At 63.9% G+C, this 56,201-nt stretch carries 55 protein-coding genes and 1 riboswitch (2 of these 56 cut by a window edge); of the genes, 17 read left to right on the top strand and 38 right to left on the bottom strand.

Annotated features, from left to right (window positions below; all coding sequences use genetic code 11):
- On the bottom strand, positions 1-930 hold the 5' portion of the coding sequence (locus U0L91_RS06260) for a PspC-like choline-binding domain-containing protein (RefSeq protein WP_330045339.1). 33 nt of this gene lie to the left of the window's left edge; the window shows 930 of its 963 coding nt (coding positions 1-930); the start codon lies at positions 928-930; its stop codon lies off the left edge, out of view.
- Positions 931-1,065: 135 nt separating this feature from the next.
- Between U0L91_RS06260 and U0L91_RS06255 the strand changes: the two genes are divergently transcribed.
- From U0L91_RS06255 to U0L91_RS06215, 9 genes are all read left to right on the top strand, one after another.
- A complete protein-coding gene (locus tag U0L91_RS06255; RefSeq protein ID WP_330045338.1) occupies positions 1,066-2,805 on the top strand; it encodes a hypothetical protein in 1,740 nt (579 codons plus the stop codon).
- Positions 2,806-2,837: 32 nt separating this feature from the next.
- A riboswitch (TPP riboswitch) is annotated at positions 2,838-2,956 on the top strand.
- Positions 2,957-3,023: 67 nt separating this feature from the next.
- Entirely contained in the window at positions 3,024-3,659 is a 636-nt protein-coding gene (locus tag U0L91_RS06250) for an energy-coupled thiamine transporter ThiT (protein WP_330045337.1), read from the top strand.
- Positions 3,660-3,782: 123 nt separating this feature from the next.
- Complete coding sequence (locus U0L91_RS06245; RefSeq protein WP_330045336.1) at positions 3,783-4,478, top strand: DNA alkylation repair protein; 696 nt, start codon at positions 3,783-3,785, stop codon at positions 4,476-4,478.
- Positions 4,479-4,743: 265 nt separating this feature from the next.
- Positions 4,744-6,228 (top strand): PTS transporter subunit EIIC, encoded by a 1,485-nt coding sequence (locus U0L91_RS06240; protein WP_330045335.1) that lies wholly within the window; start codon positions 4,744-4,746, stop codon positions 6,226-6,228.
- A 228-nt stretch (positions 6,229-6,456) separates the two neighbouring features.
- On the top strand, positions 6,457-7,188 hold the full coding sequence (gene nagB, locus U0L91_RS06235; protein WP_330045334.1) for a glucosamine-6-phosphate deaminase: 732 nt from the start codon (positions 6,457-6,459) through the stop codon (positions 7,186-7,188).
- Positions 7,189-7,219: 31 nt separating this feature from the next.
- Positions 7,220-8,356: an N-acetylglucosamine-6-phosphate deacetylase gene (gene nagA / locus U0L91_RS06230; RefSeq protein ID WP_330045333.1), complete on the top strand. Its 1,137-nt coding sequence runs from the start codon at positions 7,220-7,222 to the stop codon at positions 8,354-8,356.
- A gap of 137 nt (positions 8,357-8,493) precedes the next feature.
- Positions 8,494-9,573, top strand: coding sequence for a threonine aldolase family protein (locus U0L91_RS06225; protein ID WP_330045332.1), 1,080 nt, complete (start codon positions 8,494-8,496; stop codon positions 9,571-9,573).
- 136 nt (positions 9,574-9,709) lie between these two features.
- A complete protein-coding gene (locus tag U0L91_RS06220) occupies positions 9,710-10,120 on the top strand; it encodes a DUF4430 domain-containing protein (RefSeq protein ID WP_330045331.1) in 411 nt (136 codons plus the stop codon).
- Entirely contained in the window at positions 10,120-10,620 is a 501-nt protein-coding gene (locus U0L91_RS06215; protein WP_330045330.1) for a hypothetical protein, read from the top strand. The genes U0L91_RS06220 and U0L91_RS06215 overlap by 1 nt, the downstream gene beginning before the upstream one ends.
- A gap of 292 nt (positions 10,621-10,912) precedes the next feature.
- Here the strand turns inward: U0L91_RS06215 and U0L91_RS06210 are convergent, their stop codons facing one another.
- The 3 genes from U0L91_RS06210 to U0L91_RS06200 form a co-directional block, all read right to left on the bottom strand.
- Positions 10,913-11,620, bottom strand: a complete 708-nt coding sequence (locus U0L91_RS06210; RefSeq protein WP_330045329.1) for a methionine ABC transporter permease — start codon at positions 11,618-11,620, stop codon at positions 10,913-10,915.
- Positions 11,620-12,621, bottom strand: a complete 1,002-nt coding sequence (locus tag U0L91_RS06205) for a methionine ABC transporter ATP-binding protein (RefSeq protein WP_330045328.1) — start codon at positions 12,619-12,621, stop codon at positions 11,620-11,622. The genes U0L91_RS06210 and U0L91_RS06205 overlap by 1 nt, the downstream gene beginning before the upstream one ends.
- 63 nt (positions 12,622-12,684) lie before the next feature.
- Positions 12,685-13,605, bottom strand: a complete 921-nt coding sequence (locus U0L91_RS06200; protein ID WP_330045327.1) for a MetQ/NlpA family ABC transporter substrate-binding protein — start codon at positions 13,603-13,605, stop codon at positions 12,685-12,687.
- A gap of 459 nt (positions 13,606-14,064) precedes the next feature.
- Here U0L91_RS06200 and U0L91_RS06195 point away from each other — a divergent pair, with 459 nt between their 5' ends.
- Entirely contained in the window at positions 14,065-14,511 is a 447-nt protein-coding gene (locus U0L91_RS06195; protein ID WP_330045326.1) for an RrF2 family transcriptional regulator, read from the top strand.
- A 91-nt stretch (positions 14,512-14,602) separates the two neighbouring features.
- Here the strand turns inward: U0L91_RS06195 and U0L91_RS06190 are convergent, their stop codons facing one another.
- Both U0L91_RS06190 and U0L91_RS06185 read right to left on the bottom strand, forming a co-directional pair.
- Positions 14,603-15,970: an SGNH/GDSL hydrolase family protein gene (locus tag U0L91_RS06190; protein ID WP_330045325.1), complete on the bottom strand. Its 1,368-nt coding sequence runs from the start codon at positions 15,968-15,970 to the stop codon at positions 14,603-14,605.
- Positions 15,971-16,149: 179 nt separating this feature from the next.
- Positions 16,150-16,827 (bottom strand): ECF transporter S component, encoded by a 678-nt coding sequence (locus U0L91_RS06185; protein ID WP_330045324.1) that lies wholly within the window; start codon positions 16,825-16,827, stop codon positions 16,150-16,152.
- Between the two features lie 160 nt (positions 16,828-16,987).
- On the opposite strand from U0L91_RS06185, the gene pdxR reads away from it, so the two are divergent.
- Positions 16,988-18,388, top strand: a complete 1,401-nt coding sequence (gene pdxR, locus U0L91_RS06180) for a MocR-like pyridoxine biosynthesis transcription factor PdxR (protein ID WP_330045323.1) — start codon at positions 16,988-16,990, stop codon at positions 18,386-18,388.
- On the opposite strand, the gene U0L91_RS06175 is transcribed toward pdxR, so the two are convergent.
- Positions 18,358-19,257, bottom strand: a complete 900-nt coding sequence (locus tag U0L91_RS06175) for a hypothetical protein (protein WP_330045322.1) — start codon at positions 19,255-19,257, stop codon at positions 18,358-18,360. The genes pdxR and U0L91_RS06175 overlap by 31 nt on opposite strands.
- A gap of 87 nt (positions 19,258-19,344) precedes the next feature.
- Here U0L91_RS06175 and U0L91_RS06170 point away from each other — a divergent pair, with 87 nt between their 5' ends.
- Positions 19,345-19,542 (top strand): hypothetical protein, encoded by a 198-nt coding sequence (locus U0L91_RS06170; protein WP_330045321.1) that lies wholly within the window; start codon positions 19,345-19,347, stop codon positions 19,540-19,542.
- Positions 19,543-19,598: 56 nt separating this feature from the next.
- On the opposite strand, the gene U0L91_RS06165 is transcribed toward U0L91_RS06170, so the two are convergent.
- The 23 genes from U0L91_RS06165 to U0L91_RS06055 all read right to left on the bottom strand — a co-directional run bounded on the left by U0L91_RS06165 (position 19,599) and on the right by U0L91_RS06055 (position 43,503).
- The gene (locus U0L91_RS06165) at positions 19,599-20,438 is read right to left on the bottom strand and encodes a putative RNA methyltransferase (protein ID WP_330045320.1); all 840 of its coding nucleotides are present in this window, start codon (positions 20,436-20,438) and stop codon (positions 19,599-19,601) included.
- Positions 20,435-21,019, bottom strand: a complete 585-nt coding sequence (locus U0L91_RS06160) for a hypothetical protein (RefSeq protein WP_330045319.1) — start codon at positions 21,017-21,019, stop codon at positions 20,435-20,437. Before U0L91_RS06160 ends, U0L91_RS06165 begins: the two co-directional genes overlap by 4 nt.
- Positions 21,020-21,052: 33 nt before the next feature.
- Complete coding sequence (locus U0L91_RS06155) at positions 21,053-22,345, bottom strand: DUF1015 domain-containing protein (protein WP_330045318.1); 1,293 nt, start codon at positions 22,343-22,345, stop codon at positions 21,053-21,055.
- Positions 22,346-22,376: 31 nt separating this feature from the next.
- The gene (locus U0L91_RS06150) at positions 22,377-23,021 is read right to left on the bottom strand and encodes an Rnf-Nqr domain containing protein (protein ID WP_330045317.1); all 645 of its coding nucleotides are present in this window, start codon (positions 23,019-23,021) and stop codon (positions 22,377-22,379) included.
- Positions 23,002-23,937 carry an Rnf-Nqr domain containing protein gene (locus tag U0L91_RS06145; RefSeq protein ID WP_330045316.1) on the bottom strand — a complete coding sequence of 312 codons (936 nt, stop codon included), beginning with the start codon at positions 23,935-23,937 and terminating at the stop codon, positions 23,002-23,004. Before U0L91_RS06145 ends, U0L91_RS06150 begins: the two co-directional genes overlap by 20 nt.
- Positions 23,915-24,934 (bottom strand): RnfABCDGE type electron transport complex subunit D, encoded by a 1,020-nt coding sequence (locus U0L91_RS06140; RefSeq protein WP_330045315.1) that lies wholly within the window; start codon positions 24,932-24,934, stop codon positions 23,915-23,917. The genes U0L91_RS06145 and U0L91_RS06140 overlap by 23 nt, the downstream gene beginning before the upstream one ends.
- 19 nt (positions 24,935-24,953) lie before the next feature.
- Positions 24,954-25,607: a ribulose-phosphate 3-epimerase gene (gene rpe / locus U0L91_RS06135; RefSeq protein ID WP_330045314.1), complete on the bottom strand. Its 654-nt coding sequence runs from the start codon at positions 25,605-25,607 to the stop codon at positions 24,954-24,956.
- A gap of 50 nt (positions 25,608-25,657) precedes the next feature.
- Positions 25,658-26,791, bottom strand: coding sequence for a UDP-galactopyranose mutase (glf, locus tag U0L91_RS06130; protein ID WP_330045313.1), 1,134 nt, complete (start codon positions 26,789-26,791; stop codon positions 25,658-25,660).
- 19 nt (positions 26,792-26,810) lie between these two features.
- Positions 26,811-27,758 carry a glycosyltransferase family 2 protein gene (locus U0L91_RS06125; RefSeq protein ID WP_330045370.1) on the bottom strand — a complete coding sequence of 316 codons (948 nt, stop codon included), beginning with the start codon at positions 27,756-27,758 and terminating at the stop codon, positions 26,811-26,813.
- Positions 27,759-27,797: 39 nt separating this feature from the next.
- Positions 27,798-28,856: a glycosyltransferase family 4 protein gene (locus tag U0L91_RS06120; RefSeq protein WP_330045312.1), complete on the bottom strand. Its 1,059-nt coding sequence runs from the start codon at positions 28,854-28,856 to the stop codon at positions 27,798-27,800.
- A complete protein-coding gene (locus U0L91_RS06115; protein WP_330045311.1) occupies positions 28,853-30,007 on the bottom strand; it encodes a glycosyltransferase in 1,155 nt (384 codons plus the stop codon). Before U0L91_RS06115 ends, U0L91_RS06120 begins: the two co-directional genes overlap by 4 nt.
- A 20-nt stretch (positions 30,008-30,027) precedes the next feature.
- A complete protein-coding gene (locus U0L91_RS06110) occupies positions 30,028-31,440 on the bottom strand; it encodes an undecaprenyl-phosphate glucose phosphotransferase (RefSeq protein WP_330045310.1) in 1,413 nt (470 codons plus the stop codon).
- 103 nt (positions 31,441-31,543) lie between these two features.
- The gene (locus U0L91_RS06105; protein WP_330045309.1) at positions 31,544-33,607 is read right to left on the bottom strand and encodes a hypothetical protein; all 2,064 of its coding nucleotides are present in this window, start codon (positions 33,605-33,607) and stop codon (positions 31,544-31,546) included.
- Between the two features lie 15 nt (positions 33,608-33,622).
- The gene (locus tag U0L91_RS06100) at positions 33,623-34,618 is read right to left on the bottom strand and encodes a helix-turn-helix transcriptional regulator (protein WP_330045308.1); all 996 of its coding nucleotides are present in this window, start codon (positions 34,616-34,618) and stop codon (positions 33,623-33,625) included.
- Between the two features lie 21 nt (positions 34,619-34,639).
- Positions 34,640-35,491: a prephenate dehydrogenase gene (locus U0L91_RS06095; RefSeq protein ID WP_330045307.1), complete on the bottom strand. Its 852-nt coding sequence runs from the start codon at positions 35,489-35,491 to the stop codon at positions 34,640-34,642.
- A 3-nt stretch (positions 35,492-35,494) separates the two neighbouring features.
- Positions 35,495-36,793, bottom strand: coding sequence for a 3-phosphoshikimate 1-carboxyvinyltransferase (aroA, locus tag U0L91_RS06090; protein WP_330045306.1), 1,299 nt, complete (start codon positions 36,791-36,793; stop codon positions 35,495-35,497).
- Positions 36,794-36,796: 3 nt separating this feature from the next.
- Positions 36,797-37,813 (bottom strand): 3-deoxy-7-phosphoheptulonate synthase, encoded by a 1,017-nt coding sequence (aroF, locus tag U0L91_RS06085; RefSeq protein ID WP_330045305.1) that lies wholly within the window; start codon positions 37,811-37,813, stop codon positions 36,797-36,799.
- A gap of 38 nt (positions 37,814-37,851) precedes the next feature.
- Positions 37,852-39,102: a shikimate kinase gene (locus U0L91_RS06080; protein ID WP_330045304.1), complete on the bottom strand. Its 1,251-nt coding sequence runs from the start codon at positions 39,100-39,102 to the stop codon at positions 37,852-37,854.
- Between the two features lie 5 nt (positions 39,103-39,107).
- Positions 39,108-40,238: a chorismate synthase gene (gene aroC, locus U0L91_RS06075; RefSeq protein WP_330045303.1), complete on the bottom strand. Its 1,131-nt coding sequence runs from the start codon at positions 40,236-40,238 to the stop codon at positions 39,108-39,110.
- 4 nt (positions 40,239-40,242) lie between these two features.
- Positions 40,243-41,277 carry a 3-dehydroquinate synthase gene (gene aroB, locus U0L91_RS06070; protein WP_330045302.1) on the bottom strand — a complete coding sequence of 345 codons (1,035 nt, stop codon included), beginning with the start codon at positions 41,275-41,277 and terminating at the stop codon, positions 40,243-40,245.
- A 33-nt stretch (positions 41,278-41,310) separates the two neighbouring features.
- Positions 41,311-42,405, bottom strand: coding sequence for a bifunctional chorismate mutase/prephenate dehydratase (locus U0L91_RS06065; RefSeq protein WP_330045301.1), 1,095 nt, complete (start codon positions 42,403-42,405; stop codon positions 41,311-41,313).
- A 172-nt stretch (positions 42,406-42,577) separates the two neighbouring features.
- Entirely contained in the window at positions 42,578-42,745 is a 168-nt protein-coding gene (locus tag U0L91_RS06060; RefSeq protein ID WP_330045300.1) for a hypothetical protein, read from the bottom strand.
- Entirely contained in the window at positions 42,742-43,503 is a 762-nt protein-coding gene (locus U0L91_RS06055) for a hypothetical protein (protein WP_330045299.1), read from the bottom strand. The genes U0L91_RS06060 and U0L91_RS06055 overlap by 4 nt, the downstream gene beginning before the upstream one ends.
- A gap of 161 nt (positions 43,504-43,664) precedes the next feature.
- Between U0L91_RS06055 and U0L91_RS06050 the strand changes: the two genes are divergently transcribed.
- Positions 43,665-44,474, top strand: a complete 810-nt coding sequence (locus U0L91_RS06050; RefSeq protein ID WP_330045298.1) for a DUF624 domain-containing protein — start codon at positions 43,665-43,667, stop codon at positions 44,472-44,474.
- A 12-nt stretch (positions 44,475-44,486) separates the two neighbouring features.
- On the top strand, positions 44,487-45,869 hold the full coding sequence (locus U0L91_RS06045; RefSeq protein WP_330045297.1) for a hypothetical protein: 1,383 nt from the start codon (positions 44,487-44,489) through the stop codon (positions 45,867-45,869).
- Positions 45,870-46,185: 316 nt separating this feature from the next.
- On the opposite strand, the gene U0L91_RS06040 is transcribed toward U0L91_RS06045, so the two are convergent.
- The 5 genes from U0L91_RS06040 to U0L91_RS06020 all read right to left on the bottom strand — a co-directional run bounded on the left by U0L91_RS06040 (position 46,186) and on the right by U0L91_RS06020 (position 51,844).
- The gene (locus U0L91_RS06040; RefSeq protein ID WP_330045296.1) at positions 46,186-47,205 is read right to left on the bottom strand and encodes an SGNH/GDSL hydrolase family protein; all 1,020 of its coding nucleotides are present in this window, start codon (positions 47,203-47,205) and stop codon (positions 46,186-46,188) included.
- A gap of 15 nt (positions 47,206-47,220) precedes the next feature.
- Positions 47,221-48,789: an MBOAT family O-acyltransferase gene (locus U0L91_RS06035; RefSeq protein WP_330045295.1), complete on the bottom strand. Its 1,569-nt coding sequence runs from the start codon at positions 48,787-48,789 to the stop codon at positions 47,221-47,223.
- 41 nt (positions 48,790-48,830) lie between these two features.
- Positions 48,831-49,067, bottom strand: a complete 237-nt coding sequence (locus U0L91_RS06030) for an acyl carrier protein (RefSeq protein ID WP_330045294.1) — start codon at positions 49,065-49,067, stop codon at positions 48,831-48,833.
- Positions 49,054-50,577, bottom strand: a complete 1,524-nt coding sequence (locus tag U0L91_RS06025; RefSeq protein ID WP_330045293.1) for an amino acid adenylation domain-containing protein — start codon at positions 50,575-50,577, stop codon at positions 49,054-49,056. The genes U0L91_RS06030 and U0L91_RS06025 overlap by 14 nt, the downstream gene beginning before the upstream one ends.
- Before the next feature lie 187 nt (positions 50,578-50,764).
- A complete protein-coding gene (locus tag U0L91_RS06020) occupies positions 50,765-51,844 on the bottom strand; it encodes a branched-chain amino acid aminotransferase (RefSeq protein WP_330045292.1) in 1,080 nt (359 codons plus the stop codon).
- Positions 51,845-52,063: 219 nt separating this feature from the next.
- Here U0L91_RS06020 and U0L91_RS06015 point away from each other — a divergent pair, with 219 nt between their 5' ends.
- Positions 52,064-52,723: an HAD family hydrolase gene (locus U0L91_RS06015; protein WP_330045291.1), complete on the top strand. Its 660-nt coding sequence runs from the start codon at positions 52,064-52,066 to the stop codon at positions 52,721-52,723.
- A 45-nt stretch (positions 52,724-52,768) separates the two neighbouring features.
- Here U0L91_RS06015 and U0L91_RS06010 read toward each other — a convergent pair whose 3' ends face one another.
- Positions 52,769-54,166, bottom strand: a complete 1,398-nt coding sequence (locus U0L91_RS06010; protein WP_330045290.1) for a Sapep family Mn(2+)-dependent dipeptidase — start codon at positions 54,164-54,166, stop codon at positions 52,769-52,771.
- A 165-nt stretch (positions 54,167-54,331) separates the two neighbouring features.
- Between U0L91_RS06010 and epsC the strand changes: the two genes are divergently transcribed.
- Complete coding sequence (epsC, locus tag U0L91_RS06005; protein WP_330045289.1) at positions 54,332-55,027, top strand: serine O-acetyltransferase EpsC; 696 nt, start codon at positions 54,332-54,334, stop codon at positions 55,025-55,027.
- 84 nt (positions 55,028-55,111) lie between these two features.
- A complete protein-coding gene (locus U0L91_RS06000) occupies positions 55,112-55,435 on the top strand; it encodes a hypothetical protein (protein ID WP_330045288.1) in 324 nt (107 codons plus the stop codon).
- A gap of 81 nt (positions 55,436-55,516) precedes the next feature.
- On the opposite strand, the gene atpC is transcribed toward U0L91_RS06000, so the two are convergent.
- Together atpC and atpD are read right to left on the bottom strand one after the other, a co-directional pair.
- Entirely contained in the window at positions 55,517-55,918 is a 402-nt protein-coding gene (gene atpC, locus U0L91_RS05995) for an ATP synthase F1 subunit epsilon (protein ID WP_330045287.1), read from the bottom strand.
- A gap of 15 nt (positions 55,919-55,933) precedes the next feature.
- A protein-coding gene (atpD, locus tag U0L91_RS05990; protein ID WP_330045286.1) for a F0F1 ATP synthase subunit beta crosses the window boundary here: on the bottom strand, positions 55,934-56,201 show its 3' portion. It continues 1,130 nt past the right edge of the window; 268 of the gene's 1,398 nt are visible here — the last part of the coding sequence; the start codon falls outside the window, past its right edge; it ends in the stop codon at positions 55,934-55,936.

Here is a 56,201-nt window from a genome sequence, read left to right as displayed (position 1 = left end):
GGGATCAAAGTAGAAATTGCGGAAGCCGATCTTCTGCCAGCCCTTGGCCATGGCCCCGGTGATGGGGTCATAGTAATAGAGCCGCAGGCCCGACAGATACCAGCCCTTGATCATCTTGCCCTGGGCGTCATAGCGCACCCATTTGCCGGTTCCGTCGGCAGATTCGATGTACACTTCCTTGCCTGCCGCCCGTGCGCCGCCGCGGTTGTTGTCCAGCCAGTACCAGGCGTCGGAGGCCGGGTCATAGATTTCCTTGCCGCGGTAGGCGGGGTTGTACAGATCGCAGCCCTGCCGCACACCCTTCTCGTACCAGAACACGCCGTAGCTGCCCTCGTACTCGCCGGCGCGCCAGATCATGTCAAAGGCCGTGCCGTCGGTGTGGAAGCCGCAGACCTGCCCGTCCACCAGCACGATGCCGCGGTCCATCAGGCCGTTCTCGCTGCCGAAATGGTACAGCTCACCGTCCACGGTCTGCCAGCCCTTGATCATGGCGCCGTAGACCTCGTCAAAATAGCTCGTGCCGTTCGGATTGGTGGACCAGCCCTTGACCATCTTGCCGTCCAGCCCGTAGCGGCACCACTTGCCGGTGCCGTCCTCCCGGTCGGCGTAGGGGCCGGCGTCGGATTCCTGATAGACATCCTGATCGACGGCCATCGCCCCGCCCTGCGCGGCGTCCAGCCAGTACCAGCCGTCCGTCTCGGGGTCATAGATCTCCTTGCCCCGGCCCTCGGTTCCCTGTCGCACACCGTTCTCGTACCAGTACCGGTGCAGGCCCTCGGTGACCCAGCCGGTGTAGTCCTCCGCGACGGCGGCGGTTTCGGGGGTGGCGGCGGTCTCGGGCGTGGCCTCCTCGGCCCGGGCGGGCAGCAGCGTCATGCCGACGGCCAGCAGCAGCGCCGCGGCGCCGCACAACCCTTTGAACTGCTTCAATCTGAACACTTCCTTTGCGATTTGCCTTCTATTATACCGCGGGCACAACACGGTGCGCAACCTTTTTTCGCCCTTGCGTTGGCCGCCGTGCATGGTATAATGGTTCGTACCATTCCAGAAAGGAGGGATCCTGCCATGCGTCCCGATGTGGCGGACTTTTACGACGGCCTTCTCTTTGACGCCTACCGGCTGCTGGGTGCGCATCCGGCAGGACCGGGGCGCGGCTGGCTGTTCACGGTCTGGGCGCCCCACGCCCGGCGCGTCCAGGTCCTGGGGGACTGGAACGGCTGGGACCTGTACCATGCCGCCGAGCTGGCTTTCTGCGAGGACGGTCTGTGGCGGGGCCGGGTTCCCGAAGCCCGCAGCGGGCAGCTCTACAAATACAATCTGCAGGGCCCGGACGGCCGCTGGCATCTGCGTCCCGACCCCTACGCCTTTGACGCCGAGCCGCTGCCCGGCACGGCCAGCCGGCTGTTCCGGCCGCAGGCCGACTTCACGGCTCCCGCCAGGCGGGGCGTGGGGCCGGATGACCCCATCCGGATCTATGAGATGCACGCGACAAGCTGGCGGCGTCACTGGGACGGCCGGTACTACACGGGCTCCGAGCTGGCCCGGGACCTGGTCCCCTATCTGCAGGCCCACGCCTTCACCCATGTGGAGCTGATGCCGCTGGCCGAATATCCCTTTGACGGCAGCTGGGGGTACCAGGGCTGCGGATACTTCTGCCCCACCCGACGGCTGGGCGGCTTTGCGGGGCTGACGGCCCTGGTCGAGGCGCTGCACCGCGCGGGCATCGGGGTGCTGATGGACTTTGTGCCCGTCCATTTTGCCGCCGACGAGGGACGGCTGGCCCGGTTTGACGGTGCGCCGCTCTATGAGTCCGGGCCCAGCGACTGGGGCAGCCTGAATTTTGATCTCTCCTGCGGGCCGGTGCGGAGTTTTCTGCTGAGTTCCGCGGCCTTCTGGCTGCAGGTCTGCGGCTGCGACGGGCTGCGGGTGGATGCAATCGGCAATGCGCTGTACCACTGCGGCAACGGATGGCAGGCGGCGGAGTTTTTCAAGACTCTCACGGCGGGGCTGCATGCGCGGTTCCCCGGCGTGATGCTGGTCGCCGAGGACACCGCCGGCGCCATGAACGCCACGGCCACGACGCGGGACGGCGGGCTGGGCTTTGACTATGTCTGGGACATCGGCTGGACACGGGGGACGCTGGCGTATCTGGCTGCCCCCTTTGACCGGCGTCCGCAGATGTTTGACCGCTGGCTGTCCGTTCTGGAAATGCCCCCGCACACCCGCGGGATGAACGCGCTGAGCCACGACGACAACGCCCCCGGCACCGGGGCGATCTACGAGCAGCTGTTCGGCAGCGAGGAGCAGAAGCTGGCCCAGCTGCGGCTGCTGTTGCTGCTGCAGGCCGCACGGCCCGGCAAGACACTGCTGTTCAGCGGCACCGAGTTTGCCCAGCCCCATGCCTTTCATCCGGGGCGGGAACCGGACTGGGCGGCGGCCGCCGCGGCGCCGCGGCGGGACCTGGACGCCTTCTGTGCGGCGCTGAACCGGTTTGCGGGGGATCACCCGGCGCTGTTCTGCGGGGAGTACCGCCCCGGGGCGCTCTGCCGGGCCGGGCAGGATGCCGGGTGCGGGGTATTCGGCTTTGTGCGCCGGGGCGAGGGGGAGACGCTGCTCTGCGCCTTCAACACCGGCGCGGGGACGGTGTCGGGCTTTTCGTTTGTGGTCGGCGGCAGCGGTCAGGCCCTGCCCCGGTTTGCGGCGGGGCCGCTCGGCGATGCACCGGTCCCGGTGCGGGAAGGTCGGGTCCGGCTGGACCTGCCCGGGCTGAGCGGCGGCATCTGGGAAATCCGCGGAACCCCTTGACAAATTCCGGTTCGGCGCTATACTGAGAGCGGACATAAGAACAGGGGCGCTGGGGGGCATCCCCGGCTGAGACCGAAGTAACTGCTGCTTTGGGTACCCTTTAACCTGATCCGGGTAATGCCGGCGTAGGAAGCGGACTGTCAGAAGTATTGGGTGTGCCTGCTTGCCTGCGGGTGCACCTGTTTTTGTGTATCTACATTGTACAAGGAGTCTTCTGTATGTCCGAACCGAATTCTCGTTCCAAAGCGTCCTCGCGGACCCTCGTCATGGTGGAGTGCGCGCTGCTGATTGCGCTTTCCACCGTACTGAGCCTGCTGCAGATTCCCCTGATGCCTCACGGCGGCTCGGTGACCCTCTTCAGCATGCTGCCCATTCTGCTGGCCAGTTACCGCAACGGTCCCGCCTGGGGCATGTTCACGGCGTTCATCAACAGCCTGATCCAGTTTGCGCTGGGCATTGACAACCTGGCCTACTGCCAGACGCTGCGCGCCCAGATCGGCTGCGTGCTGCTGGACTATCTGCTTGCCTTCTCGGTGCTGGGGCTCGCCTGCCTCATCGCACGGCCTTTCCGCAACCGGACCGCCGGCATTGCGGTCAGCTCGGTGGCGGTCTGCGCGCTGCGGTATCTGTGCAGTGTGCTGTCCGGCTACCTGGTCTGGAAGGATTATGACTACGCCTTTGAATGGATGACCCAGATCGGCTTCCCCGGCATCTCGGCGATGAGCGAGGACCCCCTGTGCTGGCTGTACAGCATCGTCTACAACATCACCTACATGCTGCCCGAAACCATCCTGACCACCGTCGCCGCCGTCCTGATCTTCCGCAAGGCGCCGCGGCTCTTCTCCCGTTCCTGAACCTTTTTCTCCGGCCGGTCCCTGCGGGGGCCGGCTTTTCTTGTTTCCTTATAAAGAAGGGTTGCGCGCCGGGCCGCACAGAGGGTATGATGGAAGAAACCCCGTCCGGGAAGGAGGAACCCCATGACACGCGAAGAAATTCTGGCCCGCCTCGAACAGGAGGCCGACCCCGCCTATGCCCGGTTTTCCGCCGGGCTGATTCCCGACTGTCCGCCCATGCTGGGGGTGCGTCTGCCCATCCTGCGCCGGATAGCAGCCGGACTGGCCCGGGACCCCTCCGGGCCTCTGGCCGTGGTGGCGCTTCTGGAGGGGGAGACCTTTGAACTGGCCATGCTGCACGGCATGGTGCTGGGATATGCAGCGCTGCCCGACGAAGAGCGGCGGGATGCGCTGGAACGGTGGCTGCCCCGCGCAGACAACTGGAGCCTGTGCGATTCGCCCGCCGCCGGGTTCCGGTTTGTGCGGCGCAGCCCGGCATTCTGGCAGCCCTGGCTGCGCAACCTGGCCGGCTGCGACCGGGAATTTGCGGCGCGGTTCGGGCTGGTGTGCCTGATGGATCATTGTGCCGACACGCCCGAGGGCCGGCGGCTGGTGCTGGATGTCTGCCGCGAGGTCCGCTGCCCGGCGCTGTACACCCGCCTGGGCGTGGCCTGGGCCGTGAGCACCGTGGCGGTCAGAGAACCCGCGCTGGGACTGGACTTCCTGGCCCGGGACACCCTTGACGCCTTTACCCACAACAAGGCGATCCAGAAAATCCGGGAGAGCCGCCGCGCCTCCCCGGCCCTGCGCGAGGCCGCCGCCGCATTAAAACGAGGCTAAGAATCGAAATTTCGTCCTACGTTACAATCATTCTGCAAAAATATTTCTTTAACAAACCGCAACTTCCCTAATGTTTTGGAAAATAGTCGCCAGTTTTTTTGACAATATTTCGTCAATGTGCCGATTCAGCGAAAAAGCCTTTCTTTTTTGTGGCGAATATGTTACAATACTTTTAACAGATTGTAAGGCTGCGCGAACCAGAGCGGCCTGCAATCCCGGAATCGTACCCTGCGGTTCCGGATCTGTAACTTAGGAGGAATTCATTATGATGAAATGGCTGCAAAAGCTCGGCAAAGCATTGATGCTTCCTGTTGCCGCGCTTCCCGTCTGCGGTATTCTCATGGGTCTGGGCTACGCACTGGCTCCGGCTGCCATGGGTGCCGATGGCGCCTCGACCGGCCTGGCTTACACGGTCGGTTTTATCCTGATCAAGGCCGGTGGCGCCCTGATCGACAATATGGCCTGGCTGTTTGCTGTCGGCGCGGCTGTCGGTATGGCCGACGACCATGACGGCACCGCCGGTCTGGCAGGTCTGGTCAGCTACCTGATGATGACCACCCTGCTCTCCCCCGCCGTTGTCGGTGCCGTCCGCGCCGGCTTCGGTTCCGAGCTGGTCGAGAACAGCGTCGATTACGTCGCGTTCTCCAAGATCGCCGGCAACGCCTTCATCGGCATCCTGGCTGCGATCGTCGGCTCTGCCTGCTACAACAAGTTCAAGGGCACCAAGCTGCCTGACTTCCTGGCGTTCTTCAGCGGCAAGCGCTGCGTCGCCATCGTCACCGGTCTGGTCTCCATCCTGGTCTCCGTCATCCTGCTGTTCCTGTGGCCCATCATCTTCAACGCCCTGTTCCTGCTGGGCGAGGGCATCGTCAGCCTGGGCGGCTTCGGCGCTGGTCTGTACGCCTTCTTCAACCGCCTGCTGATCCCCACCGGTCTGCATCACGCCCTGAACAACGTGTTCTGGTTTGACACCATCGGCATCGGCGACCTGACCCACTACTGGGCCGGCGACACCTCCGCCGATGTGGGCTGGAGCCTCGGTATGTACATGTCCGGCTTCTTCCCCTGCATGATGGGTGGTATCCCCGGCGCTGCGCTGGCCATGGTCCACACCGCCAAGAACAAGAAGGCCGCCATCGGTCTGGTTCTCTCCGCCGCCATCTGCGCTTTCATCTGCGGCGTTACCGAGCCGTTTGAGTTCGGCTTCATGTTCCTGTGCTTCCCGCTGTACGTTGTCTACGCCCTGCTGTACGGCATCTTCACCGTCATCACCTACTACGTTGGTTTCCGTGCCGGCTTCCTGTTCTCTGCCGGTGCCACCGACCTGTTCTTCTCCTACACCCTGCCGGCTCATGCCAAGACCATCATGATCATTCCTCTGGCTATCGCCGCGTTCGTCGTGTTCTACGTTGTCTTCCGCTTTGCCATCACCAAGTTCAACCTGGTCACCCCGGGCCGTGAGCCGGAAGATACCGAAGCTGCCGAGTCCAAGATCAAGCTGGCCAACAACAACTTCACCGAAGTTGCTTCCGGCGTTCTGGCTGCTGTGGGCGGCAAGGAAAACGTCACCAATGTCGATTACTGCGCGACCCGTCTTCGCTTTGAAGTGAAGGACAGCAGCGTTGTCAACGAGAAGGCCGTCAAGGCAGCCGGTGCCGCCGGTGTCATCCGTCCTTCCAAGAACGCCTGCCAGGTCGTCATCGGCACCCAGGTCCAGTTCGTCTACGATGAGCTGAAGAAGATGCTGTAAGACAGCTTCTCATCCGCACTGTGGGTCTGGTTCTCCCTGTGCATCCGCCGCAGGCGGGCCGCTGGCCCGCCTACGGCTTTTTCTTTGCCGCGCGCACGGAGCAAAGGAAGTATTTTTGACTGATTCATGTGTTTTTTTGCTGTTTCTTAACAATTCCGGTATAGTATCGCCCCGCCGGATATGCTATACTGAAGTTGGTCCAACCAATATAAAAAGGAGTGCGTATTTATGAAGATCATCCGCGCAAAAGACTATTACGATATGTCGCGCAAGGCGGCAAACATCATCTCGGCGCAGGTCATCATGAAACCCAACTGCGTGCTGGGCCTGGCCACGGGCGGCACCCCCGTGGGCACCTACAAACAGCTGGTGGAATGGTACAACAAAGGGGACCTGGACTTCAGCGAAGTCACGACGGTCAACCTCGACGAGTACCGCGGCCTGCCCCGTGAGCATCCCGAAAGCTACTGGTCCTTTATGCACAAGAACCTGTTCGATCTGGTGAACATCCGCCCCGAGGCCATCCATCTGCCGGACGGCACCAACATGGATGCCGCGGCCGAGTGCGCCCACTATGACGAGGTCATCCGCAGCCTGGGCGGCGTTGATCTGCAGCTGCTGGGCATCGGCCACGACGGCCACATCGGCTTCAACGAGCCGGGCGCCGCCTTTGAGCTGGGCACCCACTGCGTCAGCCTGACCCAGGAGACCATCGAAGCCAACAAGCGGTTCTTTGACAACGATGTGAACCAGGTTCCCAAGCAGGCCTACACCATGGGCATCAAGACGATCATGCAGGCCCGCAAGGTCCTGATGGTCGCCAACGGTGCCGGCAAGGCCGCCATCATCAAGAAGGCGTTCTTCGGCCCCGTAACGCCGGCCGTGCCCGCCTCCATCCTGCAGATGCACCCGGACTTCACGCTGGTCCTGGATGCCGAAGCCGCTGCCGAGCTGGACTGAACAGCCCCGCCCGAGGTTTGAGGGAATAGCCATGATTATCAAAAATGCCAAAATCTATACGCCGGACCACACCTTCCGCACCGGGGACCTCGTGATCCGGGACGGCCGCATTGTGCCGGCTGCCGCGGCGCTGCCCGATGAGGAAGTGCTGGACGCCAACGGCGCCTACGCGCTGCCGGGCCTGGTGGATATTCATTTCCACGGCGCTGTCGGCCACGATTTCTGCGATGCCGACGAGGCCGGTCTGCAGGCAATCGCCGACTTTGAGGCCAGCAAGGGTGTTCTGGCCATCTGCCCCGCCACGATGACCTTCAGCGAGGAGATCCTCAACGGCATCATGGACACGGCCGCCGCCCACCGCAACGGGCGCGGTGCCGATCTGGTGGGCATCAATATGGAAGGCCCCTACATCAGTCCCCGCAAGATCGGGGCGCAGAATCCCAAGTACGTCCAGGGCGCCGACGCCGCGATGTTCCGCCGTCTGCAGGCACGCAGCGGCGGGCTGATCAAGCTGGTGGATGTGGCGCCCGAGGAGCCGGGCAATCTGGACTTCATCCGCGACTGCGCCGGCGAGGTCCGCATCTCCATCGCCCACACCTGCACCGACTACGACACCGCCAAGGCCGCCTTTGCGGCCGGTGCCAGCCACATGACCCACCTGTACAACGCCATGCCGGGCATCACGCACCGCGCCCCCGGGCCCATCATCGCGGCGCTTGAGGATCACGCGGAGGTCGAGCTGATCACCGACGGCGTGCACATTCATCCCGCCATGGTGCGGTTCACCTTCAACACCTTCGGCGATGACCGGGTCATCCTGATTGCCGACAGCATGATGGCCTGCGGTCTGCCCGACGGTGCATACAGTCTGGGCGGCCAGGCCGTGACGGTGCGCGGACCGCGTGCCACGCTGACCGAGCACCCCGACACCATCGCCGGCAGCGCCACCTGCCTGTATGACTGCATGCGCCGCGCCGTCCGGGAGATGGGGGTGCCGCTGGAGAGCGCCGTCCGCGCCGCCAGCGAGAACCCTGCCCGGAGCATCGGCATCGACGCCGATTACGGTTCTCTGGCCGAGGGCCGCTACGGCAATGTCATTCTGGCCGACGAGGATCTGAACATTCTGACCGTTGTGCAGAAGGGCCGGATTCTCAGCGACAACCGCTGATCGGGTTTTTCTTCCCCGGGCCGTTCCCGGCCCGGGGATTTTTCTGTCTGCGGCAGGGTGCGGGGCATTCTTTACAACTGTCCGGATTCGTCGTATAATAAGGAGCACCCAAAAAAATCCGGAAGAGGTTAAAGAAAATGATTCGTTTTGAATGTGATTATGGGGAGGGCGCTGCGGAGCCCGTCCTGGAACTTCTGCAAAAAACCAACCGGGAACAGACCCTCGGCTACGGCACCGATGACTACTGTGCCCAGGCCGCCGCGCTGATCCGGACCCTGTGCGGCGTCCCCGAAGCGGGCGTTCATTTCTTTGTCGGCGCCACGCAGGCCAACTTCACGGTCATCGACGCCGCGCTCAAACCCTGGCAGGGCGTCCTGTGTGCCGACAGCGGCCACATCCATGTCCATGAGACGGGCGCCGTCGAGGCCACCGGCCACAAATGCCTGGCGCTGCCCGGCGTTCAGGGCAAAATCACGGCCGACCAGGTACGTCAGGCCTGCCGCGACCACTGGGCCAGCGATTCCCACGAACATACCGTCCAGCCGGCCATGGTCTACATCTCCAACCCCACCGAGGACGGCACGCTGTACAGCCTTGCCGAGCTGGAAGCCATGTCCGCCGCCTGCCGGGAATGCGGGCTGCTGCTCTTCGTGGACGGCGCCCGGATGGCCTACGGCCTGACCAGCCCCGCCAACGACCTGACGCTGAAGGACTACGGCCGTCTGTGCGATGTCTTTTATCTGGGCGGTACCAAGTGCGGCGCTCTGTTCGGCGAGGCCGTGGTCATCCCCAATGCGGCGCTGAACCGCGATTTCCGCTACGCCATCAAGCAGCACGGCGCCATGCTGGCCAAGGGCCGGCTGCTGGGCCTGCAGTTCCTGGCGCTGCTCAACGGCGAGGACGGCACTGGCTGCAGCCCCTATTTCCAGCTGGCGGCCCGTGCCAACCGGCTGGCGCTGCGCATCCGTGCCGCCTTCGAGGCGCAGGGCTGCCCGATGCTGTTTGATTCCCCCACCAACCAGCAGTTCCCGATCCTGCCCGATGCCTGGCTGGACGTGCTGAACCGCCGGTATGCCACGACCTTCACCGCCAAGCCCGACGCCGATCACACGGCCGTGCGGTTCTGCACGAGCTGGGCGACCCGGGAAGAGGACGTGGAGGCCCTGCTGAAGGACCTGGCCGATCTGGCCGGTGCCCGCAACACCGAAACCAACTGACCAAAGCGCGAGTGACATAAGTTCTGCAAGAGCTGCGGAGCCTCGCAAAATGACTGCGAGACGGCAGATGCCGCCTTGCGGTCAGAGTTTTGCGGCTTTGTTATCTTATCGAACCGCGCAGAAAGGAAATTTTTTCATGGAAAACACCAAAAAGCCTTTGAACAAGAAAATTCTGATCGGCGTCATCGTGCTGGTCGCCGCCGTTGCCCTGCTGCTGGGGCTGAACCATTTCACCAAGGCCCCGACCCAGGCGGGCAGCAAGACCATCACGGTGGATGTCGTGCTGACGGACGGCAGCGACACTGAGTCCACCCTGCACACCGACGCCGAGTATCTGCGCGGCGCGCTGGAGGAGGCCAAGATGATCGAGGGCACCGAGAGCGAGTACGGCCTGTTTGTGACGACGGTGAACGGCGTGACCGCCGACGAGTCCAAGCAGCAGTGGTGGTGCCTGACCAAGGACGGCGAGATGCTGCAGACCGGTGTGGATTCCACGCCCATTGCCGACGGCGACCATTTTGAGCTGACCCTGACCGAGGGCTACTGATGCGCCGGCTGACCACCCGACAGGTGGTCCTGTCCGGGCTGATGGGTGCACTGCTGATGGTCCTGAAAGAGGTCCTGGCGTCTGTTCCGGGCATTGAACCTGTCACACTGCTGATCCTGCTGTACACGCTGGAGCTGCCGGCGCTGGCCCCCTGGGCCGTTGCGGTCTTTGTGGTGCTGGAATTTGTGCTGTACGGCTTCGGGCTGTGGAGCTGGATGTACCTGTATATCTGGCTGGTCCCCATCGTGCTGGCACGGCTGCTGCGCTCGATGGACAGTGCCCTGGGCTGGGCCGTCGTCAGCGGTGCCTACGGGCTGGCATTCGGTGCCCTGTGCGCGCCGGTCTACCTGTTCACGCAGGGGCCCGGCGGGGCGGTGGCCTGGTGGATTGCGGGCATTCCCACCGACGTGGGACACTGCATCGGCAACTTTTTTGTGATGCTGCTGCTCTATCGCCCGCTGCGCCGCACGCTTCACGCCATCACTTCCCACCACAGATAACAAAACCAAACAAGCGCCCGCGCCGCATCGGATTGAATCGATGCGGCGCGGGCGCTGTATTTATATAGAAGCCGGGGGCCGGCAGAGTTGGTTGTCTGGCCTTCGCCGGTTCCTGCTGCTTTTGCGGCCGGAACCTCGCATGGCGAAGGGCTCAGTGAATGTTTTCGTCCGTATTTCAGCTCATCGCTGCTTTTCTTTGACTACACTGCCAGTATAACGCCCCTTTGTGGAAATCCGGTTAAAGAGTTTTAAACGAATTGGTAAAAAATGGTGAACAATCTTTGAAGGGCGGTCACTTGCGGAGCCGTTTGTCGCTGCGCAGGGCCAGCCGCGTGCCGATGCCCTGGAACACCTGCACCAGCACGACGAGCAGCGCGGTGGCGAAGAGTTCCAGCACCACGTTATACCGGTAGTAGCCGTAGTTGATCGCGATCTGGCCCAGGCCGCCGCCGCCGATGACACCGGCCATTGCACCGTAGCCCAGTATCGTCGTGGCGGCGATCGTGGCGTTGGAGATCAGGCTGGGCAGGCTTTCGGGGATGAGCACCTTGAAGATGATCTGCATCGGCGTGGCGCCCATGCTCTGGGCCGCCTCAATGACGCCGTTGTCCACCTCGCGCAGGCTGGTCTCGACGAGGCGCGAGACAAACGGGAAGGAGGCGATGACCAGCGGGACAATGGCCGCCATCGTGCCGATGGAGGTGCCCAGGATGAGCCGGGACAGCGGAATGACAATGATCATGAGGATCAGGAAGGGGATGCTGCGCAGCAGGTTGATGATGGTGTTGAGCAGCCCCATGAGCCAGCGGGGCATCGGGCGGATGCCCTTTTCCCCGACCACCAGCGAGACGCCGAGCGGCAGACCGATGACGAGGGCCAGCACCGTCGAAACCAGCGTGGAATAGAAGGTCTCCCAGGTGGCATAGGGGATGGTGGGAAGCACATCCAGAAAGGTCTGCCAGTCCTTGGAGGCAAACAGTGCCTGAAAATACGCCTGCATCACTTCTTCACCTCCTCAAAGGAAATACCGGGATACTGCCGGATATAATCCAGGGCGCGCCGGCGCTCCTCGGGGTTTTCGGGCAGGGCCAGCAGCATGCTGCCCAGCGTCTGGCCGTTGACCACCCGGGTGTCGGCCGCCATGATGGAGACCAGCGCGCCGCATTCGATGGCCAGGCTGGCCACAAGCGGTTTGTCGGTGGTCTGGGTGCCGTTGAAGGCCACCCGGACCAGGTGCCGGTCAGGCATCTGCTGCTGTTCCGGGGCACCGGCCGGGAACACCAGCCGGCGCGCCGCGTCGGAGTGCGGGTTGGAGAAGATCTCCCGCACATCGCCCTGCTCCACGACGGTGCCCTGGTCGAGGATCGCCACATGGCGGCAGACTTCCTCGACGACACTCATCTGGTGGGTGATGATGACCACCGTGATGCCGAGTTCCCGGTTGATCTTGCCGATGAGCTGCAGGATGGAATGGGTCGTGTTGGGGTCGAGGGCGCTGGTGGCCTCGTCGCACAGCAGGACCTTGGGATCACAGGCCAGCGCCCGCGCAATCGCAATGCGCTGTTTCTGGCCGCCCGAGAGCTGGGCCGGGTAGGCCTTGGCCTTGTCGGGCAGGCCCACCAGTTCCAGCAGTTCGCGGGCGCGGCGCTCGGCCTTGTCCCGCGGGACGCCGGCCAGCTCCATGGGGAAGCAGATGTTTTTCAGGCAGTTGCGCTGCATGAGCAGGTTGAACTGCTGGAAGATCATCGCAATCTCCCGCCGGGCACTGCGCAGCTCGGCCGGGCTCAGCGTTTCCATCCGGTGGCCGTTGACCGTCACGCTGCCCTCGTCGGGGCGTTCCAGCATATTGATGCACCGTACCAGCGTGGATTTGCCCGCGCCGGACATTCCGATGATGCCGTAGATATCCCCGTCTGCGATCTCAAGGCTGATGTCCCTGAGCGCCACCAGCGTGCCGGCATCCGTGGCAAAACGCTTGGTAAGGTGTTGAATCTGAATCATAGCGGACTCCTTGACCCCAAAATTCCCTGCGCCCCGAAGGACGCAGGGGAACGGCTGTTCGGTTTAGAAGATGGCAACGACGGCGCCGTTGTAGGTTTCGTCGATATAATCCTTGACGGCCTGGCTGGTCAGCGCGGCTGCCAGCGCCTTGATGGCGGGCTTTTCCTCGTTGCCCTCCTTGACGACCAGGACGTTGGCGTAGGTCTGGGCGGCCTCACTGTCGGCATCCTCGGTGGCGAGTGCGTCCTCGCTGGCCGAGAACCCGGCTTCCGCCGCGTAGTTGCCGTTGATCACGGCGTAGTCCAGATCGGCGAGGGTGCGGGGCAGCTGGGCGGCCTCCATCTCGATAATGTCAATGTTGTGGGGGTTGTCCACGACATCGTTCTTGGTGGCGGTCAGGCCGGCATCCTCGCGGATGGTCAGGATGCCCTGGGCGGCCAGCAGCTGCAGGGCGCGGGCTTCGTTGGTGGTATCGTTGGGAACGGCGATCTTGGCACCGTCGGGGATGTCGTCCAGGCTGGTGCTCTTGCCCGGATAGATGCCCAGAGGCTCATAGTGGACGGCCGCCACACTCACCAGATGGGTGCCGTTCTCCTCGTTGAAGCTCTCGAGGTAGGGGCCGTGCTGGAAGTAGTTGGCGTCCACTTCCCCGCTCTCCGTCACCATGTTGGGCAGGACGTAGTCGGTATATTCGATGATGTCCAGGGTGATGTCGGCCTTGGCCAGGATGTCGGCCGCAACCTTGAGGATCTCGGCATGGGGCACCGGGGAGGCCGCCACCTTGATGGTGGTGCCCGCCAGGGAAGCATAGTCCACGGTGGGATCGTAGCCGTCGCCGGTCAGGTCGGCGGACTCGGCAGAGGCGGTGGAAGCGGCGGAAGAGGTCTCGGACTCGGCGGCCTGCGAAGAAGAGCCCGTGGCGCCGCAGGCGGCCAGGCTCAGCGCCAGCGCGGAAGCCAGCAGGGCAGAAATCAGTTTTTTCATGGTTCAATCTCCTTTGTGTTCATTTCAGATGGTCAGCGGGCGGTCTGGGGATCACACACACATTCGCACCCCGGGCTGTCCGCATTGTGGGCTGTACAGCATGGCCCATCCCCCTTTCCCTGCAAAACAAAAAGAGCGGAACGCCTTCGGCGTTCCGCTCTTGGTTTGCCATCTTGCGCTTAAAAACGCACAGGGCAAGCAAGCACAGGCTGCCGAAGCATACTGTACATGCACATCATCATGCCATCACGGCGTTCGATCTTCTGTTCCATGACGGCACCTCCCTTTGCGGCGTTTTTGGTTTGCACTGCCGAAAGTATATCTTTTTTTTCGGAACTTGTCAAGTTTTTTCCAGAAATTGTATTTCCCTATTTCATCCATAGGTAACTTGTATTTTGCACTTGCCGCAGATGTAAAAATCTGGTATGATAGAAAAAAAAGTTCCCGGAGGTGACCACCATGAAATTCTCGACGAAAGACCGGTATGCGCTGCGGCTTATGGTGGAACTGGCCAACCGCCGCCCGGAAGAGTATCTTCCCCTCAAGGCAATCAGTGACCGCCAGGAAATCAGTGCAAAGTACCTCGAACAGATTGTGGCTCCCCTGACACGCGCCGGACTTGTGGAAAGCGGCCGCGGCAGCCAGGGCGGGTACCGGCTGAGCCGTCCCGCCGCTGACATCACGGCCGGCGATATCCTGCGCGCTGTCGAAGGAGAAATCGTGCCCATCCCCTGCTTAAGCCGCACGGCCGCGGAGTGCCCGCGCCGCAGCCACTGCGAAACCCTGCATTTCTGGGAGGGGCTCGGCGAGGTCATCAATCAGTATCTGGACATTGTCACGCTGGAACAGCTGCAGGCCCGGAACGCGGATGACCTTCTCTCCCCGGAGGAGACCGGCTCCTTCTGAAGCCACGTTGTTACCGGCGGGTTGACCCCGTCGGCTTTTTTACGGCGCAAAACGAGCCCGCGGCGCTTGCCGCGGGCTCGTGCTGTTGATGTTACGGCTGTTCGGTCGCCGGGCTGTCGGCCCAGTTGGGCTCGGCACTGCTGGTATCGGAGGATGCGGAATCGACGGAGCTCGAGCTGCTGTCGCTGGACGGCTCGGACGGAACCGCATAGCTCGGATCGGTGGCACCGCAGACCGTGCAGACGCCGTTGACATAGTTGTGGCCGGTGGCGTTCACATAGTTGTCGCGGTAATCCTTGGAGGAATCCTCGTTGCAGTGATGGATCGTGTAGCCCTGCTCGGTGCAGGTGGGGGCCACAACCTCATCCCAGTAGGTGTAGGTGATGCTGGAAGCCGGGGCCTCGGTGGGCTGAACGGTCGGTTCGGCGGTGGCCTGCGGCTCGACCCACTCGGGCTCGGAGCTGTCCTGCTCACTGTCGGCCGGCGGATTGGTGGCCTGGACCGGCGGGTTGGTGGCGGCCACGGTCGGCATGACGCTGACATCCTTGTCGCCGGTATGCTTGGGAACGTTGGTCACGGTGGGGCGGTCATCGTCGGTGATATAGCTGTGGGTGCGGATATACTCAAACAGGGCGTCCATGGCCGCGGAGGTCAGATGGATGCCGTCGCTGGACTCCACATAGCCACTCTTGGCATAGCCGGTGGAGCTGTCCTTGAGCGTTTCGGCGCTGTTGAGGAACTTCCAGTCATGGTCCCGGCACATCTGGACCAGGGCGTTGTTGTATTCATCCACCTGTTTCTGGGTCAGCTGGCTGTTGGAATGCTGCTTGCCGAGCGGCGGGATGGAATTGACAATGATATCCACGCTGGGATAGGCTTCCACGATGGCCTCGATGCCCTCGCTGTATGCCTTGGTGAACTCCTCGGCGGAGTAGCTGGGGCTCAGGTCGTTGGTACCGAAGGTCAGGATCACCCGTTTGGGCTGCATTAGTGCGACAGCCTCGGGCATGGTCTTGTAGCCGCTGTACCCGCTGAACTGCACACAGGCGTAGCTGGCCAGCGACTTGGCGGACATACCCACCGAACCGATGGCATTATCGTAGCTGCAGTAATCGAACATCCGGTACATCCGGGCGGTGTTGGAGTCGCCCAGGAAGAGCGTCTCATCCACATAGCTCTGGCCGGCGTCCTCGCTCTGCTGCAGGACCGTCCCGCTGTACTGTGTGGTATCAATGGAGTTTTCGTCCTTGTTGTAACCGCTGTCCTCCACCAGGGTAGAATCCGAACTGGCGGAATCGGACGGTGCTTCGGAGCTGCCCTGCGGCACACCCCACGCAATGAGGAACGCAACCACCACGGTGATCACGACCGCCGCACAGCACAGTGCCAGTACCAGATACATGCGCTCTCTCTGATCCAGCCCGCCCCAGAAGCTCCGGCGGGATTTCTGTTTTGCCATGGTAATTCCTTTCTTTCCTTGTCCTGATTGGTTCTCGGGATTTTCCCTGTGATTCGACACATATTTTATTGTACACCATTTTTCTGTATTTCACCAGTGTTTTCCGTTTTTTTCATATTTTGCACAAAAATGGCACCGGCCCTTTCGGGCTGGTGCCATTTTCTGCGAAAAAAGCCGGATCAGGATTTGCGGCGGGGCATCTCGGGGTCCTCGAGCAGATGCGCACGTTCGAGCGCCGGACGCAGTGCCAGATAGATCACCACGGCGCAGACCGTCGAGAGCAGCGAGTTGACCAGCGTGACGCCGCTGGTGACCTTCGCCATGGCCGAGGCCAGATCGGCCTGCTGGCCGAAAATGTACCGGTTGCGGAAATACCCCAGAAACGGGTCGGTAAAGACGTTGACAAGCAGACCGCTGAAGGCCGAGCAGATCACGGCGATCAGGTACCCCTTGCGGTCGGTCTTGCGGTCACGGGTTTCCAGCCGGAAGATGCGGTGGGCAAAGAAACCGCAGACCAGGCCGATGATGAACTTGAGCAGGAAGGTCGTCACGGCATAGCCGGGATCGCCCGCCATGATATCGGCCAGCGAAAGGCCGATGGCACCCGCCAGGCCGCCCGAAACGCCGTCCAGCAGCATGGCGGTCAGCGCCGTGAAGGTGTTGCCGAGATGGAAGGACGAACCGCTGCCCAGGATGTCGGGAATGCGGAAAAACTCATAGGCCACCAGGCTGAGCGCCGCCATGATGCCGATCATGGCGATCTTGCGGGTGGTAAAACGGGTCCTGGTCAGTGCTGCGACCAGGACGGCGAGGGCTGCAGCCAGAAACAGCAGCAGCCACATCATAGGTTCTGTCATACAGGTATCCCCTCTCTGTGTCAGATCCGCCGTGCCGCGTCCCGGGACTTGACAAAGCCGGCTGCCGGCGGTATGCTTCCATTATACCGCGTTCTGGCATGGTTTGAATAGCCAGAACAGAACTTTTTTATACTACCAGTTTCGAGAGGAAGGAGAACCCGTGATCACACTGCACCCGGAATCCGACACGCCGCTGTATGAGCAGCTCTATGCCGCGCTGGCGGATGACATCCGCCGCGGGCGTCTGGCCCCCGGCAGACCGCTGCCCGGCCGCCGCACGATGGCCACCCGTCTGGGGGTCAGCACGAGCACCGTCGATACCGCCTACCAGATGCTGGCCGCCGAAGGTCTGGCCGTTGCCCGGCCCCGCAGCGGCTTTTTTGTGCAGGAGACCGGCGGCATGCTGCACTCCCGGCCCGACCGCCCCGCAGCACCGGCGGCGGAAAAATGTACAGAAGAGAATAAAAACGTAATAAAATACAATCTGTCAACCGGCAGCATTGACACCGATCTGTTCCCGGCGCGCAGCTGGGGGCGCATCCAGAAAGACCTGATGTACCACCGGCCCGAACTGCTGGAGCGCGGCGAGATGCAGGGCGATGCCAACCTGCGGGCCCGCATTGCGTCGTATCTGAGCGAGTATCGCGGGGTGGACTGCACGCCCGACCAGGTGATTGTGGGGGCGGGCATCGAGTACCTGCTGGGGTGTCTGGCGCATCTCTTTGCGGGGAGTCTGGCAGCCATTGAGAATCCCGGCTACGGGCGCACGCGGGCCGTGTTGGAGAACAGCGGCATTCCCTGCGTGCCGGTGGACATCGACCGCAGCGGGCTGCCGGCGGACGGTCTGGAGGCGAGCGGCGCCAACCTGTGCTACATCACGCCGAGCCATCATTTTCCCACCGGGGTCACGATGCCGGCGCCCCGCCGGGCCCAGCTGCTGACCTGGGCCGCCGCCCGGCCGGGGCGCTACCTGCTGGAAGATGACTATGACTCGGAATTCCGGTTCGACACCCGTCCCCTGCCCAGCCTGCAGGGAATGGCGGGGCCGGACGGTCCGGTGGTCTATCTGACGACCTTCTCCAAGAGTCTGGCGCCGGGGATGCGCATTGCCTGCATGGTGCTGCCCCAGTCGCTGCTGGAACGGTACCGCCGGGATTTTGCGGTCTATGCCAACACGGTGAGCCGGTTCGAGCAGCAGACCCTCTGCACCTTCATGGCGGAGGGCTATTTCACCCGGCACATTGCGCGGATGCGTCTGGCCTACAAGCGCCGGATGGAGCATTTTGCGGCGGCGCTCCGCGCTGCCCTGGGGCCGGACCTGGTGCTGGGCGGCGTCCATTCGGGGCTGCATTTTCTGCTCACGCTGCCCGGAGCGGGCGGTGAGGAGGCGATGGTAGAAGCCGCCGCGGCGCAGGGGGTGCAGCTGCGCGGGCTGCGGGACTACTACATGGCCCACGCCGACCGCTGCCCACCCGACACCGTCGTGGCCGGCTACGCGGGCCTGAAAGCCGCCGACATCGAGGGCGCTGCTCAGGCACTGGGCTGTGCCTGGAATTCCTGAGTTTCGCTTGTGCCCAGCAGGCCGCGGAGCTCTTCGGCGCCATCCTCGGTGAGTTCCCATTCCCCGCCGGGCTGGGAGGTAAAGGGCAGGGCCTCGGTGTCTACCGTGATCTCGGGCAGGCCGGCCAGATACCGGAACGCCTGCTCGAGCTCATTGAGTTCCTGGGCGGGCAGATCGGTCAGGGTCCGGGAGGCTGCGCTGCGCAGCCCGCTGACCAGCTCGGGCAGCTGTTCGGGATGCTGCCGGAACAGCGCGCACCAGTACCCGGCCCGCAGACGCGCCGCCGTGGGGGCGGTCTGGTCGGCTCCCAGATCGGCCAGGGCGGTCTCGGCCGTGGCGGGAGGGATTTCCAGCACCGTCTGGTCGGTCAGCCCCTTCTGCTCGCGGGCGTCCTCGGTCAGGTAGGCGGCGGTGTCCAGCCGGGCGGTGATGCCTTCCGGCCAGAGTCCCGCCAGCACTGCCGGCGTGGCGGCCAGATACCGGTCGGGCTGTGCGCCCACTGTCTCGCCCAGCAGCTGTACCGCACGGGCCGGGCCGGCGGTCAGGTAACAGTCCGCCAGCGTCGTGGTGCCGGCGGGCGCCGCCACCTGCATGGAGCCGGGCAGCGCACAGAAGGTGATTGCGGCAGCCGGGGCATCCACCCGGACCAGCACAAAAGCCGGGTTCTCCTGCTGGACGGCGGTCAGCACCGTGCGGACCACCTTGGAACCCGGGTCCACCACCACGCCGGAATCCGCCGCGTTGGCCTGGCGCAGCTCCTCCTGCTGACGGCGCTGGACGGCAAAAAACTGTACCACTCCGATCATCGGCAGCAGCAGCAACAGGGTTAGGATCAGACTTTCCAGAAACAAAGCGGCCCGTGAACGCATAATGACTCCCCTTTACGCCAAACTGTACTCAGAGTGTGGTCCGATCGGACCGCCGCTAATCCGCAAGTGGCAAGGGAGTGTTGCATCATGGAACATCCGGCCGTACCGACCGATGAGGAATTCTGGGTGGATCTGACCGCAGATCCCGCCGTTCCGGCCGCAGAATGCACCGGTCCGGCCCAGGAGACGGGACTTTGGGTCCGGGAACCCCTGACCCCCGCCGACGCCTACCGACGCACCCGCAGGCTGCGCGGCCGGGCAGAGTCCGCGGCGCCGTCCCCCTGACAGAAAACGAGTCCCCGGCTCCTGTATGGGAGTCGGGGACTCGTACTGTTTTCAGATCACAGACGGCGATAGACCAGGAACCGGAACCCGATCTCGGTGGTCAGGCTGTCCAGACGGCTGAGCCGCAGGGCGCCCGATGCCGGGGTCTTCCAGAAATAGGGGGTCATCGCAAAGAGATTGTGCAGCTGGCCGGCCGGCACCGTGATGGTATCGGTCACGGTCCGTTCGCCGAGCGCGGCAAATCCCTCGTATTCGGTGGATTGTTCGGTGTTTTCGTAGGGGCGGTCGTATAGGACTTCCTTCAGGCCGTAGAGATGGCGGGCCGTGGGGACGGCGTAGATCAGCACACCGCCCGAGCGGAGCATCCGGAAGAACTCTTCCCGCGCAAAGGGGGAAAAGACATTGACCAACACATCGGCCCAGCCGTCCCGCACCGGGGCGCAGAAGCTGCCGCCCACCGCAAAGGCGCCTTCCGGCACCAGGCGGGCGGCCAGGCGGACGGCCTCCCGCGAGAGGTCAAACCCGGCCAGCACACAGGGGCGGCCCGCCGCCGTGAAGCGGTCCTGGATGACCCGGTCATAGCTGCCCTCGCCGCAGCCGGCATCGAGGAGATGGTCCTCGCCGTTCTGGGGGGCATATTGCAGGCAGAGATCCGCCAGTGCCTGCTGGAACGGCGCATAATACCCCGCCTGCAAAAACTCGCGGCGGGCACGCACCATCGGCTTGCCGTCGCCGGGATCGGCGGCGTGGCGTTTGTGCAGCGGCAGCAGGTTGACATAGCCTTCCTTGGCCAGGTCAAAGCTGTGCCCCTTGGGGCAGCGCAGGGTCCTGCCCAGCGGCATCAGCGGTCCGCCGCAGACCGAGCAGCGCAGCGCCGCCGCAGACTGGGGCGTCATTCGCCGGCCTCCGGCTCCGGATCGGGCCCCACGATGGGAGCCGTCACACCGCCGTGGGCGGCAATGTATTCTTCAAAGTTGGCAAATTTCTGTTTGGGAGGACGGCGGGAGATGAGTTCCAGACCCGGATCTTCCTCCTTCTCCTGCCGGGCACGGCTGCGCGGCGCCGGCTGGGGTGCGCGGCGGGACTTGCCGCCGTTGCCGTTCTGGGGCGCCGGGCTGCGGCGTTCGGGGGCATTGGCAGAGCCCTGGGCGGGCTGCCGGTGGCGCTGCTGGGCGGATTCGTTCTGCGGCGCCTGGGAGCCGCGGCGGCGGGAATTGTTCTGGCCGCCGTTCTGGGCGGGTTTGCGCTCGCTCTGCTGGGGCTGCCCTTTATGGGCGGCGCGCTGGCCCGACTTGGGCTGCTGGCCGGATTTGGGCTGCTGCTGGGCAGCACCGCGCCCGCCCTGGGCACGGCTGTTCTGCTGGGCGTTGCCCGATGCGGCCGCCTTCTCCCCGCGCGGGGCACGGCGCCGGCGCTGGCCGGACTGTCCCTGCCGGGCAGGTTGTTTTTCGGGATTTTTTTCGTTTGTTGTAGGCATCGTTTTCCACTCCGTTCAGAGTCTGTCTTTCCATCACACCGGAGCGATCAGGCTGCGGCATTCATTGTAGTAACGTTTTTCCTCGGCATGGCCCATGCTGAAGGTCTTGCGGGGCAGTACCCCGCCCAGCACCACACCCCGGAACAGGTCGGCCTTGGCAAAGTCCGGCATGAGCAGGGCTGTGGCCGGACGGTCGGTGCCGGCTGCCATGGACCGCGCGGCGGCGGCTCCGTGGATGTAATCCACCGTCACGCCGGGATGGTCCGCGAGGTAGTCGGTGATGAAATGTTCGGCCGTGCCCACCGCCAGCGGGTCGGGGGCATGGTCCACCGCCACGGGTTCCTCCCGGCCGCTGCCGACAAGGGTGATGAGCTGCGAACCGCCGCAGGGCGATGCGCCGCGTTCGGCCAGCCAGGCGTCCAGGGCGCGGCGGACCTCGTCGATCCGCACACCGAACAGCACCCGGTGGATGGGCTCGATCTCAATGGCCGGCGAGTGAACGTTGCACACCTCGGCCAGGCACCAGCGGGCCGGGTGGGTGCTGCGCTGCTCGGGGGGCAGCGTGGCTTTGAGTTCCTCCCAGTAGGCCTTGGCCGTCGCCAGCGAGTGGTTGCCGTCCCCGACGGCCAGCGTCATGGTGGGCTGACCGGCAGCTTCGGGCCAGCGGGCCGCAAAGCGGGCGGGGTCGCCCAGCGCGGTCACCGCCGCATCAATCTGCGCGATGAGCCCGGGATCGGTCACGGCCCAGCCGGACAGATGCCCGCCCCCCAGCATGAGGTCGCCGTCATAGAGCAGCGGCAGCCCGGCCTTGCGGGCGCCGACCGGCTCGATCAGCGTGCAGTCCTCATCGTCAGCCAGCATCATGACATGGGGGGTCTCGAGCGACGCGCCGCGGCGGATGCGCAGGCGGGGCGGAATCCGCTCGACCACCGTGCTCTCGCTCGGGCGGACGGCCGGTTTGGCGTCCCCGTCATAGCAGTATTGTTCCAGGTCCACGGCCCCCACGAGGCCCTGCCGGACGGTGCCGTCCATCTGGGTGCGCTCGAGGTAGACATAGCCGTGCAGACGGCGGGTCAGCACCGTGCGGCGATAGTCCTCCATGGCGGCACGGATTTCGGCCAGGCGTTCTTCCTCCCGGGGGGTTCCCAGGTAGGCTTCGGGCAGGACCAGATGCAGCGTGCTTGGCTTGCCGGCGGCCAGGGATTCCGCCTTGCGCCAGTATTCCGGCTGGGAGGTGAACTGGTCCACCGCAATGCAGGCCCAGGGGTCCAGCGGGATGCCTTCCGCCGGCAGCAGAATGTCGGCGGGAACAAAGCAGTTTGCCATGAAAAATTCCTCACTTCCTGGAAGCGGACGGTCAGACGGCGCTTCCGATGCCCACCAGGCCGTAGATTGCCAGCGAGATGATGCCAATGTAGATCAGGGTGCTGGGCAGACCGCGGAAGATCGCGGGCACATCCTTGCTGCGCAGACGGCGACGGCCTTCGTCGACGACCAGGACCGCCACCAGGTAGCCCAGACCGCTGCCGAAGCCGAAGGCAATCCACTGCAGCAGGTCATAGTTCTGGTTGGCCGAGATGAGCAGCGTACCGATGACGCAGCAGTTGAAGGTGGCGGCGGGCAGCTGTTCGCGGTAGGCGGCCCGCTTGCGGGAAATCCCGACCAGCACCCAGACCACGGCCATGGCGATCAGCGAGCAGGTCAGGAAGGCCAGCGGACGCAGGGCGGCCAGCGGGAGCCAGTCGGGCGTGCGGCTGGTCAGGTACGGGAACAGCAGATTCTGCACGGCCCAGCCCAGCGGTGCGCTGAGGGTCTGGACCAGGATGGTCGGGATGCAGTACTGCCAGGTATTGACATCGGGGTCATTGACCAGCTTGATGAGGCGGGAGACGCCCATCGAGCGGAAAAAGACCGCGTTTTCGGCAAAGATCGCGATGACGGCATAGGTGAAGAACTGCGCCACCGCCTGCAGCACCGAAAGTTCAGCGTTTGCGATCAGCATACAGGTGACGCACCTCCTCCAGCTTGTAGTGTACATAGGCGCCGCCGATGGCCGTCCAGACGGCGGCAATCAGACCGACGATGATAAAACCGGCGCCGGGCTTGTCGGCCAGCGGCAGCGGGGGCACCGGCAGGATGACCCGGCCGAACACCGTGCCGTCGGCGAGCAGTTCGCGCAGGCAGCCGATGAGCAGCGTGGAGATGCACAGGCCGATCGTGTTGTTGATACCGCGGCGGAAGGCTTCGCCGATGGTTTCCAGCTCGTCGGCCTCCATGCGCTTGGTGATGGCGGGTTCCACCACCAGCATGGGCAGATAGATGCCCAGCAGCGACAGGTCACTGCCGAACAGGTTGGACAGAATCAGGTAGGCGGGAATATAGAGCAGCGCGGCCGAGAAGGAGTAGATCACGCCGCGGAAGCGGTTGCCGGTCAGATGACAGACGGCAACGGCCAGCACGCGGGTGGTGGTCAGCAGCAGCACCGAGGCGGCGCAGAGCATGAGGGCGGTCTGGCCGCTGATGGCAGCCGCCACGACGGGCGCCAGGCCCAGGCCGCGGACCATCACGGGGTTGTTGAGCCAGAGATGGTCGTCATGGATGCTCTGGGCCAGTTCGGCCTCCGCCTCGCTGCGGGTGCGGCGGGTCGAGCGGGGCCGGGGGGTCTCCTTGGGGGGAGCGGCCTCGGTGCGGGGCGGTTCGGCGGCAGCCTGTCCGGCCGCAGCGGCGGTTTCCTGGTGCTGCCGTTCGGCAGCCGCCAGCGCCTCCTGCTCGATCTCCTCACTGGTTTTGCCGGCGGCAGCCGCCTTGCGGGCCTGTTCGAGTACTTCGGGCGACAGCTGCGGGATGATGATGGTCTGGGTATGCTCCTTCAGCGTGTTGCCCTTTTTGCGGGTTTTACGATTCTCGATTTCGGGCAAGGCGTTTCTCCTCCTTCCGCATGAATCTCATTCTCTCGGCACGGTGGGCGATGCGGTCCAGCCATTCGGGGAAGGCGCAGACCAGCAGCAGCGCAAAGCAGACGCCGGTCTCGTAGGTGCTGAAATACCGGAAGGCCGTGGTGGCGATTCCCAGGAAGATCCCGTAAATGATGCGGCTGGACCGGCGGTTGGGCTGCGTGACCGGCTCACAGGCCAGGAACACGCCGCCGAAGAGCATGGCGCCGGAAAGCAGGATATACTTTTCCAGATAGACGCGCTGACGCACGAATTCCCACGGGGCGCTGAAGGACGGCAGGTCGTTGAGCGGCGGCAGCAGCCAGGGGATGAGCAGGCAGACCACCAGATACGGCAGGAAGGTGGTCAGCTGCAGATGGCCGCGCACCAGCAGGTAGAGCCCGCAGGCCACGATGACCAGGATCGCGCAGCAGCCCAGCGGGCCCGCCACATTGCCGGTGATCAGGTTGACGGTACTGTCGGACGGCAGACCGCCCGCCGCCAGCGAGACATTGGAGCCCGCGACCAGCGGCACATCGGGCTCCCCCCACAGCGGCAGGATGGTGCCGGGGGACGGATAGCTGAACAGCTCCACGGGCCAGGCCAGGGCGGCCGAGGCCAGGCCCACCGCCGCCGGGTGGAAGGGATAGTGCCCTTCCCCGCCGAAGGCTTCCTTGACCAGCACCGCGATGACGGTGGCCATGACGACCATATAGTAGGAAGCCGTGGCCGGCATCATCAGGACGATGAGGGCGGCAAAGGCCTCGCTGGAAGGCTCGTGCGGCTGGTAGCCCGCCGCATGCAGCGGCGTGACGGCGCAGTCCGCCACATAGGCGGTCAGCAGACCGACCGCCATCATGATGAGCGGGCGCGCACCGTAGTAAAAATAGCTCATCGCCAGCAGCGGCACACTGCAGAACAGAATGTCCCAATAATAGCCGTAGTTGGCGCTTTTTTGGGTTCTCGCATGACGTTTTGGCATGGGTTCTCCTTTGGGGATGTCACAGTTCCCGGATTGACTTTGCCAGCGCGGCGGGATCGGCGGCGCCGAAGAAGGCGCTGCCCATCACCAGCACACTGGCTCCGGCCGCTGTACACAGCGGCGCGGTGGTTTGGTTGATGCCCCCATCCACCTGGATGCGGGGCGACAGGCCGCGGCGTTCGCACTCGGCCTTGAGGACCGCCAGGCGGTCCACCGTCTCGGGCAGGAAGGCCTGTCCGCCGAAGCCCGGTTCCACGCTCATGAGCAGCACCAGGTCCAGCTGGTCGAGATACGGCACCAGCGCCTGCACCGGCGTGCCGGGGCGGATGCTGGCACCCACCCGGCAGCCGCTGTCGCGGATGGCGCGGATGGTCTGCTCCTCGCGGCCGGGCACGGCTTCCAGATGGAAGGTCAGCAGGTCGGCGCCGGCGGCGGCAAAATCCTGCACATAGCGCTCCGGATCGGAGATCATCAGGTGGACATCGTAGAAGATGTCGGGCACGGCTTTTTTCAGACACTTGAGGACCGGTGCGCCGTAGGTGATGTTGGGCACAAAATGCCCGTCCATCACATCAAAATGCAGCATATCGGCGCCCGCGGCCACCGCGCGGCTGCATTCGTCGGCCAGGTTGGCCAGGTCGGCGGACAGGACCGAAACACTTAATTCCGTCATGATTATACTTTCCCTCGTTTTGTTTGCATTCCAGACGTCTGTTTCCCTCTTCAGACGTTGTACTGGTTGATCTTGTCCAGCTGGACCTTCACGCAGTCCAGAGCGCTCTCGATGACCTTGTCCATGTCGTAATACTTGTACTCGCCCAGACGGCCGCCGAACACCACATGGGGTTCCGCGTCGGCCAGTGCCTTGTACTTGGCGTACAGCGTGCCGTTCTTCTCGTCGTTGACCGGATAGTAGGGCTCGTCGCCGGGCTTCCACTCGGCGGAGTACTCGCGGCTGATGACCGTCTTGGTGCCCGGCGCGGTGGAACCGAACTCAAAGTGCTTGTGCTCGATGATGCGGGTGTAGGGGGTGTCGGCATCGGTGTAGTTGATGACGGCGTTGCCCTGGTAGTTGGGGCAGTCCAGCACCTCGGTCTCGAACCGGACGCTGCGGTACTGCAGCGCGCCCAGCGAATAGTCAAAGTAGGCGTCGATGGGGCCGGTGTAGACGATGCGGTCGGCCAGTGCATCCAGTTCAGCCTTGTGGGCCAGGTAGTTCACGCCGAGGCGGACCTCGATGCCCTCCAGCATATTGGCGACCATCTGGGTGTAGCCGCCGTTCGGAATGCCCTGATACAGCGCATTGAAATAGTTGTTGTCAAAGATGAAGCGGACGGGCAGCCGCTTGATGATGAAGGCGGGCAGCTCGGTGCAGGGACGGCCCCACTGCTTTTCGGTGTAGTGCTTGACGAGTTTCTCGTAGATGTCGGTGCCCACGAGGTTGATGGCCTGCTCCTCGAGGTTCTTGGGCTCGGCGGTGAAGTGGGCCGCGCGCTGCTCGGCGATCTTGGCCTCGGCCTCGGCGGGGGTGACAACGCCCCACATCTTGTTGAAGGTGTTCATGTTGAAGGGCATGTTGTACAGCTCACCCTTGTAGTTCGCCACCGGGGAGTTGGTGTAGCGGTTGAAGACGGCGAACTGGTTAACATAATCCCAGACTTCCTTGTTGTTGGTGTGGAAGATATGGGCGCCGTAGCGGTGGACATTGATGCCCTCGACGTTCTCGGTGTAGATATTGCCGGCGATATGGTCGCGCTTGTCGATGACCAGGCAGGTTTTGCCGGCGCGGGTTGCCTCGTGTGCAAAGACGGCACCGAACAGACCGGCACCGACGATCAGGTAATCGTACTGCTTCATGATAACTACCTCCCAAGGATCAGAGTTTGGTTTCAACGGACTGTTTCTTCCAGTGTTCCACCTGCTGCAGGCGGAATTCAAAATCCCGGTCGTCCTTGGTCAGCAGGCTGGACAGCATCACGCCGGAGACAAAGAGCAGCAGCGCAGCCACCATCACGCAGGCACAGACGATCAGGGTGGGGAAACGGGGAACCAGGCCGGTGGCGAAGTAATCGCCCAGTACCGGGGCCAGAAATGCCAGGCTGATGAGCCCGAGCACCGCCGCCAGGATACTGAAAAACCCGAACGGCCGATAATTTTTATACAGACGGGCGATGGTGCACAGCGCCTTGAACCCGTCGGCAAAGGTGTTGAGTTTGCTTTCGCTGCCCGCCGGGCGGTCGCGGTAGTCAATGATGACGTTCTCGACCTGCATGTTGCGGTGGACCGCGTGGATGGACATTTCGGTCTCGATCTCAAAGCCCTTGGCCAGCACCGGGTAGGTCTTGACAAAGCCGTAGCTCATGGCCCGGTAGCCGGTCAGGATGTCCTTGATGTGCGCGCCGAACAGCCCGTTGATCGCCAGGCGGACCAGCGCGTTGCCGGTGTTGTGGAAGGGACGCTTGTTCTCGGTGAAATAGGTGGAGGAAAGGCGGTCCCCCACCACCATGTCGGCCCCGTGTTCCAGCACCAGGCGGACCATCTCGGGGGCAGCCTCGGCGGGGTAGGTATCGTCGCCGTCCACCATGATGTAGGCTTCGGCGTCGATCTCGCGGAACATCCGGCGGATCACGTTGCCCTTGCCCTGGCGGTATTCATGGCGCACCACGGCCCCCGCGGCGGCGGCCAGCTCGGCGGTTCCGTCGGTGGAGTTGTTGTCATAGACATAGATCGTTGCCTCGGGCAGGACCCGCCGGAAGTCACCGACGACCTTCTGCACGGTCAGAGACTCGTTGTAACAGGGAATCAAAACGGCGATTTTATCCAAGTCGTTCACTTTCCTTCTCTTTGAGGGTTCCCGCCGGCATCACAGCTCTGCGCAGCGCTTGATTTCTTCGAGCCAGAAGGCCGCGGTCACCGGCCAGCTGTATTTGCGCAGCACCTCGTCGGGCGGCGCGACCGGCTCGGCCAGCAGCTTGTCCAGATCCACCTCGTAGTCGTAGGGATCAAAGTAGTGGGCCGTGTCGCCGTACAGTTCCGGCAGGCAGCTGGCCCGCGCCAGCGCCACCGGAACGCCCAGGCTCAGCGCTTCGAGCGGCGGAATGCCGAAACCTTCAAAGACCGCCGGGTGCAGGAAGGCCTTGCAGCCCAGCATCAGGGCCTTGTTCTGGGCGTCCGTGACATAGCCGGGATAAAAGATGTTGCCGGTGTTGCGGGCGGCGTCGGCCTCGGCGCTGCCAAAGGCCGCCAGATCCTTGCCGCCGGCCACCACAAAGGTCTTGTCGGGGTTGCGGGCCGCGACCTCCCGGACCCAGCGGAAATTCTTGTGGCCGGCCAGGCTGCCCAGCGCGTAGTAGTATTCGCCGCGCTTAAGCCCCGGCATGGCGTCAAAGATGGTATCGTCCGGCCGGACCTTCTGCATATGTTCCCAGCCGTTGTAGGTGATGCCGATGCGGTCCAGCGGGATGCCGAGTTTTTCGCTGATCAGATGCCGCTGGTTGTCGCTGACCGTGTAGACCCGCCGGGCAAAGGCCCGGATGGAAAGGCAGTGGACCCAGAACTTGAACCGGAAAAAGGCGCGGTCGGTGTTCATGACGAGGGGGCGGATGTCGTGCAGGACGACGACACTGCGCCGGGTCATGAGCATATCGCTGGCCAGCCCCACATAGAAGGCATGGCAGCGGCGCAGATAGCGGGGCAGCACGACGAGGTTGTAGCTGTACCGGATGGCCCGCAGCGGCACCACCCGGATGTTTTTCAGCGGCGGGAGGTGCAGCGGGCGGCCGTCGTCGCGGTAGCACAGCCGCACATCCAATCCGGTGCCTTCGAGCAGCGGGTCCAGCCGGGTGACGACCTCATAAACATAGCGCGGAATGCCGGTGATGGCGTCGCAGAGCACCGTTCCGTTGATGACGATCGGATTCAATCGGACTCCTCCTTACTAGGATGAGAGCAGTTGTAGAGTTCCTTCTGCCAGTCGTCGTAGCGGCGACGGCAGTAATCGCGGAATTCCGACTCAAACCGCTGTTCGCTGAACCGGCGGCTGTGGTCGCGGATCTGGTCGGGGGTGCAGGAAACGCCTTGTGCCTCAAACCGGCGGATGCAGTCGGCCAGACATTCCGGCGTCTGGGCGTCAAACAGCAGGCCGGTCTGGCCGTCCACCACGGTCTCGCAGGCGCCGCCCCGGCCGTAGGCCAGCACGGGGGTGCCGGCGCTCTGGGCCTCGACGGGGGTGATGCCGAAATCCTCCTCGCCGGGGAACAGAAATGCCTTGGCGCGCAGATAATACCCGCGCACCTCCTCGTCGGAGAGCCCGCCGCCCAGGAACCGGACCGTCGGGCCCGCAATGGCGCGCAGGTGTTCGGCCTCGCCGCCGGCACCGATGACGATGAGCGGGCGGTTGAGCATGGTGCAGGCGGCCACGGCCAGGTCGATCCGCTTGTACCAGGTAAAGCGGCCCACCACGAGATAGAAGTCCTCCTTGGGGACGAAGGGCTCCTCGTTGATGTGGACGCAGGGATAGATGACGTCGCTGTTGCGACGGTAATATTTTTTGATGCGGTTGGCGATATAATGCGAATTGGCGATGAAGTAATCCACCCGGTCGGCGGCGCACTTGTCCCACTGGCGCAGCTTGTACATCTGCCCCGGCATGACGGCCCGCACCAGCGGGTTGGCATTGTTGCGGTAGGTGTAGTAGAAGTCCCAGACGTACCGCGTGGGGGTATGGCAGTAGCAGATATGGACGGCATCGGGCCGGGTGATGATGCCCTTGCTGCAGGACGAGCAGGAGGAGATGACCATGTCATACTCCGACAGGTCCAGCGCCTCAAAGGCGCGGGGCATCAGGGGCAGCAGCGATTTGTAGATCCGCGAGGCAAAGGGGATCTTCTGGATATAGGTTGTGCGGATGTCGTAGTCCCGGAACCAGGCCGGCATCCGGTTTTTGTCATAGACGAGGGTATAGATCGGTGCGTTGGGGAAAACATGGTGCATGCAGTCCACCACACGGTCGGCACCGGCGTAGGTTACCAGCCAGTCGTGGACAATGGCCACCTTCGGCTCGCCTGTTTTCATCCTCAGCCCTCCTTTGCGTCTTACTCGATCGATTCATCGTTGACCATCTTGCCGCCGAACACCGTGCGGAACAGAATCTTGATGTCCAGTGCGACGGTCCAGTTTTCGATATACCAGATATCATAGCGGATGCGCTCGGCGATGTCGGTGTCTCCGCGCAGGCCGTTGATCTGCGCCCAGCCGGTCACGCCGGGGCGGACCTGCTGGCGCACCAGGTAGCGCGGGATCTCCTCCTTGAAGTGCTCCACATGGTAGGGCACTTCGGGGCGCGGCCCCACCAGGCTCATGTCCCCTTTGAGGACGTTGAAGAACTGCGGCAGCTCATCCAGGCTGAATTTGCGGATCAGACTGCCGAAGCGGGTCTTGCGGGGGTCGTGGTTGGTGCTCCAGCCGGACTCCTCGTCGGCGTTGACCCGCATCGAGCGGAACTTGTACATCATGAAGGGGCGCTTGTTCAGTCCCACCCGCTCCTGGCGGAAAATCACCGGGCCCGGGCTGGACAGCTTGACCCCGATGGCCACCGCCGCCATGATCGGGCTGGTGAGCACGATGAGCACCAGACTGCCGACCACATCCATCAGCCGCTTGACAAAGGCGTTGAGCAGATTGTCGAAGGGGGTCTGCCGGACGTTGATGAGCTTGCAGTCCCCCAGCACGTCGATGGTGGGACGGGCGGGCAGATAGTCGTTGTAGAAGGGCACCATCGTGATGCGGATGCCCTGTTTGTCGCAGGCCGCGAAGGCCTTGGGGATCATGTTCATCTCGGCGGCGTCCAGCGCCACCACGACCTCGTCAAGGCCGGGGTCCTGCAGGGCGATCTCCATCTTGTCGTAGCCGCCGAGGTACCGCACCTTGAACGCGGGGTTCGGGCAGGGGGCCAGATAGCCGTCCACCCGGAAGCTGTAATAGGGGTTGTGCTCCAGCGCCAGCAGGTATTGTCCGGCCATCTTGCCGCCGCCCACAACGAGGAGATGGCGGAAGCCTTCCCCCCGCCGGTTCTGGGCCCGGTCATACCACCGCTTGAGGATGCGGCGGAAGATCAGGAACGCCGTGGCGAGCAGGTAGAGCAGCGCCATGACGGTACGGGAGAAGTTCTGCAGACGGAACACAAAGAGCAGCGCCATGAAGCCGACGACACCCAGCGCATTGACCAGCGCAATCGTGCAGCTGCGGCGCCACAGTCCGCGCAGGCGGGATGCGTCGTACAGCCCGCACCCCCAGTACAGGATGACCAGCGCCACGGCATAGCCCGTCCAGCCCAGCGCCACGGCGGGGCTGCGGGCGATTTCCAGTGCGGGACCGGCACCGCCCTCCTCGAGGAAGGGCAGCCAGGAAAACCGCAGGTAGTTGGCAAGAAGGTAAGCGGCAAGCAGCAGCAGCACGTCGATGGCACTGCTGATCAGACTTTTGATGCGTTGGTTTTTCCCCAGCAAAGCCGCTTCCTCCTTCCCTTTCAGGATAAGCCTGAATCAAGTAAGTATACCATAAAACCGCGCAGCTTTCAACCTTCGCGCCGTTTCGCGGGGTGCGGGGCCGTCACTCGAAAAAGTACTCCCAGTCGGTGAAGGTGGCATTGACGACGGCCTGCCCGACGACAACGACCGGGTTGCCGCTGCCGGCCTTGGCGGTGAGCAGCACGGTGCCGGTGCCGTCGGCGATGGTGATCGGAATGTCATAGCTGGTGCGGTCGGTGGGCAGATAGAAATTGCCCTGGTCGGTGTCCCGGCCTGCCGCGGCACAGAGCTGGTTTTCCGTCTCACAGGTCACAAAGAGGAACTGACGGTTGAAAGGCAGCGTCAGGCTGTCGGTGTCCTGCAAAGTGTAGTGCAGCGTGACATCCGCCACCCCGCAGAAGGACGGGTCCTCGGCGGTCACGGTGACGGCCACGGTTCCTTCGCCGCGGGGCTCCACCGTGACCGTGGTGGGCTGGCCGAGATCGTTGTCGGTGCCGGTGCGCTCCCAGAACAGGTGCATTCCGCCGCAGGCGTAGGTTGTCCCGATGGGTGCCCAGTAGCGGTACAGCTCGCGGTAGAACCACCAGTTGGCGTTGCGGCTCCACCGTTCGGGCGGGGCAACCTTGACGCTGGGGGTGATGACCAGGTCAAAGTCCCCGGCCTGGAAGGTCTGCAGATAGGCCAGCCGCTGGCGGTCCCCCAGCGCGTGGATGATATAGTCGGTGCCGGTAGGCTGCAGCTGGCCGGTCATGGCCTCCAGGGCGCTGCAGTAGGTGCCGAACACCCGGCGCCCTGCGGCGATCTGCTGCTCGGTGGCCAGCTTTTCGGCCTGGTCGCCGATCCAGCCGCCGAGTTCCGGCAGATAGGTCCGCCCCTCGCCGTGGCCGCCGATCCGGATGCTGACCTGTTCGGACACGCCGACGGCCAGCACCGCGCAGGCCGCCACCGCACACAGCGGCGGTACGGCGCGGCGGCACAGACGGCGCCCGGACGCCGGCAGACGGCGGACTCCTTCGAGGAGGGCGCGCAGCAGGACGGCGGGGACCAGCACGGCCATGAGGGCCGCCGCCCCGCCGGCAGGGCCGTTGTTGGAGGCGCTGACGACGGCATAGAGCACATTCCAGAGCATCATGCCGAAGGTCAGGGCAAACCCGGCGCCGGCCAGCACCGCCGAGCGGTGGCTGCGGCAACGGAAGATGCCCACGGCGAAGAACAGCGCCGCCGCCAGGCAGAAGAGGATCTCGGGCGGCCAGCGCAGGTCGGCGAAGGAGCAGACCCGGTCGCTGAGGGTGGTGCCGAAGTACCAGGTCTGGAAGCTGCCGGTGCCGCGGGTCTGCTGCAGCCAGGCCAGCGGATGGCCCCAGCTGATCAGCGTGACCGAGACGCCGAGCCCCACCACGCTGACGAGGATATAGCGCAGCGTGGCCAGCGCGATCTGCCGCAGGTCGGTGCGGTACAGCCGGATCAGGAACATCCCGTAGGCCAGGGCCACCGCCACATACATGGCGCCGCCCATATCGTTGCTCCAGGGCACCAGGGCGCCGGCCGCCAAAGGCACAAGCCAGGCCGGGCGGACCAGACGGCTGTGGGGATGGGACTGCCAGTACCGCAGCCCGGCCAGGATCAGCAGCACCGCGAGGGTGAGCGCCGCCGAGCGCATCATCCGGGCGCTGTTGCCGTTGGCGGCCGCATAGCCCAGCAGCGTGTTGACCTGGCCCGCGAACGGCAGCGCCGCCCCCTGCACATAGAGGAAGCAGACGCTGCACAGCACCGCGGCGGCGGCCCGTGCGGCCCGCGCCGTGCCCAGCACGACCAGGCAGACCGCCGTCACGAGCAGTTCAAAGTACAGCCAGGTACAGAAATTGCTGGCGAAGATGCTGCGCCCGAAGCTGTTGCCCAGCACGAGGAGCAACCCGCCGACGCTGTACAGTTCCCCGGCGCCCAGATAGACCGTGAAGTCCCGGTAGGGCGCCTGGCCGGCCAGCAGATGGCGCACGGGGTTGTAGTTCTGGAAATCCCCGTTCATGATCTCGTAGCCGATGTCGTAGTTGGCGGCCAGGCCGCGCACGGCGGCCAGACCCGCCAGAAGCACCACAAACAGCACCCACGGTGCGGCGCGCTTTGCGGTTTGCGCTGCGTTATGCAAGGGAAAGCCGCCTCCTTAACGGTAGAGATTTTCCAGTGTATCCAGCGTGCGTTTCATCTCGGCGCGCACACTGGGCGGGTCGATGATCTCGACGCCCGCGCCGAAGCCCGCCACCCAGCCGAAGAACTGGGGGCTGACCTGAATTTCCACCATCAGGTTGAAATGGTCGCCGTCGGGGCAGGGAATCAGCGAGGGCCCGGTCCCGAACCGGTCGATCATGGCGCCGGCAAAGCGGTTTTCGCACCGAAGCGTCACCTTTTTGAGCGGTCCGTTGAACATCCCGAACATCTGCTGCATATAGGCGTTGACATCAAAGTTCGCGTATTCCTCGGCGCCCTCCCGCTTGCGGTCCGGCAGGGCCTCCACCCGGGCCATCTTGTCCACCCGGTAATGTTTGAGCCGTCCCTCGGTGTAGGCGATCAGGTAGTAGTTGCCGTTCTCCCACACCAGCACCCAGGGGCTGACGCAGTAGAGCTGCCCGTCGTGCCGGGGGACCATCCGCTTCTGCAGGTCCCAGTCGCAGTAGCGGAACTGTACCTGCACGCCCACCGTGATGGCGCGGTGCAGGGTATCCACACTGTACAGGATTTTTTCGTCCTGGCTCTTGACCCGGCCCGAGACCAGCACCTTGCGGTCCAGTTCCTCCTGGCGGTACCGCGAGGTGAACTGCCCGAGTTTGTCGATGAGGATCTTGCTTTTGCGGGCCGTGATGAATTTGCTGGCATAGACGGCATCCACAAGCAGCTTGAGTTCGGCCAGTTCAAAGGGGGCGTCCGTCATATAATAGCCGCCGCCCCGGCCGCGCTGCTGCACGATCTCGAACGGAGAGCCGGGCATGTTGTTGAGGGTCTGGATATCGTCATAGACGCTTTTGCGCTCGGCGACAATGCCCCGCTCGCCCAGCAGTTCCACCATGCGGGGAACGCTGAGCGGATGATTCTCGTCGGTTTCCCGGGCCAGGATCTCGAGCAGCGTGAGCAGTTTGAGTTTTTGACCTTCTTTACGCGGCACGATAACGACCTCCCTTCAGGGTCATTTCTGATCGAAAGCCTTGCGGCGCTCGGTCGAAAGCCGGAACATCTCCTCCAGTCCCGCCCGGTCGTCCTCGACCAGCTTGGTGCGGACCGCCTGCAGCGCATTGGAGAACATGTCGATCTCGCTGATCAGGTTGTCCTTGTTCCACAGGAAAAGTTCTGCCCACATCTTGTCGTTGATGCGCGCAATCCGGGTCAGATCCCGAAAAGAGTCGCCGGTATATTTGGCCAGGTCGGTGTTGTCCGACGCGCACATCAGGCTGACCGCGATGGCATGGCAGAGCTGGCTGACATAGCCGATCATGTGGTCATGCTCGGCGGGGCTGAGGATGCTGATGCGTGCAAAGCCCAGCGTCTCGGCCAGCTCGCGGCACCAGGCAATGCCCTGTTCGGTGTTGCGGTCGGTGGGCGTGATGATGAAGTTGGCGGGGGCAAAATCCACCTCGGCACTGTGGGTGATGCCGCTGGTCTCGCGGCCGGCCATCGGGTGGCTGGCGATGAACTCGACGCCCTCGGGCAGCATCTGCTGCACCGGCTCGACGACGCCGCGCTTGACGCCCGACACATCGGTGACGAGCGTGCCGGGGCGGATCAGGTGGCCGTACTGACGGACCCAGTCCAGCAGCACGGTGGGATACAGTCCGAAGATGATCCGGTCGGCCTGCTGCACGAGCGGTTCAAAGTCCCGGATGGCCCCCTCCCGGATATAGTCATGGGTCAGCGCATAGTCCAGCGTGGCCTGGCTGTGGGTGATGCCGTTGACGCGGCAGCCCTTCTGGCTGAGCACCTGGGCGTATTTGCCGCCCAGCAGGCCCAGACCGACAATCAGATAGGTTTTGTTGGCTTCCACTGGTCATTCCCCCGTTATTTCAATGTTGGCGCCCAAGCCTTTGAGCACCTCAAAAAAGCCCGGCCAGCTCTTGCGGACGGCCTCGGCCCCCTCGATGACGGCCGGCAGTCCCGCCGCCAGGGCGGTGATCGCCATGCTCATGACGATGCGGTGGTCGTTGTGACCGGACAGCGGCTCCGCCGCCTTGTGCAGCGGTCCGCCGGTGATGGTGACGGTCTCCCCTTCCGCCTCGACGCAGCCGCCCATCCGGGCCAGCTCGGTCTGCATGGAGGCAATGCGGTCGGATTCCTTGATGCGCAGCCGGCCGGCGTTGCGGATGACCGTGCGGCCGTTGCAGAAACAGCCCAGCGCAATCAGGATGGGACCCAGGTCGGGGCAGTCGGCGAGGTCGATCTCGGTGGCCTTGAGCAGGCTGCGGTGAAAGACAATCGCACCGCCCTTGCGCTCGAACTTGGCGCCGCAGCGGCGCAGGATGTCGAGGATGACCCGATCCCCCTGCCGGGAGGAGGCATCCAGCCCGGTGACCGAGATGCCGCCCACAATGCAGCCCAGCACGGCCAGGAAGGCGGCCTGGCTGTAGTCGGCCTCGACGGTCAGGTCGGCGGCCAGATACCGCTGGGGCGCCGCGACCTTGTAGACGGCCGAGCCGTCCTTGCGGGAGCGGGAGGTGACCTTGACGCCGAATTTCTGCATGGCGTCCACCGTCAGGTCCACATAGCTGCGGCTCTCGAAGGGAGCGCGGACCTCGATGGTGCTGTCCGCCTCCATCAGCGGCGCGGCAAAGAGCAGGCCGCTGATGAACTGGCTGGACACATTGCCGGGCAGCGTGAACGCCCCGGGACACAGACGCCCGAAGATCAGGATGCCGTCCGGGCCCTGCTCAAACCGCAGGCCCTGGCGGGCAAACAGCTGGGCGTACACGTCCTGAGGGCGTTCCATCAGCCGTCCCGCCCCGGTGAACCGGATTTTCTGGGCGGTCAGGCTGAACACCGGCAGCAGAAACCGCAGGGTGCTGCCGCTTTCATTGCAGAAGACCGGGCGGGTAACGGTGGCAAAGCCGTCGCTTCCGCCCCGGCCCGTGATGGTCAGGCTGTGTTCCTCGCGCTGGACACGGGCGCCGAGTTGCTGCACCGCGCCCAGGGTGGCGAGGATATCCTGTGAAAATTCCAGATTTTCCAGCCGGCTGGTACCGGAGGCCAGCGCCGCGCAGAGCACCGCACGGTGCGCCGCGCTCTTGCTGGGCGGTACGGCGGCAGAACCGCTGACCCGGCCGGGTGTAATGACTGCGTTCAAGGCACTCACCCTTTACACTTCACGGCCGACGGCAGCCGCAATGAGCCTGCATTTCTCGATGGTTTCGGCAAAGAGGTCGGGCTTGAGGCACTGGGCGCCGTCGCTCCAGGCACACTGCGGGTTGTCGTGGACCTCGATTTCTAGACCGTCGGCGCCGGCGGCCACAGCGGCCATCGCCATGCGCTGGACGTACTTGTAGTTGCCGGTGGCGTGGCTGGGGTCCACGATGACCGGCAGATGGGTCTTTTCCTTGACGACCGGCACCGCCGAGAGATCCAGCGTGTTGCGGGTGTACTTTTCAAAGGTACGGATGCCCCGCTCGCAGAGGATGACCTGCTCGTTGCCGCCCGCCATGATGTACTCGGCGGACATGATCCACTCCTCGATGGTGTTGGCCAGGCCGCGCTTGAGCAGCACCGGCTTGTGCATCTTGCCGACCGCCTTGAGGAGCTGGAAGTTCTGCATGTTGCGGGCGCCGATCTGCACGATGTCCACATACTGCTCGAACTCGTCGATGTGGGCCTCGTCCATCAGTTCGCTGACAATGGGCAGGCCGGTGGCCTCGCGGGCCTTGACCATGTCGAGGATGCCCTCGGTGCCCAGGCCCTGGAAGCTGTACGGGCTGGTGCGGGGCTTGTAGGCGCCCCCGCGCAGGAAGTTGGCGCCACCCGCCTTGACGAGTTTGGCCATCTTGAGGGTGTGTTCCTCGCCCTCGATGCTGCACGGGCCGGCCATGATGGCGAGGGGCGCGCCCTCGCCGATCTTGATGCCGCGCACGTCGATGACGGTGTCGGCGGGGTGGAACAGCCGGTTGGCGCGCTTGTAGGGCGCCGACACACGGGTGACGTTCTCAACCCAGGGATTGGCGAGGACATCCTTCTCGGCGATCTTGGTGGTATCGCCGACCAAGCCGAAGACGTTGTAGTCGGTACCGCGGATCAGCGTGACCGAGAGGCCCTGTTTCTCAAAATTATCGATGATGCGGTCCAGTTCGACCTGGGGAGTACCCTTTTTGGTGGAGATAATCATGGATGGAAAATTCCTTTCTGTTTGACGTAAGACAGCCTTCAGGGCTTGTCGAAGAGTTGTTCAAAGAGGCGCTTGGCGATCTCGGCGGCGTCGGAGGGGCGGCCGGTGTTGTCCACGATGCCGTCGCTGGCGTCGCGGTAGAGCGGCGCGCGCTCGGTCTGCATCTGGATCAGCGCTTCGAGGCCGGTGGAGAGCGGACGGCCGCCGGTGGCGAGCCGTTCCATCGGGCGCTGCACCCACAGCACCGGGCCGTTCTGGTGCAGGGCCCGGGCGTTGCCGGGCGTCTTGATGACGCCGCCGCCGCAGGCGATGACCTGGCCGTGTTCCCGCGAGACCAGGCTGACCGCCTCCGCCTCATAGCGGCGGAAGGCTTCCTCGCCCTGGCGGGCAAAGATGTCGGGAATCGGCATTCCGGCGCGGCGCTCGATGACCTCGTCGAGGTCCACATAGGTCTTGTTGAGCAGACGGGCCAGGATGGCGCCCACCGTGGACTTGCCGCAGCCCGGCATGCCGATCAGCGAGACATTGCACAGTTCCCGCTTGAGGTCGCGGTGGGTCTGGCCGATGACGCCGGAGGGCAGACGGCGTTCGAGGAACTTTTCCGACGCAAAGACCGCCTGGGCCACCAGCATCTCAAACCCGCAGAAGGCCGGGATGCCCAGCTCCTCGGCCCGCAGCACCAGCTCGGTGCGGAAGGGATTGTACACGCAGTCCAGCACGGCCTTGAGATGGGGCAGGCTGCGCAGATCCACCAGGCAGCTGCCGTTGTCGGGATACATGCCCGCCGGGGTGGTGTTGATGAGGATGTCGATTTCGGGGTGCTGCTGGATCTGTTCGTAGGTCAGCGCCCCGCCCCGTCCGGTCCGGCTGGCCGTCAGGATCTGGCGGGCGCCGGCGTCGCGGCAGACCGCCGTGACGGTATTGTGGGTGCCGCCGGTACCGAGGATCAGCACATTGGCGCCGGTCAGCCGGACGCCGTGGCGGCGGGCCAGGTAGACAAAGCCCGCATAGTCGGTATTGTAGCCGCGGAGCTTTCCGCCGCGGTTCACCAGCGTGTTGACGGCACCGATCTGCGCCGCGCGGGGTTCCACTTCGTCGCAGTAGGAGATTGCCAGCTGTTTATAAGGGATCGTCACATTGACGGCCCGGAATTCCCGCGCGGCCAGGAACGCCCGCGCCTCCTCCTCGGTGGGGAGCGGATGCAGTTCATAGGAATAGCCGCCGATTGTTTCGTGTATGATTTTGGAGTAGCTGTGGCCCAGCTTGGCACCGATCAGACCGTAATCCATTTTCCTTATCCTTTCTGACAGGTCCCGGGTTCCTTGCGGCCCGGTTTCTGCCCCAGTGTGCCGTAGCGCACCGTAAGCAGGTCCAAAATTCCAAACGCCGCCATCGTGTTCTGGACCACGGCGGCACGGGCTACGATGCAGGGGTCATGGCGGCCCCGGATCTGCAGTTTGGTATCGGTCCGCGTCCGGAAATTGACGGTATCCTGTTCGCGGTAGATACTCGGTGTGGGTTTGACGACGGTGCGGAAAACGATGGGCATGCCGTTGGCAATGCCGCCGTTGACGCCGCCGTTGCGGTTGGTGGCGGTCACAATGTCGCCGCCGCGCATCACAAAGGGGTCGTTGGCCTGGGAGCCGCGCAGATCGGCAAAGCCGAACCCGGCGCCGAACTCGATGCCCTTGACCGCCGGAATCGAGAAGGCCAGGTGGGCCAGCTCGCTCTCGACACTGTCAAAGAAGGGCTCCCCGACACCGGCCGGAACACCGGTGATGACGGTTTCCAGAATTCCGCCCACGCTGTCCCCCTCGGCGCCGGCGGCCCGGATGGCCTGCTGCATCGCGGCCTCCCGCGATGGGTCCAGCAATGCAAAGTGTCCGGGTTCGGGGTCGGCGCAGACCAGCCCCGCCGCACTCGAGAGGGGGGCGTCGTCGATGCCGGCACAGCGGGCAATGTGGGTGTAGACCCGGATGCCCCGGTCGGCCAGAATCCGCTCGCAGACGGCGCCGGCGGCCACGGCGGCTGCCGTGATGCGGCCGGAAAAATGTCCGCCGCCCCGGGCGTCCTGGAAGCCCTCGTACTTGGCAAAGGCCGTATAATCGGCGTGGCCGGGGCGCAGCAGATCGGCGGTGCGGGCATAGTCGCCGCTGCGGGTGTTGGTGTTGCGGATCACAAAGGTCAGCGGGGTTCCGGTGGTGTGGCCGTCCAGCACGCCGGAGAGGAACTCCACCCGGTCGGGTTCGGTCCGCCCGGTCGAGAGCCCGTCCCCCCGGGCGCGGCGGCGGTCCATCCGTTCGGCGATATACGCTTCCTCCACCGGCAGGCCGGCGGCCAGTCCGTCCAGCACGGCCCCCACGGCCGCGCCGTGACTTTCGCCGAAGATGGTCAGCCCCACCGCGCTGCCAAAGGTATTTTTCATGGCCTTACTCCTCTTCCGACAGGCCGAGCAGGGCCGGCAGCTCGGACATCGGCAGACGGTCGGCGCGCCAGCAGCCCAGGCCCGGCACCTTGATGACGGTGATGGAATCCCCGCTGCTCTTCTTGTCGTGCTGCATATAGGCAAGCACCTTGTGCTTGTCCACTCCGGTGCGGACCGGCAGGCCCAGCGTGCGGTAGATCGCGCGGGTGCGCTTGGCCAGCGCCTTGTCCTCGATCATGGGCAGCATGCCCAGGGCCACGCACTCGCCGTGGTACAGGCCGTTCGTGCGGCGGCCCCGCACCCCCTTGACGGCCTCGATGCCGTGGCCGATGGTATGGCCGAAGTTCAGGCAGGCACGCTTGCCGTGTTCCCGCTCGTCCTGCTCGACCACGTTTTTCTTGACGCGCAGCGAGCGGTAGATGATCTTTTCCAGATTGTCCTCGGGATGTTCACATTCAAACAGGCCGTACAGCTCGGGGTCGGCGATCAGGCCGGCCTTGAGGGCCTCGGCCAGGCCGTTGACCAGATGGCGCCGGGGCAGCGTGGCCAGCGTGTCGAAGTCCACCAGCACGACCTTGGGCTGCCAGAAGGCCCCCACGATGTTCTTGGTCTCGCCGAGATCGACCGCGGTCTTGCCGCCGATCGAGGAGTCCACCTGGGACAGCGTCGTGGTGGGGCAGTTGACGAAATCAATGCCGCGCATATAGGTGGCGGCGCAGAACCCGCCCAGGTCCCCCACAACGCCGCCGCCCACGGCGACGAGCAGGTCGTGGCGGGTCATGCCGAAGTCCAGCATGGCCTGCAGGACCTGGCCGTAGACCTTGAGGCTCTTGCTTGCCTCGCCCTGCGGCACGGCATAGACGGTCCCGTTGGGGCACTGTGCCAGCACGGTCTGAGCGTACTGCTCAGGGACGCCGGAGTCCGTCAGGATGAACACCCGGCGGTTGGCAAGGTTGATAAACTGGTACAGGTTCGCCAGGCATCCACGCTTGAGGATAATGTCATAGCTGCGGCTGCCGAGCTGCATCGTCAATTTCATAGCAAAGGCCTCCCACTTTCTTTATATCCGGTATCAGAGATCAAATACGCCAAGGATGCGAACGGTGCGGCAGACCTGCTCCAGTTCGCGGACAAGACGGCCGGCGTCCTCGGGCGCGGCGCCGTCGGGGCAGATCAGCTGCACATAAAAGTAATATTCAAACTGCACATGGGGCAGCGGCCGGCTCTTGATGGTCTCCATATTGAAGCCGCGTTCCCCGATGATCTGGATGACCTGGGCCAGCTTGCCGGGCTTGTGGTCCACCGTGAAGAGCATGGCCAGGCGCTGGCCGGGTGCGGCGGTGCGCTGGCCGGCGTTTTCGCTGCGCTCGATGACGACAAACCGGGTGGTGTTGTCGCCGTCCTCATTGACGCCCTCCACCAGGATCTGCAGCCCGTACAGGCGCGCGGTCTCGGCCGAGGCAATCGCCGCCAGCGAGGGGTCGCCCTGTTCCGCCACATACCGGGCGGCATCGGCGGTATTGCCCCAGACGCGGGTGGCATAGCCCCGCGCCCGGAGGAAGGGGCTGCTCTGGGCGAGCGCCTGCTGATGGCTGATCACCGTCCGGATCTGGTCAAGACCGGCACCGGGCACTCCCAGCAGATCCTGCCGGATGGGCAGATCGCACATCTGGGTCACGGTCAGGCCGCGATGGGCATACAGCAGGTCCAGCACGGTGGAGACATCCCCGGCGTTGGAGTTCTCGATCGGGAGCACGCCGCAGAAGGCGTCCCCCTGCTCGACGGCCTCGATGACCTCGGCCCAGGTGGCATAGCTGCGGGCCCGCGCAAAGGGGAAGAGCCGCCGCAGCGCAATGTGCGACCAGGCGCCCTCCACGCCCTGATAGGCCGCGACATCCCGCCCGAGCAGCGCCCGCTGATAGGCGCGGGAAACGCTGAGGGCGCCGCCGAGGAATTCCTTATAATAGGGGCGCAGCGCCTCGTCGGAAATCCGGTCGGTGTTGCGGGCAATCAGCGAGGCCTCCCGCCCGGCGTCAAACACCGCCTTGCCGGTGCGCGCCTTGTACTGCGCGACCTGCCCCACAGCGTGCATCCGCTCCTCAAAGAGCGCGGCCATCCGGGCATCGATCTCGTCGATGCGGGCGCGGGCCTCCTGTAATTGATCCATGACGGTTCCTCCCATTCCCCGGCGGGGACAATGTTACTCGTTTTAACTATACTATAAAACGGTCTTTACCGCAATAGAAAATTCAAAAAGTTTGCAGTTCTTTGTTTTCCCCCGGCGGCTGCGGACATACAAAAGCCGCCGCATCCCCGGGGATGCGGCGGTCTGGCTTTGTCTATTTGGTTTTTGGGCGGCCGGTCTCCCTGTCCTGGTCCCGGCGCTTCTCGCGTTCGCGGGCCGTGCGCACAAGCTGCTCAAAGGTGGGCATCGGCGTGAAAAAGCGGCGGTAGGGATTGTCGGGCACCGGCGATTGGGCCACGGGTCTGGGACGATAGCGCTTCATTCGTCCTCCTTCACGGTGGAGACCGCCCCCGCGGTCAGCGCCTGCCACATGGCTTCATCGGCTTCGCGGTGGTCCTCCTGCTTTTCGGTGAAGAGGGCGCGGCGTCCCACATACAGGCCGGCCAGCACGTCCTGGCTGCTGCCCTGCTGGTCGTCCAGCATGGTCAGGCCGGTGTAGGTGCCCAGGTCCAGCCCGGTCAGCACCGGGCAGTCCGTCCAGTGATAGACCATCTGATGCCAGTCATCGTTCTCGGGGTGGTCCTGGTCGGGCATCGTGCCGTCCAGATAGCACAGCGCGCCGGTGCTCTGCACAAAGCCCGCCGGGTCCTCGAGCAGGAAAATGTAGGCGCCGCCGTCCGCCAGATCGGCCGAAAGGCGGGTCACGCCGGCCATCTGGGAGTAGGCGTCGGTGTTGTCGGTCTCGGAATTGAAATCCACATTGTACTGATCCAGCTGGACCACCACCTGGCCGTCCCCGTTGCAGTCGGTGCCGAAAGCCTGCAGGGCGTTGGTCAGCGCGTCGGCGGTGTCCACCGGCAGGTCACTCTGACCGATGTAGGCAACCCGATAATCCGGCTCGACCTGCGTCACGACATCGTGGACCAGCCACACGAGCAGAAAGACCGCAATCGCCACACCGATGACGATCCATTTGTTGTAATGCCACCAGTTGGCGGCCTTCTCCTGTTTGGTGTATTCGCGCGGCGGTTCCGGCGTCTGGTTGTATTGTTCGGTACTGTCCTTGGTTACCCATGCCATGCTGCGTTTCCCCCTGGTTTTTTGAGATTTTCCTATTATACCACAGAATTGTGGAAGATTTGTAAAATAATTTTGGCGGGGCAAACCTCCGGCCTTGCAACCCCGTACAAAACAAGGTATGATAGAATGGAACTTTGTAAAGAATGGAGAGGGTGCGCACAATGGACGCTGAAAAGAAAAACGTTCCGGCTTCCGGGGAGGAACCGGAAACCGCAGGCGGGAGTTCCCGCAAAGTGGGCATCGCCCGCTTTTTTGAGGTGCTGGGCCGCGATCTGTGGCCCTTCTACAAGGCCAGTTTTCTCTGCACGGTGGGGTTCATCCCGGCCTATGCGGCGGTGCTGTTCGGCGTCATGGCGGGCAGTTTTCCGATCTGCGTGGCGGGCGGCGCCGTGGGCGGCGTGATTGCCGCGCCGTTCCTGTGCGGGATGTTTGACACGATCCTGCGCTCACTGCGCGATGAGCCGGGCTACTGGTGGCACACCTACCGGATGGCCTGGAAGCAGAACTGGCGCGACGCCCTGCTGCCGGGGCTGCTGGCCGGGGCCATTCTGGGCATGTGGGCGTATCTGCTCTTTACGCTGCCCGACATGGAGAACGTCCCCACCACCGTATGGATCTGCATGGTGCTGACCGCCTTCTTTGTGGTGGCGGCCTGTACCTATCTGTTTGCCCAGATCGTGCTGGTGAGCATCCCGTTCGGCAAACTGCTGCGCAATTCCGGCCTGTTCATGATCGGACTGTTTCCCCGCACGCTGGCGGCGACGGTCGTGCAGTGCGCCTACTGGGCCGTGACGCTGGCCTGGATGCCCTACACGCTGCCCGTGATGCTGCTGACGGGATTCTGGTTCCCCTGCACCGTCGCGTTGCAGATCATCTATCCGGGTCTGGACCGGGCGTTTCACCTCGAAAAGACCCTCAGCCAGCGGCGTGACGAAGAGATCAACACGCTCCTGCAGGAGCGCGACCGGTAAGGCGGCGGCGGTATGGAAAACAAGAACACCTTTATCCTTCAGGACACCGAGGCGTTCATGCGCGGTGACCTGGACAATGTGACGGTTTCGGGCGGGCGGATCGTGCTGGACCTGGTGCCGGGCGGCTATGTGCCGTACGGCTGCTACACCAGCCCCGCCGTTCCGATGCCGCTGTTTGACACGATGCGGGTCAGCTGGAATGCCGGCACCCCGCCGGGCACCGCCGTCGAGGCGCAGGCCCGGGTCCTGGTGGACGGCAACTGGACGAGCTGGTCCAGTTTCGGGCGGTGGAGTCCCTATCTGGCGCGGGAAGGCGCACAGCCTTCGGCCAAGGGCGCCGTGGTGATCGGGACGGACAGCCTTTCGCTGGACAGCAAGACCGCCACCCAGGTCCAGATGCGGATTTATCTGTACACCAAGGATGAGAAAGTATCCCCGGCCGTCAGTCTGCTGGGGGCCAGCGTGCGCGCCCTGGATGTGATTCCGGCCGGCGGGCGCGCCGTACATGCGCGGCTGCATCTGATGCCCTATGTGGTCAGCCGGCGGGCACCTTCCCTGCTGCCGCTGATGGATCTGGCCATCAGTCTGACCAGCCTGACCAACCGCTGGGGCGCGGACATCCTGCCCGAGGAGTTTGCCCTGGCGATGCGGGACTGCCGGCCCGGACAGTCCGGCCGCAACCTGAGCTTTGCGGCTGCGACGGCGGGCTGCTGGGGCTTCCCCTGCTGGGTCTGCTGGGCGGACCTGGCCCTGCTGCGCGCCGAAGTCCGCGCCGGCTACGGCGTGGTTGTGGGGCTGGAAGCCACCCCGGCCCAGCTGGCGCAGGGCTATCCGGCGCTGCGCTATGCGGCACTGCGCGGTTTTGCGAGCGCCGCCGAGGGGACCGTCGTGCTGCTGATCGACCCCTATGCCGGGAACGATGACTTTGACGCCGAGATCTCGCTGCCGATGGATGATTTTCTGGTGGCGTGGAACAACACGGCGCTGTGTATGCGCAAACGGGAGAACGGCCCGCTGCCGGGCTGCCCGGGACGGACCTCGGTCTGGCTGCGGCATATGCCGGAGCTCGGCCCCGCGGTCTACCATCTGTACGTCAACGGGGAGCCGCATCTGCTGCCCGACAATTTCTGCGGTTCGCCCCGGACGGAGACGCCCGGCGAGGCCGTCGATGATTCGGCGCCCCCGGTCCACGGCGGCGTGCTGGCCTGGTCGCTGCCGGACGAGCACCCCCACGCCACGACCGCGCACCGCAAGATGCACTTTACCTCCCCCGGGCAGGGCGGCCTGCTGCTGGAACTGCCCGACCCCGCCAACGAACAGCGGCTGCCCCGCAAATACACCGTGTATGCCATTGAGGAATCCGGCTGCATGTTTGTGGGCGACGTGATGGTGTGATTTTCGCCGCAATAAAAAAGTAAAACCCGGACGGCCACTGCCCCGTCCGGGTTTTTTAAGAAGGAGAAAAACAAAGCGTCCCTGAATCTGCCCTTCATACGGAACCCACCCCTCTACCGGCGGAACCGAAGGCTCGGCCCGGGGCGCTTTGGTATTCTTCTTCTTGTTTTGTCCGGCCAAGCCGGACAGAAAAGACGCTTTGGAAGCATCTGAGTGCCATCCAAAGCGTCTTTGCTTCTTGCCATTATCTTACAATATTCCCCCACAAATTGCAAGGACTTGCATGTACAACATGCAGTAAAAGACACGGCAAATTTTATGCAGTTTGACCAAGAGCTTCGAGCTGAGCGGCCGCCTTGGCCTCATTTTCGGGGATTGCCTGTTCCATGGTGGCCAGATAGGACTGCGCGTCGGCGTCCCAGTCCTCATAGCCGGGCTGGCCGCGGTGGTCCGGAATCTGTCCGCTGTCGGCGAGCACTTTTCCGAGTGCCTGGCTGAGCTTGCGGGCGCCGAGGACATTGAGATGCGCGCCGCTGTCCGGCGTGTCGGTGCGCCAGTCGATGCCCGGGTTTTCGCTGTCCAGGTTGTAGTCGATGTAGGTCAGGCCCTGCTGCTCGGCGTAGTCGCGGATGCCGTTGTGGCGCGCCATGCTCCAGCTGACGGTGGGCACCGTGATGAGCAGCAGTTCACAGCCGTTGTCCCGGCAGAGGGTGACGATGCGGTCCAGATAGAGCCGGGCCAGCAGCGGGATCTCCTCGGGCGGGGTGTCGGGATTGTACATATAGCTGCCGCCCGTGTAGGCGCTGACCTCGGTGATGGGGGTATAGCCCTTGTTGGCATCCCGCCAGGAATAGTCGTGCTCCTCCAGCATATTGTCGAGGGTCAGATATTTCCAGTTGTCGTGGAAGCGCAGCAGCGGGAACAGTTCGTCGGTGATGTCCCCGAGCGCACACTGCAGATAGGTTTCGTTGCCGCGCTTGCTGTACACCGTGCCGGTGCCGAGCACGACGACCTTGGGGGCCTGCTCCTTGAGGATGTTCTGCAGCCGGTAATAGATGCTGTAAACGGTCAGCCAGCCCGAACCGTAGGTGTAGCCGGTGATGCCGTAGGCATTGTACCACTCCATCGGGGAGATGCCCTGGGCGGCGTTGGAGTCCCCCATAACCAGCACGTCGATGGTGTCAAAGTCCTCACCCAGAATCCCGCCCGCCGTATAGCCGGACAGATAGCGGTTGGAGTGGGGCATCAGATAATGTCCCGCCAGTGCGACGGCGATCAGCAGCGCGAGGCAGAAGGCCGTCACATGCAGGACGGGACGGAGGAAGGATTTGCGCATCGGTTTGCCTCCTTCTTAGAACTGCGCGTAGATGAACGCCGCGGGGTCGTAGTTGTCGCCGTAGGCGCCGAAGATCATCACCGCGAGGACACCGCCGATATAGACGGCCCAGCGCAGAGGCAGCGGCCGGGCGGCCAGTTCGCGGCGCAGATGATGGCCCCGCTCATGGAGCAGATCCACCGCCAGCAGCAGGACGGCCCCGACGACCAGCACAGCCATGTCGCGGGCGTCCAGCTTGATCAGCAGGCTGCCCTGGTACCGCACCGGCAGGCTGCGCAGCATATCCAGCGCGGCGCGCACACCGTTGGCGCGGAAAAGCAGCATACCGAAATTGACCAACACAAAGGTGCGCAGCATCTGGAACAGCCGCCAGGCGCGGGTCTGGCGCCACCGGGGCAGCGCAGGCAGCAGCCGGACCAGGGCGGGCTCACAGGCTTCGCCCAGGAACTGCAGCCCGAAATAGTACAGCCCGTAGACCAGATAGATCCAGCCCGCACCGTGCCACAGGCCGATGAGCGCCCAGGTCACGCCCAGGCTGAGCCAGACCGGCCAGCGGCGGCCCGCCTCGGCGCCGAAGCGGGTGCGGCAGAATTTGCCGAACCGCATCAGCGGTTTGCTGACCACCAGCGGCTGGAAGACGTACTCCCGCAGCCAGGCTCCCAGCGTGATGTGCCACCGGCGCCAGAATTCGCCGATGCTGCGCGAGAAGAAGGGCTGGCGGAAGTTCTCGGCCAACGGAATGTTGAACAGCTCCGCCGAGCCGAGGACAATGTCCATACAGCCGGAAAACTCGGCATAGAGCTGCAGGGTATACAGCAGCGTGCCCACAACAACGGCGGCGCCGCTGTACTGGGTCCAGTCATCAAAGACGGCCTTGACATACATATTGGCCCGGTCGGCGATGACCACCTTTTTGAACATACCCCAGACGATGCGCTGGATTCCGAACCGGAACCCGTCATAGCCGGGCGCTCCCGGCTGGGTCAGGGCGGGCAGCAGGGCCCCGGCGCGGTCGAAGGGACCTTCGACGACATGGGGCCAGAAGCACAGATAGCTCAGCACCTGCCAGTAGCGGGGCGCGGCGGGCACCGTGCCGTGGCTGACATCCACCAGGTAGCTGATACCCATGAGGGTGAAGAAGCTGATGCCCAGCGGCTGCACATAGGCCGGCACCGTGAAGGTGGGAATCCAGGAGATGCGGGCGGACAGCGCCGCCCAGCTCTTGGCCGCGAAGGGCAGGTATTTGAGCCAGAGCAGTGCCCCGAGCAGCACGGCGGTCCCGGCCGCGAGGGTGCTGCCGCGCAGCACCGCCACCTTCTTTTTCAGCGCCTTGCGCTTGGGGGCGGGCAGGTCGGGGCCGGTCTCGGCATAGAGGGCGTCGAGGCGGCCGAGCTGCCGGCCCACCACCCAGGCGACGGCGGCCAGCACGAGCAGATAGACGATGTACCGTCGGGCCGTGGCCCAGTAAAAGAAGAGGCTGGCGGCCAGCAGCACGCCGGGGCGCATCCGCCGGGGCAGCACGGCCCAGAGCAGCCACACGGCGCCGAGGAACAGGAACAGATAGGCAAACGAATTGTAGGACATGGCATCCTCCCGTCAGGCAAGGCCAGAACCGGCTGCGGGGATCACTCCTCCTCGAGGCGGTTGACCAGACGCAGGATATCGGCCGCGGTGCGGAAATTTTCTTCCTTGAGGTCCACCGGGCTGATCTCCAGATCAAATTCCTCGGCCAGCGCCATCGTCAGCGACATGATGTCGATGGATTCCAGCTTGCCGGAACGGATGAGCTCCTCATCCGGCGCGGGATGCAGACCGGGTTTGACTTCTTCCAGAATGGCAAGGATTTCTTCAATCTGATGCATGGGTTTCCTCCTTAAGCTGTTCGCGCAGCGCCAGACGGTCAATCTTTCCGTTGGCGTTCTGCGGCATCTGTTTGACGCGAAGATAGACGGCAGGGCGCATATAGCCGGGCAGGCGCTGTTCCAGGCGGGCCCGCAGCGCCTCGGTCAGGTCCCGTTTGCCCTGATAGAACAGGACCAGCCGGTCCCGCGGGGCATCGTACAGGCAGGCGCAGGAATCCAGCTTGTCCTGCCCGGAAGCGGCGGTCTCGATCTCGCCGAGCTCGATGCGGTACCCCAGATGCTTGATCTGGGTATCCATCCGCCCGCAGTAGATCAGCTCACCGCGCGCATTGCGGCGGACCAGGTCCCCGGTGCGGTAGATCCGCTCGGGGTATTCGGGCCGCGCCGGGTTGCGCACAAACCGCTCGGCGGTCTTTTCGGGCTGGTTATAGTAGCCGGCCGCCACAAAACTGCCGCGCACGCAGAGCTCCCCTTCCTCCCCGTCGGCCACCGGTCTGCCGTCCCGCAGGATCAGCAGCCCGCAGTTCTCGCAGGGGAACCCGATGGGCAGCGCCTCGTCGTCGGCAAAGGGCCTGTCCAGCCGGTAGTAGGCACAGATGTCGGTGGTCTCGGTGGGGCCGTAGAGGTTGGCGAACTCCGCCTGCGGATAGTGGGCGCGCCAGTAATTGAGCTTGGCCGTCGGCATGACCTCGCCGGCAAACAGGATGGTGCGCAGCGGGGGCAGCGCCGTGTAATCCAGCGCCTTCCAGGCCGCGACGATTCCCAGCGCCGACGGCACCCAGTACAGCGTGTTGACGCCGCGCTGCGTCAGGTATTCCAGCAGCGGCACCGGGAAGCTGAACAGCCGTTTGGGAAGCACCTGCACACAGGCCCCCGAGCGCACCGCGCCGAACACATCGGTCACCGACATCGAGAAATAGAAGGGGGTCTGGTTGCCCAGCACGGTGTCGGGGCCGAAGCGGAAGGCCTCGGTCACCCACTCGCTGTAAGCCAGCACGTTGCGGTGGGTCACGGCCACCCCCTTGGGCAGGCCGGTGGAACCCGAGGTGAACAGCACATAGGCAAGGTCGGTATCGACGGCAGCCGCCCGCACCGCCGCCAGCGCGGCCTCCTCGGGCGGGAAGGCGACGGCCTCCTCGTACCGCAGCACCGGAATGTCCAGTCCCAGCGCGGCTGCGGCTTCGGCATGGGCGGCGTCGGTCAGCAGGACCGCCGGGCAGAGCTGCCCGGTGATCTGCCGCACCCGCTCGGCGGGCTGCGCCACATCCAGCACGGTATAGAAGGCCCCCGCCGCCAGCGTGCCCAGCATGGCAAGGGGCGTTTCGGGGCCGCGGCCCAGATAGAGGGCCACCGGCCTGCCTGCCGCCCCGGCCCGGAGCAGTGCCGTGCCGATGGCACGCGCCGCCGCCCGGGTCTGGGCCCAGGTGTATCCGGATTCCTCACCGCAGAAGGCCGGGGCGTCGGGCAGACGGTCCGCGGTGCGGTCCAGCAGATCCAGAATATTTTTCATGGTTCCATCCTGTTCCGGCTTTTGGCCTGTTGTTTGCAAAGTTGTTTACGGGCAACAGTATACCACATTCCGTGCGTCGATTCCTAGCGAACAAACCGCGCAAAAATGGCGCGGAGCACCGATTTTCCTCGATACTCCGCGCCATTTGTTGTTTAAAAACGGATTTGTAAATTTTGTGTCAATTCCGTTACAGCTGCTTTTCGACCTTGACGGTCCAGCCCTTGGTGTCGGGCAGCTTGCCCCACTGGATGCCGGTCAGGGTATCGTACAGCTTCTGGGTCAGCTCGCCGATCTTGCCGCCGCCGATGTAGGCGACCTTGCCTTCCCAGTCCAGCTCCTTGACGGGGCTGACAACGGCAGCCGTGCCGGTGCCGAACACCTCTTCGAGCTTGCCTTCCTCGGATGCCTTCATGACATCGGCGATGGCCAGCTTGCCCTCGATGACCTCATAGCCCCAGTCCTTGAGCAGCTCAATGATGGAGCGGCGGGTCACGCCGGGCAGAACGGTGCCGGTGCAGGCAGCCGTGTAGATCTTGCCGTCGATCTTGAACATGATGTTCATCGAACCGACTTCCTCGACGTACTTCTTCTCGACGCCGTCCAGCCACAGCACCTGGCTGAAGCCCTTTTCCTCGGCCAGCTCGCCGGCCTTGATGGAAGCCGCGTAGTTGCCGCCGCACTTGGTGAAGCCGGTCAGGCCCGGGGCGGCACGGATGTACTCATCCTCGACGTAGATGCGCACGGGGTCGAGGCCCTCGGCATAGTAGGCGCCGGACGGAGAGCAGATGATGCAGAAAATGTAGTGCTTGGACGCATGGACGCCGAGGCCCACATCGTTTGCAAAGACAAAGGGACGGATATACAGCGAAGCACCGTCGGAATGGGGCACCCAGTCACGATCGATGTCCACGATGGCCTTGACGGCCTGGATATAATCCTCCACAGGGATGCGAGGAATGCACAGACGATCCGCGGAATCCTGGAAGCGCTTGGCGTTGCAGTCGGGGCGGAACAGCTGCACACTGCCGTCCGCCGTGCGATAGGCCTTCATGCCTTCAAAGATTTCCTGCGCGTAATGGAAAACGACCGTGGCAGGGTCCAGCGGCAGCGGCGCATACGGAACGATGCGGGCATCATGCCAGCCCTCGCCCTCGGTGTAATCCATCAGGAACATATGATCGGTAAAAATCTTGCCGAAACCGAGCTTGGTTTCATCCTGAGGCTTTTCCTTCAACTGTTTGCTTCGAACGACTTTGATGTTCAACATATACCTTCTTCTCCTTACCTACGGCGCGCTGGGAGCTGCACAACTCCGGCCCGCGCGAGATTATCCCTATTATAGCGCTCTAAAGTGATGAAAACAAGTACTTCCCTATGGAATTCTGTGTAGATTTTGCGTATTTTTGACGGGCAGGCGATTGCACACGCCCGGGTTTTGGGGTACAATGAGGGGAAGATTCAGGCATGATACAGGGAGGGAATGGCCATGGCTCCTAAAATCCGGGGCGTAATTTTCGATATGGACGGTCTGATGTTTGACACCGAGCGCATCTGGGACACCTTCTGGGCCCCGTGCTGCCGCAAGCTGGGGCTGCCCGAGCCGCCCGCATCGTTTTACAGCGGCGGCCGCGGACTGGCGGGCGACAAGCTCAAGGCCCACATCGCCGAGACCTACGGCAAGGATGCCGGCCGGCTGCTGGACGAGGTCTGGGCCTACGGCAACGAGCAGTTCCGCAAGGGGGTTCCCTGCAAGCCGGGGCTGAAGGAGCTGCTGGCCTATCTGGAACAGCGCGGCATGCCGCGGATTGTGGCAAGTTCCAGCCCCAAGACGATGATTGAATGCAACCTGCAGACCACCGGCACGGCGCGGTATTTCCACGACGTGGTCTGCGGGTACGACGTGGACAAGTGCAAGCCCGACCCGGCAATCTTTCTCGAGGCCGCGCGGCGCATCGGGGTGGACATCCACGACTGCCTGGTGCTGGAGGACAGCTACAACGGCGTGCGGGCCGGCCACGCGAGCGGTGCGGTGACCATCATGGTGCCCGACCTGATGCCGGTGACCGATGAGATGCGCTCCCTCTACGATGCCTGCTGCCGCGATCTGTTCGAGGTGCGGGAGATGTTTGAGCGCGGCGAACTGTGAAAAAGCGCGGAGACCGGATGGTCTCCGCGCTTTTTTGGGATGCGGTTAGAGGTCGATGTCCTGCAGACGGAGCAGGGCGAGAATGTAGATCTTGAGGGCTTCGATGAGCTTGTCAAACGGGGCACCCTCGTTGGCGCCGTGCATCGGGCCGGCGAAGTCGGGGATGGCCAGGTCGGTATGCTCGGGTCCGAAGCTGACCGCGTAGGGGAAGTGGCGCGCATAGGTGCCGCCGCCCATCGTGAAGGGGGTCTTGTCCTCGCCGGTCACCTCATTGTAGGTGGTGATGAGGGTGCGGATGGCGGGGCTGTCCGCCGCAATGTAGAACGGGACCTTGACCTCGACGTTGTCGAGCCGGGCCGCGGTGCCGCAGGCCTTGCGCATGGCGGCGGTCAGGACATCGCCGTTGGTGGAGGTGGGATAGCGGCAGTCGAAGGTCTGACGGATGCGGCCGTCCTTGTACTCGATGGTGCCGCCGATGATGGTCAGCGGGGTAAAGACCTCATCCGAGGCCGCAATGCCCAGTGCGCTGCCGTCGGTGGAGGCGTGCAGGGTATGCAGGACCCGCAGATAGGCCGCCTCGGCCGGGGTGCAGACGCCGGATTCCAGCAGGCAGTTGACGATCAGGCCGATGGCGTTGACGGTGCCTTCCGGCATGGCCGCATGGCCGCTCTTGCCCCAGCCGCGCACAATCGTGGTGCCGTTCTCGCCGGCTTCAAAGGTGACGCCTTCGGTCGGCTTGAGGGCGGACGCCGGCACGCGGACCGTGCAGCTGGCGCGGTCCGGCACGGCGTTGCGGGCCACGCCGCCGGCAAAGTCCACAATGACGCCGTTGGTCAGCTCGGGGCTGACCAGGTCGCCGTTGAAGCCGCCCTTCTCACCGTTGCAGACCGGGAACTCGGCGTCCGGCGTGAAGCAGAAGGCCGGCATCGGGAAATGCTTTTCGTAGTATTCCACATCGTGCATATGGGTTTCCTCATTGGTGCCCAGCAGTGCACGGACGGGATACCGCAGCGCAATCCCCTGCTCGCGCAGATACTTCAGGGCATACAGGCAGAGGATCGAGGGGCCCTTGTCGTCCGCCACGCCGCGGCCCAGCAGCCAGCCGTCCCGCACGCGCACCGTGTAGGGATCGGCGTCCCAGCCGTTGCCCTCCGGCACCACGTCGGTGTGGGTGATGGTGGCAAGATATTTCTGTCCGTCGGCGATGGGACCGGTCTCGGCCCAGCCGATGTAGCCGTCGGCGTCGTGGGTGTCAAGACCCAGCTCGGCGGCGATTTCCAGCGCCTTGGTCAGCGCGGCTTTGGGGCCCTTGCCAAAGGGGGCGCCGGGTTCCGGCGTTCCCTCTACACTGGGCACGGCCACCAGGCGGGTGATGTCCCGCAGGATGGCTTCACGGTTCTGTTCGGCAAAGGCGTCGATGGACGCCCAACGAGAATCCTTCATCAAGTTTCCCCTCCAGTTATTGAGATTGAACTACCGGCTTTATTATAACACGAACGCAAAAAAGTGCAATCCGTCCCGCGCGGCGCTGCCGGTTGCGTTTTGCCATGGTTTGTGCTATGATTTCTCTATCTAAACTTCAATGCAGGGAAAGGGAACTGAGGTTTCATGGGACTTTGGGCAGATGCAAAAAACATCCGGGACAAAGACCCCGCGGCTCGCAATGTGGCGGAGGTCATCATTCTGTATCCCGGCTTTCACGTTCTGGTCACGCACCGGATCGCACATTTTCTTTATCAGCACAAATGGTTTTTCCTGGCGCGGCTCATCAGCCAGCTTGCCCGGCATCTGACCGGCATCGAGATTCATCCCGGCGCCAAGATCGGCGAGCGGCTCTTCATTGACCACGGCATGGGCATTGTCTTTGGCGAGACCACCGAGATCGGCGACAACTGCACGATCTACCACGGCGTGACGCTGGGCGGCACCGGCAAGGACACCGGCAAGCGCCATCCCACGCTGGGCAACAACGTGCTGGTGGGCGCCGGCGCCAAGGTTCTGGGCCCCGTCTACATCGGCGACAACGTCCGGGTGGGTGCCGGCAGCGTCGTGCTGAAGAATCTGCCCGCCAATGCGACGGCGGTCGGCGTACCGGCCGAAGTGGTGCGGGTGGGCAACATCAAGTGCTGCCCCGCCGACGACCTGGACCAGCAGGCCCTGCCCGATATTGTGAGCAACCGGATCAGCGAACTGGAAGCGAGGCTGAGCCGGATGGAAGCCAAGATGCAGGGCGAGTACCCGCCCGACAAACCCGTGACCCCCAAAGGCCCGATGTCCTACGGAGGGGACGCCGGCCGCGGTTGACAGCCGGGGAACGGCGTGATACACTTTTCTTATAAGGAATCTTCACCGGCTTTTGCCCCAGATGCTTTGCAAGGAGGAATTGCGATGCGCAAACAGATTTTCGCCGCAATGCTGCCGCTGCTGCTGTTCGCCGCCTGCCCGCTGAGCGCTGCCGCCCAGTGTGTCTGTCCGGTGGTGCTTCAGGCGCCCGCGGATGCCGCCGAATTTCCCGATTTCTGCCAGTACGAGAGCCTGCGCACCCGCGTCTGCACCTATGCCTGCTCCAGCCTATGCCCCCGCAGTGAGGAACAGCCTGCCTGCGACGGCACCCAGGCACGCCTGCAGGAGCACGACCATGACGGCAGCCACGACGGCAACCGCTATGGCAGCCACAACGGCGGTTCCGGCCAGCACCATGGCGGCCGCTGAACCCCGGATTTCCCGATCAGCCACAAAAAGGCCCGGCACAGCAAACGCTGTGCCGGGCTTCTTTTTGTATTGATCTGCCGTTTACTTGGCCACGCTGGTGCGCACAAGGGCGCGCTTGAGCCGGGCCTGCGCGAGTTCCATCTCGCGGCGGTCGAGGTTCTTGCGGGCCAGGATCTCCTCGGCGCGGGCCTTGCTGGCCTCGGCGCGGGCTTTGTCGATCTGGTCGGCCCACTCGAAGGTAGTGGCCAGCAGATGACATTCGCCGTCGATCATGCTGAGCATCCCGCCCATACAGGCGGCATGGCGGGAGGTTCCGTCCTCCTGCACGATGTGGGCGTCCCCCATACCGAGCGCTGTGCAGTAGTCGGTGTGGCGGGCCAGGATGGCCAGGTCACCGGTGATGGTGCGGCAGACTACCCGGACGACCTCGCCCTCATAAGCGGTGCCGTCGGGGGTCATGATCTTCAAATGGAAGGTCGCCATACTGCCCTCCTTCCATCAGGCCTGAGCCTTGGCCTTGGCAAACACGTCGTCAATGGTGCCGGACATCAGGAAACAGCTTTCGGGAATCTGGTCACATTCGCCGTTCAGAATCATCTTGAAGCCGCGCAGCGTCTCCTTGAGGGGGACGTACTGGCCGGGCATACCGGTGAACTGTTCGGCGACGTGGAAGTTCTGGGACAGGAAGCGCTGGACCTTGCGGGCGCGGTTGACGGTGATCTTGTCGGCCTCGCTCAGTTCGTCCATGCCCATGATGGCGATGATG

Origin of the sequence: Gemmiger sp., assembly GCF_036306485.1 — a bacterium.
In the GTDB taxonomy this organism is placed as follows: domain Bacteria; phylum Bacillota; class Clostridia; order Oscillospirales; family Ruminococcaceae; genus Gemmiger.
Note: the sequence above shows the minus strand (reverse complement) of the source record. Positions and strands in the feature narration are given on the sequence as shown.

Coding starts and splice junctions, on each gene's coding strand:
- U0L91_RS06255 (WP_330045338.1), top strand. CDS start 1,066: ATGCGTCCCGATGTGGCGGACTTTTACGACGGCCTTCTCTTTGACGCC.
- U0L91_RS06250 (WP_330045337.1), top strand. CDS start 3,024: ATGTCCGAACCGAATTCTCGTTCCAAAGCGTCCTCGCGGACCCTCGTC.
- U0L91_RS06245 (WP_330045336.1), top strand. CDS start 3,783: ATGACACGCGAAGAAATTCTGGCCCGCCTCGAACAGGAGGCCGACCCC.
- U0L91_RS06240 (WP_330045335.1), top strand. CDS start 4,744: ATGATGAAATGGCTGCAAAAGCTCGGCAAAGCATTGATGCTTCCTGTT.
- nagB (WP_330045334.1), top strand. CDS start 6,457: ATGAAGATCATCCGCGCAAAAGACTATTACGATATGTCGCGCAAGGCG.
- nagA (WP_330045333.1), top strand. CDS start 7,220: ATGATTATCAAAAATGCCAAAATCTATACGCCGGACCACACCTTCCGC.
- U0L91_RS06225 (WP_330045332.1), top strand. CDS start 8,494: ATGATTCGTTTTGAATGTGATTATGGGGAGGGCGCTGCGGAGCCCGTC.
- U0L91_RS06220 (WP_330045331.1), top strand. CDS start 9,710: ATGGAAAACACCAAAAAGCCTTTGAACAAGAAAATTCTGATCGGCGTC.
- U0L91_RS06215 (WP_330045330.1), top strand. CDS start 10,120: ATGCGCCGGCTGACCACCCGACAGGTGGTCCTGTCCGGGCTGATGGGT.
- U0L91_RS06210 (WP_330045329.1), bottom strand. CDS start 11,620: ATGCAGGCGTATTTTCAGGCACTGTTTGCCTCCAAGGACTGGCAGACC.
- U0L91_RS06205 (WP_330045328.1), bottom strand. CDS start 12,621: ATGATTCAGATTCAACACCTTACCAAGCGTTTTGCCACGGATGCCGGC.
- U0L91_RS06200 (WP_330045327.1), bottom strand. CDS start 13,605: ATGAAAAAACTGATTTCTGCCCTGCTGGCTTCCGCGCTGGCGCTGAGC.
- U0L91_RS06195 (WP_330045326.1), top strand. CDS start 14,065: ATGAAATTCTCGACGAAAGACCGGTATGCGCTGCGGCTTATGGTGGAA.
- U0L91_RS06190 (WP_330045325.1), bottom strand. CDS start 15,970: ATGGCAAAACAGAAATCCCGCCGGAGCTTCTGGGGCGGGCTGGATCAG.
- U0L91_RS06185 (WP_330045324.1), bottom strand. CDS start 16,827: ATGACAGAACCTATGATGTGGCTGCTGCTGTTTCTGGCTGCAGCCCTC.
- U0L91_RS06175 (WP_330045322.1), bottom strand. CDS start 19,257: ATGCGTTCACGGGCCGCTTTGTTTCTGGAAAGTCTGATCCTAACCCTG.
- U0L91_RS06170 (WP_330045321.1), top strand. CDS start 19,345: ATGGAACATCCGGCCGTACCGACCGATGAGGAATTCTGGGTGGATCTG.
- U0L91_RS06165 (WP_330045320.1), bottom strand. CDS start 20,438: ATGACGCCCCAGTCTGCGGCGGCGCTGCGCTGCTCGGTCTGCGGCGGA.
- U0L91_RS06160 (WP_330045319.1), bottom strand. CDS start 21,019: ATGCCTACAACAAACGAAAAAAATCCCGAAAAACAACCTGCCCGGCAG.
- U0L91_RS06155 (WP_330045318.1), bottom strand. CDS start 22,345: ATGGCAAACTGCTTTGTTCCCGCCGACATTCTGCTGCCGGCGGAAGGC.
- U0L91_RS06150 (WP_330045317.1), bottom strand. CDS start 23,021: ATGCTGATCGCAAACGCTGAACTTTCGGTGCTGCAGGCGGTGGCGCAG.
- U0L91_RS06140 (WP_330045315.1), bottom strand. CDS start 24,934: ATGCCAAAACGTCATGCGAGAACCCAAAAAAGCGCCAACTACGGCTAT.
- rpe (WP_330045314.1), bottom strand. CDS start 25,607: ATGACGGAATTAAGTGTTTCGGTCCTGTCCGCCGACCTGGCCAACCTG.
- glf (WP_330045313.1), bottom strand. CDS start 26,791: ATGAAGCAGTACGATTACCTGATCGTCGGTGCCGGTCTGTTCGGTGCC.
- U0L91_RS06115 (WP_330045311.1), bottom strand. CDS start 30,007: ATGAAAACAGGCGAGCCGAAGGTGGCCATTGTCCACGACTGGCTGGTA.
- aroF (WP_330045305.1), bottom strand. CDS start 37,813: ATGATTATCTCCACCAAAAAGGGTACTCCCCAGGTCGAACTGGACCGC.
- U0L91_RS06080 (WP_330045304.1), bottom strand. CDS start 39,102: ATGGATTACGGTCTGATCGGTGCCAAGCTGGGCCACAGCTACTCCAAA.
- aroC (WP_330045303.1), bottom strand. CDS start 40,238: ATGAAAAATACCTTTGGCAGCGCGGTGGGGCTGACCATCTTCGGCGAA.
- aroB (WP_330045302.1), bottom strand. CDS start 41,277: ATGAAATTGACGATGCAGCTCGGCAGCCGCAGCTATGACATTATCCTC.
- U0L91_RS06065 (WP_330045301.1), bottom strand. CDS start 42,405: ATGGATCAATTACAGGAGGCCCGCGCCCGCATCGACGAGATCGATGCC.
- U0L91_RS06060 (WP_330045300.1), bottom strand. CDS start 42,745: ATGAAGCGCTATCGTCCCAGACCCGTGGCCCAATCGCCGGTGCCCGAC.
- U0L91_RS06055 (WP_330045299.1), bottom strand. CDS start 43,503: ATGGCATGGGTAACCAAGGACAGTACCGAACAATACAACCAGACGCCG.
- U0L91_RS06050 (WP_330045298.1), top strand. CDS start 43,665: ATGGACGCTGAAAAGAAAAACGTTCCGGCTTCCGGGGAGGAACCGGAA.
- U0L91_RS06045 (WP_330045297.1), top strand. CDS start 44,487: ATGGAAAACAAGAACACCTTTATCCTTCAGGACACCGAGGCGTTCATG.
- U0L91_RS06040 (WP_330045296.1), bottom strand. CDS start 47,205: ATGCGCAAATCCTTCCTCCGTCCCGTCCTGCATGTGACGGCCTTCTGC.
- U0L91_RS06035 (WP_330045295.1), bottom strand. CDS start 48,789: ATGTCCTACAATTCGTTTGCCTATCTGTTCCTGTTCCTCGGCGCCGTG.
- U0L91_RS06030 (WP_330045294.1), bottom strand. CDS start 49,067: ATGCATCAGATTGAAGAAATCCTTGCCATTCTGGAAGAAGTCAAACCC.
- U0L91_RS06025 (WP_330045293.1), bottom strand. CDS start 50,577: ATGAAAAATATTCTGGATCTGCTGGACCGCACCGCGGACCGTCTGCCC.
- U0L91_RS06020 (WP_330045292.1), bottom strand. CDS start 51,844: ATGTTGAACATCAAAGTCGTTCGAAGCAAACAGTTGAAGGAAAAGCCT.
- U0L91_RS06015 (WP_330045291.1), top strand. CDS start 52,064: ATGGCTCCTAAAATCCGGGGCGTAATTTTCGATATGGACGGTCTGATG.
- U0L91_RS06010 (WP_330045290.1), bottom strand. CDS start 54,166: ATGAAGGATTCTCGTTGGGCGTCCATCGACGCCTTTGCCGAACAGAAC.
- epsC (WP_330045289.1), top strand. CDS start 54,332: ATGGGACTTTGGGCAGATGCAAAAAACATCCGGGACAAAGACCCCGCG.
- U0L91_RS06000 (WP_330045288.1), top strand. CDS start 55,112: ATGCGCAAACAGATTTTCGCCGCAATGCTGCCGCTGCTGCTGTTCGCC.
- atpC (WP_330045287.1), bottom strand. CDS start 55,918: ATGGCGACCTTCCATTTGAAGATCATGACCCCCGACGGCACCGCTTAT.